Raw genomic sequence first — 56,201 nt, forward strand, 5'->3', positions numbered from 1 at the left:
ACCAGATACGCCGCCAACCTTCAAACCGCCCAAACACCAGATTCAGTCATAGCTCTTTTTAAGAGTTCGGTTAATATTGGTGTCGCTCCCAGGACTTAACATTGCGTTAACAGCGGTGCCATCTCAACAAATTCTTCATAAATTCGTTTAGAAAACCTTGCAGATTGGGCGTGTTTCCGCTTGAACCAGCGCGCAAGGCCCTCAGACCAAAAAGGCACAACGCTCATGACCACTTGGATTACCGTTTGCGACACCTGCAAGCACGACGACTGGAATGCGGAAACGCAGCCACAGACAGACGGTGAACTTCTCGCCGAAGCCGTCGAAAAAGCGGCCATTGGTGCCGAAGGCATCAAAACCCGTCGCGTGTCATGCTTGATGGGCTGCTCACACAGCTGCAACATCGCAATCCAAGCACCGGGCAAATTGGCCTACACGCTTGGTAAATTCGACAGCTCAGAAGAATCTGCGATGGGCATCGTTGAATACGCGAGCAAACACGCAGCCTCAGAGACTGGCCAAGTCCCGTTTCGCGAATGGCCTAAAGCCATCAAAGGGCACTTCATCACACGCCACCCCCCTGTGCCTGATAACGAATGAGCAACGCTCCGCGCGATCACGGTGGCGGGCTTGATGGCGCGGCCATGCTCTATGGCGGTGCGCGCAATGATTGGATTGACCTCTCTACCGGGATCAATCCTGTGCCTTACCCGATCGGTGAATTTACCCAAAATGATTGGACAGCGCTTCCTGACGCTGCCGCGTTTAACGCTTTAACACAAGCGGCGCGCAGCTTTTGGAATGTTCCTGATGGCGCTGCAATTCTACCTGCTCCGGGCGCGTCAGCCCTGATTGCTCGCATCCCAGCGCTCGCCACAGCTGCGCGCGTCGATATTCCTAAACCGACCTACAACGAGCACGCCGCCGCGTTTCAAGCGCAAGGTTGGACCCTTTCGCAAGACAACCCGAGCGCGCGCGTTTTGGTACACCCGAACAACCCTGATGGCCGCTTTTGGTCAGACAGCGATGCAAGTGCGCCGCTCACCGTCCTTGACGAGAGCTTTTGTGACATCGCGCCAGACGCGAGCCTCATTCATCTCGCGGAACGTGACGGCGTGATCGTTCTCAAGAGCTTTGGCAAATTCTGGGGACTCGCGGGGCTTCGACTTGGTTTCGCGATTGGTGATCCGACTCTCATTGCGCGCCTCAATGATTTCATCGGTCCTTGGGCCATCAGCGGGCCTGCTTTACGCACGGGTGCGCTGGCTCTGAACGACCATACTTGGGCAGATCAAACCCGCGCGCGCCTCGGCGCTGATGCAGCGCGGCTTGATGTTTTGATGCGCACGCATGGGGCAGATGTCGTCGGTGGCACCTCTTTGTTTCGCCTCTACGACGTAGGCGATGCTGCTGCATGGCGAGCCAAACTCGCGCGCGCACACATCTGGTCACGTGTTTTTCCCTACTCCGACAAGTGGCTCCGCCTTGGCCTGCCTGCACCTGATCAATGGGCCCGCTTTAGCGCCGCACTTTCAGCGAAATGACCACCGCGGGCGTTCTCTTATGTGCGCTTGTCTTAGATGCGCTTTTGGGCGAGCCTCGTTGGCTATGGTCGCGCGCGCCGCATCCAGCTGTCTTGATGGGCAACCTGATTAGTTGGTGCGATAAACGGTTTAATTCTGACGGTTTGCTGCGTCTCAAAGGGTCGCTGGTGATGCTCTCGCTTGGTGTTTTTGCCATTCTTTTGGGAGCCCTCATTTCAAAATTCGGATGGGCGCTTGAAATCATCATCGTCGCTATCCTCATCGCGCAGAAATCGCTGGTTGAACATGTCGCCGCTGTCGCCACCGCCTTGCGCCAATCGACCGAAAATGGTCGTGCATCTGTTGCCATGATCGTTGGGCGCGACACGGCAGATATGGACGATCCCGCCATCGCGCGCAGTGCTATTGAAAGCGCGGCAGAGAACCTCTCCGACGGAGTAATCGCCCCCGCGTTCTGGTTCTTGATCGGTGGGTTACCACTCCTCTTGCTCTATAAAATCACCAACACCGCTGACAGCATGATCGGCTACCGCACCCCGCGCCATGAAGCGTTCGGTTGGGCCGCTGCACGCTTTGATGATCTGTTAAACTTGATCCCTGCGCGCCTGACGGCGCTGTTGATCGCTTTGCCCTATGGCTTGCTCTCAAAGCTCCCCGAAATCCGCAAAGAGGCGCTAAAACACCGCTCGCCGAATGCAGGCTGGCCCGAGGCGGCAATGGCCCGCGCGTTGGGTGTCGCCGTTTCTGGCCCGCGCAGCTACGAGGGCGCACTGCGCGACTTTCCGTTCGTCAACGAGACCGGCCGCAAAAGCCTGAGCGCAAATGACATTGAGGCTGCCTGCCGTGCGCTCTGGGTCACATGGGGTGTTTTTGCAGCTTTGGTGTTTGCGCTCTGGCTGTTCAGTTTCTAAGCTGCGTTCAACCTATTCAAAGGACTTTCATTAACATGTTTTCACGCTTTTCTACAGTTGCGCTGGTCGCACTTCTGGCTGCGTCTCCTGCTCTGGCTCAATCCTGTGGCGGTGCGTTTGGCAGTTTCGTCAACGGTCTCAAGACCGAAGCCGTCCAACGCGGTCATGATCGTGCTTCGGTTGATCGCTTTTTCGCCAGCGTGCGACAAGACCCTGCCGTACTCAAAGCAGATCGCGCACAAGGCGTGTTTCAGATGCCATTCGTGGATTTCTCACGCCGTTTGATCAGCCAAGGCCGGATCAACAAAGGCCGTGCCATGGGACAGCAATTCAATTCGGTGTTCAGTCGGATCGAGCGGGACTACGGAATTTCGCGCGGCGTGCTTTTGGCCTTTTGGGCGTTCGAGACCGACTATGGCGCGGTACAGGGCAACTTCAACACAGCAAATGCTTTGATCACATTGGCACATGATTGCCGTCGTCCAGAGCTCTTTCGACCACAAATTTTCGCGGCGCTAGAACTGTTCGAGAAGGGCAACTTCGATCCAGCCCGCACGACAGGCGCATGGGCCGGAGAGATCGGGATGGTCCAAATGCTTCCAGCGGATATCCTCGAGAACGGTATGGACGGTGATGGCGACGGGCGCGTGTCACTGAAAACCTCTGCGCCAGATGCGCTTGTTTCGGGCGGTAAAATGCTTAGCGCGCTCGGGTGGCGCAAGGGTGAGCCGTGGTTACAGGAAGTCACAATACCAAACGATTTTGATTGGTCTAAGACAGGGCTCAACCATTCAGCAGATGCAGCCGAATGGCAAAAGTTGGGTGTGCGTGCACGCGGTGGTAAATTAACCGGTGGCTTGAGCAGTTCGATCATCATACCGCAAGGACGCAAAGGGCCTGCGTTCATCGCATATCCGAATTTTCGCGTTTATTTTGAATGGAACCAGAGTTTTACCTATGTGCTTACGGCTGCGTATTTCGCCAATCGTCTTGAGGGCGCGCAGGTCTATAACGCAGGTACGCCAGATGTCGGCCTAAGCGGCGCACAGATGAAAAGCTTGCAGCAAAAACTGGCTGCGCGTGGCTATAACGTGGGTAAGATTGACGGGATTTTAGGTGCCAATACACGCGCTGCCGTGCAGGATGTGCAAAAGAAAATGGGGCTGCCTGCGGACGCTTGGCCAACGCCAGCATTGCTCAACAAGCTCTAGCTTCATCTTGCTAAATAAACTCTCGTCCCCTTCTTGGAGGGGACGAAACAGCCTTAGTTCACCGTTTTAAGCTCAACATTCTTCGCAGCACCAAACGCCGTCGCTTTGTCGCCTGCGTCGTCTTCGAACAAACTGCCCTCTTTAACGCCGGGCAGTTTCGCAAACTCTTCCATCAGTTTTTTGGGGAACAGATGGCTACCGATATTTTCAAAGCCCTCTAATTGAGATAGCAAGTTAGACGTGGACATCGTACATTGCGAAGACCCGACCGGCCCTAAAGTACGTGCAAGTGCAAAGGCTTTCTCAGCAACTTCGGGCGAAACGACGATTTCTTGCGTTACAACATGGAAAGTCTCGCGGGCGTGCGCGCCTTTATAGGTCTGATAAACCTCAGGGTTCACACCATAGATCACGTCATTACGCTCAGGGATTTGCGAATGCGCAAAGGAACCGGCAGGATCCCAGATCACGCGTTGCGACGCGTTGATCATCAAGGATGTATGCGCCCCCCCGCCGGAGCGGTTAGAAATCATTGTCATAAGGGTCAAAGTTGAGGGACCAGGTTCGCGATACGCCATGCGCGCGACCATTTCATCGGGGGCCCAGACCTGTTTGCCAGCACAGCCCATCAAGGCCAATGGCAATAAGATGCAAATCAGAAACTTACGCATAACAACCGCCCCCCAGCGAACAAAAGCGCGCGTCTGTCAAAGCGCGCCTTCGTAGAAATCAGCCGTTAACGAGAGCAGCGAAAATCAAAATGCCGATAGAGGCAACAGCGCCCCATGTGACGTACTTTAGAAAGCCGTCAAACGTCTTTTCCTGCACAGATGTGTCCATGCTACCGTGTTTATGTTCAGCCATTGTTATGCTCCTGCTAAAAGGTTTGGCGCTGGTTAGCCGATTCCGATGCGCCTGTCACCTAGGACGAAGTCGCGCACCCTTAAATTCTGTGTAAAATTACGTCGTATCGTTGGCGAGCTTGAAACCGATGCGATTTGGTTCCTCTGCCTCTACCTCTTTTGGCAAAACGCGCAGCATCACATTCAACTGGCTTACATGCTGAACAAGCTGTGTCTTGCCACCCGCAGGATCAGAGCCGTAAAATGTCACGATATCTGGATCGAAAAAGCCCATCCCTTCGATCTTGAGCACACCAGCATCGCCGCCCGTAAAGCCCATCGCGACTTCGTGCTCGTTGTCGAGCTGCTCTTCAAAGTTCTGGATATAGAGGATCAAGCGCTCATAGGCCCACTCTGCTGGGCTTTTCGCTTTGGCAGGTTTTCCCTTGAGCCCATCTGTGCGCTCATCTCGGCACTTGCCACCATCCGTATGCTTTTCAAAGCGGCGCGGCATCGCATCGGCTTCGGCCACTTCTGCAGCGGTTTTGATTTGATCGTTCATGTCACTCTCCCCAAGACATCGCCGCTTAGGTTTTGCGACGATAGACCCATGCACCGTCTTCACGTTTTTCACGCGTCGCGCGGCCTTCCAGCCAAAGGTGCTGCACATGGGCGATAGATTCAACCAGCGCGAGGCCATATTCCGCAGGCCCAATCTTGCGTTTGAACAAAACAGAGAAACATTCACCCGCCGTGCAAGGCGTTTCCAGATGCGCTTCGAGTCGTGTCAGCGCAGAGTGATGGTTGTCGATCAATTGGCGCATACGGATCGGCAAACCCGTAAACGGCAGCTTATGCCCGCCCAAAACAAGGTGATCAGCCCGCGCAAAGCTGTTCAATCGCTCACACGCCTCAAGCCAGTCACCGACCGGATCGGCGTCGGGTTCCGTCGCATAAACACCAATATTGGAGCTGATCGAAGACAGTATTTGATCCCCTGCGATCACCAGATTGTCATCGCGCGACCACAGCGTTGCGTGCTCAGGCGCATGTCCATTGCCCATATGCACATCCCAGTCGCGCCCACCGACGCGAATCGTATCGCCCTGTTTGATACGTCGATAGCCAAGCGGCATGGGTGCCACGACATCTGAGAAATTGAACGGGCGCTCACTTGCGCGCTGTTTGATGATCTCTTCGTCCATGCCCGCGCTACGCCAAAAGGCAACGGTTTCCGAGGTTGCGACTTCTTGCGTATCAAGCTGTAGCATACGCCCCATCAACCAAGCCGTACGCGTCGTCCAAAGCTCTGCGCCATGCTCGGACTGGAACCATCCTGCAAGACCAATGTGATCAGGATGATGATGCGTAACGATCACACGTGAAATCGGCTTGCCCTGCAACGGGCCGTCCATGATCTCCGCCCAAATCCCGCGGGTTTTGCGGCTGTCGAACCCTGTGTCCACAATCGTCCAACTGTCGCCCTCATCAAGCGCGTAGACGTTCACGTGATCGAGCTTCATTGGCAAAGGTAGACGCATCCAAAGCACGCCCTCTGCAACTTCTATTGCTTCGGAACCACTTGGCGGTGTTTCCCAAGGGTAGCGCAATGCGAGCGTTTGTTCGTTCATAATCCTGCCAATTCATCAACGCTGAGCGCATAGAGGTCTTTGTCGCCGACCTGTGCTTCTGCGAGCAGACTGATATGTTCGGGCAGTAGCCGCGACATATAGATGTTGGCGAGCTTGGTGCGTGGGCCGATGCCCTTTTCCGCGCTGGCCGCTTTCAGGTGCGCATAACCGCCAATCACGCGCGCAAAGGCTGTCAAATAGGCATGTGCTCCGGCGAAACGCGCGTTCAACTCGCTTTGCTCAAGCATCCATTCCGTGGCTTCGCGCAAGGCCTCAACCGCTTCCCACAAAGGTGAACCAAGTGTCGGGCATGCCTCTCGCGCGCTTTCAGTGAACTCTGCAATTTCATCAAGCAGGGCAAACGCCGCTTCGCCACCGTCCATGAGTTTACGCGCGACAAGGTCCATTCCTTGGATACCATTGGTGCCCTCGTAGATCGCCGTCACGCGCACATCGCGGTAGAACTGCGCAGCACCAGTTTCTTCGATGAAACCCATGCCACCGTGCACCTGAACGCCCATTTCAGCGACGCGCATGCCTGTTTCTGTGCCGAATGCTTTTGCGATAGGCGTCAGGAATGCAGCGCGCGCGCCCCAAGCGTCTTCTGCCGTCGCTTTTTGCAGATCAATCGCAACGGCGCACATCAAGGCAATAGAACGTGCGGCAAAAACATCCGCCTTCATGACAGACAGCATACGACGCACATCCGCATGATCTATGATTGTGCCGCGCCCGACTTCGGACAGGCTGCGCCCTTGTTTACGCTCAGACGCGTAGGTCATCGCCTGTTGCATGGCCGCCTCGGCAATGCCGATCCCCTGCCCGCCGACACCAAGGCGCGCATTGTTCATCATGGTGAACATCGCGCGCATACCGCCGCCCGCTTCACCGACAAGCCAACCCTTTGCGCCCTCATATTGCATCACAGCAGTCGGACTTCCGTGCAGGCCGAGCTTGTGCTCAAGACTGACAACTTTCAGAGTATTACCAACGCCGATCTTGCCTTGCTCATTCGGGATAAACTTGGGCACCAGAAACAGGCTGATGCCCTTTGTTCCAGCAGCGCCATCGGGCAATCGCGCAAGGACCAAATGGCAAATGTTGTCGGCAACATCGTGATCACCCCATGTGATGTAGATCTTTTGCCCAGACACGCTGTAAGTGCCATCGCCGTTTGGCTCTGCCTTGGAGGTCAAAGCACCCACATCACTACCCGCCTGTGGTTCTGTCAGGTTCATCGTGCCTGTCCATTCGCCGGAAATCAGCTTGGGGAGGTAGAGCTCTTTTATCGCGTCCGAGGCGTGATGTTCCAACGCTTCAATCTGGCCTTGCGACATGAGCGGCGCAAGTTGCAGCGACAAACATGCACCCGACATCATCTCGTTGACTGCTGTCGTCATGGTCATTGGCAGACCCATGCCACCATGCTCAGGACTTGCAGACATCCCGACCCAACCGCCCTCAGCGATGGCTTTGTAGCCTTCGGCAAACCCGGGCGATGTGCGCACAACACCGTTTTCAAGACTTGCAGGTGTGAGATCGCCTGCGCGATTGAGGGGCGCGATTTTTTCCTCGCATAAATGCGCGGCCTCACCAAGGATGGCCGCCGTCATATCTGCCCCTGCATCCTCAAAGCGAGGATGCGCCGTAACGGCATCAAACCCGACCACGTGATCGAACAAAAACTGATATTCAGCGAGAGGAGCACGATAGGACATTTAGGCCAACTTTCTTCTTATCAATTTACAAGCGCGTGCATGAAACGTATGCCAGCGCAGGCTTGAGCGAGTTTACAAATCACGCTGCAAGGCCCGCAATCGAAACGCAACGTCAAAGCAAGGAACGCACATCGTGACTGAGCGGCTTACGCCCACTTCTGCTCATATGCAACGCGCCGCCGATCTTTTGGCAAACGGTGCGCTGGTCGCGTTCCCAACTGAAACGGTCTACGGATTGGGTGCAGATGCGCGCAACGGACGCGCGGTGGCAGAGATTTATGCGGCTAAAGGGCGGCCAAGTTTCAACCCATTGATCGTGCATGTCCCCAGCAGTGAGGCCGCGCAATCCTATGGCGTTTGGAGCGAGACTGCGCAGCGTTTTGCAGATGCGTTCTGGCCCGGTCCATTGTCGATGGTGCTGCCATTGCGCCGCGATGCCGGCCTGAGCGAGCTTGTCACCGCTGGTCTCGAGAGCGTCGCAATTCGCGTTCCTGCTGGCGATTTAGCGCAAGAGTTGTTGCAACGTTTCAATGGACCAGTCGCCGCCCCATCTGCGAACCCGTCTGGGCGCATCAGCCCTACCACGGCCGCGCATGTTCTTGCCGGGTTGGATGGCAAGATCGGTGCAGTCTTGGATGGTGGCGCGTGTTCCGTCGGACTAGAATCGAGCATCATCGGTTTGACGGGTGAACCCACCTTGCTGCGCGCAGGCGGCGTGCCGCGCGAAGCGATCGAAGAGGTCTTGGGCGCGTCTTTGCGCATGGCTGTCGAAGGCGAGATCACTGCCCCTGGTCAAATCGCATCACATTACGCACCGAACGCGCGTGTGCGGTTGAATGCAATTGCTTGGGAAGTAGGTGAAAAGACACTCGGGTTTGGCCCGATGGCGTGTGATTTGAACCTCTCGGAAACTGGCGATCTTGTAGAGGCGGCAGCTAATCTGTTCGGACATTTGCATAGGCTCGACGCAATGGATGGCATAGGAATCGCTGTCGCGCCTATCCCGCGGTTGGGGCTAGGTGCAGCGATCAATGATCGTCTGCAGCGCGCTGCAGCACCGCGTTAAGACGCAAACAATCGCTCCGCGAAAGTACCTTGCAAGTAGGTGATCCGACCGGCGCTGATCGTGGCTGCAATGCGACCTGTGGCACTCTCTTCCACCAAAATATCCGCGCGCTTGCCTGTATCCAAGGTGCCGCGATCATCCAGCCCCAGAATACGCGCGGGGCCTTCCGACAAAAGCGCCCAACCACTCGCAAAGCAGCATGCGTTCTGCTCAACCAATTTAGCGATCGACTGACGTAAAGCGGGATAATGATAATCCGAAGCCAACGCGTCGCACAGTCCATCGCGGATCAAATCAACGGCAGAGACATTGCCAGCATGGCTGCCGCCACGCATCACGTTTGGCGCACCAAGGATGATTGACCCGCCCGTGTCGCGCGCCGCTTGCGCGGCGTCTTGCGTTTCTGGAAACTCGGAAATTTGCGCACCCATCGCGTGGAACTCCGCGCGCTCGGCAGCAGTGTGATCATCATGACTGCCAATCAGGCGACCTTGCGCGATCAATTGCGCAGCGAACGCGGCTAGGGCCGCTGGCACATCATCGCGCCGATCATGTAAACCCTTCATCATGGCGAGATGCGCTTCAGGACTACGACCGCTTTTCAAGGCCGTCCCTGTCAAACGAGGTGGTTTGCGACCTTCATCCAAACGCTTGTGCGGGATGTGATCGTTGAAGACCACGTAACCGATGTTATGCTCAGCGATAAGCGCCAGCATGTCAGTGTAGTCGTCCATCATATGTGTTTCGATGCGCAATTGTGGACGCATATCGGTGAGGTGTTCATCGCGCGTTACGCTCAATGCATTCAGGAACTTGCGGGCAAATTCGGGCGAGCGTAGTCCCCCTTCCCAGCTGTAAAATTGCGCCATGATAGCCGTCGTGATGCCATTGCTCGCCAAGTCCGCCTCAGCCGATGCAATCCCAGCGCGCATATCTGTCATTGCACCGCGACGGGGGGCCAAATGGCGTTCAAATCCGTCGCCATGGATGTCCACGATACCCGGCAAAATGCGAAATCCACGTGCGTCGATCCGACGTTTGCGCGGCTCATCCGACACATGACCCTCGCTAATTGAGAGCGTGCCCTGCTCCAGCACACCGCCGCGCAGCACGTCGCCGCCCACTAGCGTAAATTCAAAGGTTTTCATCGCTATCTGCCAATTCCTGAATGGCCGTCGACACCACGTCGCGCCAATCCAGATCAGGATCAAACGCACCGTTTTCAAGAAAGAGAACTGTCTCTCCGATCACGCGGAAATTGTTCATCATAAAAGTGTGGGTCACAGGCAGGGTCATATGCGCATTCATACCCTTTAGCTTCGTCGATTCAACCGAGACTTTGCCATCGTCCGGCCCTTCCAACATTGCCGAAAAGAACGGATTTAGCGATTGATTGCCCGCGATGATACCAAGCTCGAAATCCGCGGGCGGAAGACGCTGAGGCAAGCTATCCTGACCCGTGCCAAGCTGCATGCCCGCAGGGCCATTGAACCAGCCAAAGGATTCAAAATCACCAAGCACGTCGACGACTTCACTGCCTTTGTTAGGCGGCGCAAGCATGACAACGCGGCCCAAGTTTTCTGGATGCCCGTCTTTGAGCCACTCGCGCAGCAAAATGCCACCCATCGAGTGCGTGACGAAATGCACCGTTTGATCACCGCATTGCGCGACCGCCTCTGGCAATGTGATATCCACCAACACTTGCACGCGTGCTTTGGTCGAGGGGTATCCGGGGCGCACCACGTCAAAGCCACGTTCGCGCAGCACTTCTTCCATGATCGCAAAAGAGGATTCCGTACGCGCTAGGCCGTACAACAGGACGACGCAATCCGCAGCAGCGGAGATCGGGCAAAGCGCAAAGGCAAGAGCATATCTGAACATGCGCTATAGATAGGAGCTTTGGCGGTTTGGCAAAAGGGGTTTGTCACAATGCGCGACCTTGCGCCTGCCCGTAGATCGTCAGCCCAACACCGCAAAGCACCAGCCCCGTCGCCAGAACGAAGCGCAGCGAGAGCAGCTCACCTAACAAAAGCGCCCCTCCAAGAGCCGCGATAACTGGCACCGTCAACTGTGCGACAGCCGCAGTGGGCATGCTGAGCGAAGGCAGAACTTTGTACCAAAGCGCGTATCCCATCCCCGATGTCACAGCGCCAGAAAGCATCGCAAGCAAAACGCCCCGCGTGCTAATCGTGTCGGGCAGAATGAACCAAGCGATGATCCCAACAGGTGCCGCCAAAACAAAAGCCAGCGTCGTCGCGCCCAAAGGATCCGAGCTGCGCGCACCTGCCATCGTGTAAAGCGTCCAACCCAGTGCAGACAGAACCATCAAAGCACTGCCAAACGGATCAATGTCTGAGGCCTGATCGGGCCAAAGCAGGTAGCACAACCCACCAAAGGCGAGGCTTGCGCCGAGCCAACTAAACAGGCCAATTTTCTGCCCTCTCATCAGCGTGATAGAAAAGGCGATAACTTGCACACCACCAAACAGGATGAGCGCCCCAGCGCCTGTTGGCAAAGTGATGTAAGCATATGAAAACGCAATCGCATAAAGCGTCAATGTGCCCGCGCTCCAGAACGAATGAGAGGTTATTTTTGGCCAAGCTTGCGTGCGCAGCGTGACCAGAAGCGCAAGCAAAACCGCCCCCGAGAAGAGCCGAACAGCCGCATAGCTCGCAGGTCCTGTATCCCCCGGCGAGAGGGCTAGGCGATTAAGGATCGAGTTGAACGCAAAGGCCGTCATGGTCAGCGCGACCAACCCGAAAAGTTTCATACCAGTGACACTCCAACGGCCAATAGTGCCGAGATAAACAAGACTTTCAACAAGCCCACATGCAGGCGCAAAAGCAAGATCGCTGCGATGAGACTGAGCACCAATGCGCGCCAATCAAGGCTCGCCACGTCAGGCAACCAGCCAAAGCGTGCACGATCAACCTGCGCAAATATGACATTCATCGCAAACCAAATCGAGAGGTTGGCAATCACACCTACGACAGCCGCCGTGATCGCGCTTAACGCGCCGTTCAAACGCGGTTGCGCCGACATCCAAGCGATGTAGGGCGCACCCGCGAAGATCCATAAGAAACACGGCACGAACGTCACCCAAAGGGTAACGAGCGCTGCAAGAACCGCCAAGCTTGCACCACCTGCGTTATAGCCTGCAAGAAAGCCTACGAACTCCGTCACAAGGATCAATGGACCCGGCGTAGTTTCCGCGAGACCCAATCCGTCGATCATGTCCGCAGCGCTGATCCAACCAAGGTTTTGCACCACTTCCTGCCCCATGAAGGCAAGCACAGCATAAGCGCCACCAAAGGTCACAGTGGCGAGTTTGGAAAAGAACAGCGCGAGTTGGAACAAGAAGTCATGGCCAATAACGAAGCCAAGCGTGAGAATTGGAAGCCACCAGATCGCGAGCCAAATCGCGATTGTAAGGAGCGTTTGCATCATTGGAACACTTGGCGTCGCAACATGCGCAGCCGCTGGCGTAGTTAGATACCCGATGAGTGCTGCAACCCCAATCAAAGCGGGAAATGGCAACGCAAAGACAAAGATTGCAATGAAACTCGCGATAGCAAGCGCCCAGTGAAGCGGCAGTTTAAACGCGCGTTTAGCAACTTTGATCAAAGCCTCCAGCACGATGGCAAGGACCGCAGCCTTCACGCCCAAGAACAGCGTTTGCACAATCGGCACGTCGCCATAGCTGACGTAGATTGCACCAAGCGCGAGGATCACAAGCGCCCCCGGCACCACGAACAAAAGCCCGGCGATCAAACCGCCAAGTGTGCCGCGCAACCGCCAACCAGAGTATGTCGCCAGTTGCATCGCCTCTGGACCCGGTAAGAGCATGCAAAATGACAGTCCCGACAGAAACTCCTGCTCACTCAGCCATTTGCGACCTTCGACCAGTTCTTTGTGCATCAACGCGATTTGAGCGGCTGGCCCCCCAAAGGAAAGACATCCGATCTTGCCGAATGTGACAAACAATTCTCGTAAAGAGGTCATCGCGTGCCTCCATGCGCATCCCACTCGTGAGTTTCGCCCTGAGCATCGCGCGCCCAGCGATAAAGCGCATCATAGAGCGGCATCGCTGCCGCAAGTTGCTCAAGATCATCGCGATACATGCGAGAAAGTCCCAGCGAAATTGCCAACAAGCCCGCAGCTTCTGGCTCTAAAGCATTTGGCGTCCCATCCGCTGCACGGATCACGTTCGCCATTGCCGCCAAAGCAGGTGTCGAAATATCGAAGTGCGCAAGGAGCGCGTCGAAACTGCAAAGGCCGTCGCTATGGCTTAGCTCTGCACCCTCTACATCAAACGGGATCGCGTCGAATTTTTCGGCAACCGCTAAAACTTCGCTGGGCGCTACGAACAAAAAGCGCGCATCAGGATCGATAAAACGTCGGATGAGCCATGGACAAGCGATGCGATCAATCTTGGGCCTGTGTCGCGTCACCCATAGCCCACCGCGCTTGGGCAAAGAAGTCGCGCGTATCAACGGCCCACCCACATCGCGCCATGCAACGATTCCACCGTCCAACGCTTCAGCATCCACCCCGTGCGAGCGCAGCAAGGCCATCGCGCCTTGGGAAAGTTTTTTGCCCTTGTGACAAATGATCCCCACTTTGCGATCTCGCAAAGCAGGCACCAGCGTTTCTATCGTGCGGAATGGATGGCGAAACGAGGTAGGGATTAATCGAGGATCTTCTGCAAAATCCTCATCGATACAAATATCAATCAGAACGGGTGCATTTGGCGTTCCGATTAAGCGCAGTAACTGCGCAGAAGTCAGTGTGTTTGGAGCGGTCATGTCGCGTCCTCCCATGTTGGGGGTTAACTAGGACGCGAAACTTGGGCCGAAGCCTCACGGGGCGTTCGCAGACCCCTTGGACCTCAAAATGTAAGAAACAAGCCGCAGAGTCAATTCCGTGCTTCTTTGAACGACACCAGCTTGTTCTGCGCACTGTCCCACAGATCCAGACGCGCGCAGCGAAAGCTCTCGCGCAGGGTCATGCGGCCACGATGCACCAATTCTTCATTATCGCGCAGCACATCCGTGAGGCGATAAAACGGGATGCGGCTATAGAGATGATGCACATGATGAATACCGATATTGGCTGTGAACCAACGCAATACCACTGGCAGATCATAGTGCGAGCTGCCTTCGAGCGCTGCTTCATGAAGTTGCCAGTTTTCGCTGGTTTTCCAATGCGTTTCTTCAAACTGGTGCTGCACATAAAACAGCCAGACACCAACCGACGCTGCGAGTAAAACCGTTGGAAGCGTGACGAACACAAGCGCCTGCCACCCGCCAAAGAAAACGATCAGAAAGCCAATCAAGGCCATGGCCGCATTCGTGCCCATTGCTGAGATCCAGTATTTCTTGCCGTGGTTCATAAGACCCAAAGGCAGGCGATTTTGCAGCATGAACAGATAGCTAGGCCCCAGACCGAACATCACCAAAGGGTGGCGATACATGCGGTATTTGAGACGTCCCATCTTGGTACGTGCATTATATTCCTCGACCGTCAGCGTCATCACATCGCCGATCCCGCGATGATCAAGATCACCTGCGTGGCTGTGATGGATTGAATGTGTGCGACGCCAAACGTCATACGGCGTGAAGGTGAAAACGCCCAAAACGCGCCCGACCCAATCACTGAGCGTGCGGTTGTCAAAGAAGGAACCATGCCCGCAATCGTGTTGAATGCAGAACATTCGAAGCAAGAAAGCCCCGTTCAAAAGAGCAACGCCAAAGGCAGCAATATAGCTAAAATTTGCGATCCAAAGCGCCATCGCCCAAAGCGCGATAAAGGGAATAACACTTACGCCCAGCTCGAAACTGCTGCGGAGCGCATCTGGTTGGCGATACTTGGCGAGGACTGGCACCCATTCGCGGGCATCTTTTTGATTGTGGGTTCGAAAATCTGACGACATAGACTACTCTTCTGTTGGCTAGGCTTCCGATACGGCAACCTGCCGAATTTAGCAAACCCTAAGAGAAAAACGTCGTCAAAATGCTGTGACTTGCCGAGAAGATCATGGTCTTGCACCGCGTTTGGAAAGAAACTGTTCACATAGCTTTGCTTGCCAGTCGTCAACAAATGGCGCAGGTTTGATGAGCAAGGTTGAGCTAGATGCGGTTCAATGGAAACGCGCCTTGGAGGCCGATGTGTCGATTGACCCTAACCCGCAAATTTCGCGCTACACTCTTGTCCTGCGGATCATTGCGCTTTGCCTTTTATATGGTGCTTTGATCATTGGCGGCGCTTATTTCGGAAGCGTTGTAAAAGACCTTGCCAGCATCGAATTCTCAACAATACATATGCCAAACCTGCGTTTGATAGTCGCTATTACAGCTTTTATATTTGCGCTGGCCTCTGCATTGCCCTTCGTGCCTGGGGCTGAAATCGGGTTTGGAATGCTCGTCTTGCTTGGCGGAAACTATGCACCACTGGTCTATGCCTGCATGCTCTGCGCGCTTATGCTGGCATTCATGATGGGGCGCCTCATCCCGATGAGTGCGCTCGCCAGAGGCTTCGCATGGCTCAATTTCACGCGCGCGTCCCACCTTATCGAAGCGATGGCAGTGCAAGCACCTGAACAACGGCTTCAGTTTTTGTTAAGCAATGCGCCAAACCGGTTTGCACCATTTTTACTGCGTTATCGTTATCTCGCCTTGGTCGTTTTACTCAACACGCCCGGAAACTCATTGATCGGCGGCGGTGGCGGCATTGCCTTGATCGCGGGCTTGTCTGGCGTTTTCAAATGGTACTATTTCGCCATAACAATGGCGTTAGCTATCGCACCGATCCCAATTGCCTTTTATCTAATGTCGTAAGAAATTCGACTGATTTCACTTTTCAAGGCGACCATTGGCGGGCCTTTTTCAAACAGTGTTTGCGAGCGCAGCGCGATCCACTCATCCCAATGGCGGTTGTAACTGTCGATAACTTGATCATTTTTCGTGGTCATGTTCCGAACTTACCCAGCCATGATGCAAACGAAAAGAGGCCGCCCGAAGGCGACCTCTTATTAGTCTCCGGTATGGAGGCTGATCTAGCAATTCAACAAAGTTGAATATGCTTACATCATGCCGCCCATGCCGCCCATTCCGCCCATGTCAGGCATGCCGCCGCCGGCGCCACCTTTCTCAGGCTTGTCCGCAACCATTGCTTCGGTTGTGATCAGCAAGGAACCGACAGATGCCGCGTCCTGAAGCGCTGTACGTACAACTTTCGCAGGGTCGATCACGCCAAACTTGAACATGTCGCCATACTCTTCGGTTTGTGCGTTGAAGCCGAAGGTCAGGTCGTCGCTCTCGCGGATTTTGCCCGCAACAACCGCGCCGTCAACACCAGCGTTCTCAGCGATCTGACGCAGAGGCGCTTCGATTGCTTTGCGAACGATGTTGATACCAACAGTCTGGTCGTTGTTTGCGCCTTCAAGGCCAGCAAGAACTTTTGCAGCCTGAACCAAAGCAACACCACCACCAACGACAACACCTTCTTGAACCGCAGCGCGGGTCGCGTTCAGTGCATCGTCAACACGGTCTTTACGCTCTTTGACTTCGATTTCTGTCATGCCGCCGACGCGGATAACAGCAACGCCGCCTGCGAGTTTCGCAACACGCTCTTGGAGCTTTTCACGGTCGTAGTCGGACGCAGTTTCGTCGATCTGGCCACGGATCTGTGTGACACGTGCTTCGATCTCGGCTTTGTCGCCAGCGCCGTCAACGATTGTTGTCTCGTCTTTGGTGATCTGGATTTTCTTGGCTGTGCCAAGCATGTCCATTGTCACGTTCTCGAGCTTCATGCCGAGATCTTCGGAGATAACCTGACCGCCTGTGAGGATCGCGATGTCTTGCAACATGGACTTGCGGCGATCGCCGAAACCAGGTGCTTTAACAGCTGCGATTTTCAGACCGCCGCGCAGTTTGTTCACAACCAGAGTTGCAAGCGCTTCGCCTTCAACGTCCTCAGCAATGATCAAAAGTGGCTTCTGGGACTGGATCACAGATTCCAAGAGTGGAACCATTGCCTGCAAAGAAGACAACTTCTTCTCGTGCAGCAAGATCATGCAGTCTTCTAGTTCTGCCGTCATTTTGTCAGGGTTTGTGACAAAGTAAGGGGAGAGGTAGCCACGGTCGAACTGCATGCCTTCAACAACGTCTGTCTCTGTCTCAAGGCCTTTGTTCTCTTCAACAGTGATAACGCCTTCGTTGCCGACTTTCTGCATCGCGTCTGCGATCTGACGACCGATTTCCGCTTCGCCGTTTGCAGAGATTGTACCAACCTGAGCAACTTCATCGGAATCAGACACTGGACGCGCCGCTGCGATAACCGCTTCAACAACTTTCGTTGTCGCAAGGTCGATACCGCGCTTGAGGTCCATTGGGTTCATGCCAGCCGCAACGGATTTCAGGCCTTCGCGAACAATAGCTTGTGCCAGAACTGTTGCAGTTGTTGTGCCGTCGCCTGCTTCGTCGTTTGTGCGGGACGCGACTTCTTTGACCATCTGTGCGCCCATGTTCTCGAACTTGTCTTCAAGCTCGATCTCTTTAGCGACAGAAACACCGTCTTTCGTGATGCGCGGTGCGCCGAAAGACTTGTCCAAAAGGACGTTACGACCCTTTGGGCCAAGTGTGACTTTGACAGCATCTGCGAGGATGTTGACGCCGTTTAGCATCTTATTACGCGCATCTGTGTCGAATTTGACGTCTTTAGCAGCCATTGTGAATGCTCCTATTTAAAGTGGTATGAAAAGCGAAAGAGGGTCTGTCGATTAAGACAGGATGCCCAAGATGTCGCTTTCTTTCATCATCAACAGCTCTTCGCCGTCGACGGAAACTTCTGTGCCGGACCATTTGCCGAACAACACGCGATCGCCGTCTTTTACAGCCATCTCGATCAGCTCGCCGCTGTCTTTACGTGCACCTTCGCCGCAAGCGACGATGACGCCCTCGGCAGGCTTTTCTTTTGCGCTATCGGGGATGATCAATCCGCCAGCAGTTTTTTCTTCGCCTTCTGTACGGCGAACCAACACGCGGTCGTGAAGCGGTTTCAATGCCATCTTTGCAGCTCCTTAAGCTCAAAGGGTTTCAATTCTCGCCTCTCACTCGAGAGGCGTTAGCACTCGACATGTGTGAGTGCTAACGAGGCATAAGTAGGAATGCTTTCGAAGTGAGTCAACAGGCAGAATTGAAAGAATTTTGCTGTTTCTAAGATCCGCTATCTTTTTCGCAGGTTTATCTAGATTGATACGTCGAAAATAAGTTTATTTTGAAAGATGAAGAGTGTGGTGCCCAGCGTGGATGAGGGCGTTAACCTTAATTGACATTAGGGTTAACGCATCTTGCTTAGGCCGCGAGGCCACGCCCTTTGAGAAGGGCTTCAACGCCGGGCATGCGACCTCGAAATGCCAAATAGAGCTCTTTGGCATCTTTGGAGCCACCGGAACTCAGGACCGTTTCAGCAAGCCGCTTGGCTGTATTCGCATCGAACGGATTGCCGATTTCCTCGAACGCTTCAAACGCGTCAGCATCCATAACTTCGGACCACATATAGCTGTAATAACCGCTGGAATAGCCATCCCCCGCAAAAACATGCGCGAATTGCGGTGTCGCGTGGCGCATCCCGATTGCGTGCGGCATGCCAATGCTGCTCAGAACTTCCACTTGCTTTTGCATAGGATCCGCCGGGGCATCACCCTCGTGGAACGCCAGATCAACCAAGGCAGAGGCGACGTATTCCACCGTGGAAAAGCCCATGTCATAGTTTGAAGCAACGAGAACTTTGTCGAGCAAATCTTGCGGCATTGGTTCGCCTGTTTCAGCGTGTGTCGCAAATTCAGACAGGACCTCGGGCACCTCTAACCAGTGTTCATAAAGCTGGCTGGGCAGTTCCACAAAATCACGCGCGACAGATGTGCCAGAAACGCTTTCATAATCCACATCAGAGAGCATTTGATGCAGAGCGTGGCCGAATTCATGAAACAAAGTGCGTGCATCGTCGTAGCTGAGCAGCGCAGGTTTGCCCTCAGACGGCTTTGCGAAATTGCATACATTTATGACGATAGGTGTTTGCGCTTTAGGTTTACGCGCCTGCGCGCGCATCGCAGAACACCATGCGCCCGAGCGTTTAGAGCCGCGCGCGAAGTAATCACCAATGAAAAGCGCGATGTGCACACCGTCTTTCGTAACTTCCCAGACGCGGCAATCGTCGTGATAGAGCGGCAAGTCGAGCTCTTTGAAATCCAACCCGAACAGGCGTGTTGCGCAAGAGAAACTCGCTTCGATCATCCGCTCGAGTTGCAAGTATGGCTTGAGGATTGCTTCGTCCAAATCATGCTCAACCTTGCGGCGCGCCTCGGAGTAATAACGCCAATCCCAAGGCTCTAGCGGACCTTCAAAGCCGTCCGCGTGTAGCATTGCCTCAAGCGTTTTCGCGTCCTTGTTCGCTTGCGCCTTTGCAGGTTCCCAAACTTGCATCAGTAAATCTCGGACAGCATCGGGGGTGCCAGCCATTTCGGTTTCCAACTTGTAGTGTGCGAAATCTGGATAACCGAGCAACTTGGCGCGTTCTTCGCGTAATTTTAGCGTCTCGCCTGCGATACCACGATTGTCAGTTTCGCCAACATTTGCACCGCGCGCAGCCCATGCGTTGTAAGCTTTCTTACGTAGTTCGCGACGTGGGCTGAATTGCAAGAAAGGCACGATCAAGGAACGCGAGAGAGTAACCACAGCGCCATCCGCATTCTTGTCGTTGCCAGCCGCTTGCGCGGCGTCTTGGACAAAATCAGGCAGTTCGGCCAAAGCGTCACTCGACAAGGGCATAAACCAATCTGCTTCGTCCTTGAGCAAATTCTGCACGAACTGCGTCCCAAGCACAGCAAGGCGCGATTTCACCTCTTTCATTTTTGCTTCGTCATCGCCCGTAAGCGCCGCCCCTGCCCGAACGAAACCACGATGGGTAAGCATCAAAACGCGCGCTTGTTCATCATTTAGATCAAGCGTGTCGCGCGCATTCCAGAGCGTTTCCACACGTGCAAACAGAGCAGTATTGCTGTTTATTGCGGAACTATGCGCAGAGAGTTTAGGTGAGAAGTCACGCTGCAATTCTTGCCGTTTCGGATTGCTGTCCGCGCCTGCGATTGAGTAGAAAACCGACAACACATTGCCGAGCGTCTCGCCCGCGCCCTCCATCGCCTCAATGGTATTCTCGAACGTGGGTGGTTCAGCATTTTCTGCTATTGCGTCGATTTCCGCCAGGTGTGCTGTAAGCGCCTCCCCCAAGGCAGGCGCGAAATCGTCGTCGCTGATCTCTGCGAAAGGTGCGATTTGAAACGGGGTTGTCCAAGTTTGGAGCAAGGGGTTGGTCATGATGCTCTCCTTTGCGTTGAACCTAGGTCGCGCTTCGGTGAGTTTCTAGGGCTTAACCGTGTTTGTTGCGCAAGTGCGCCTCAAGACGACGCAGCAAAAGCGACAGGGTGACGGTCATAAAAAGGTAAACGAGAGCCACGACATTGTAGGTCTCGAAGTAGCGAAAATTGCCGGCCGCAGTGACTTTGCCTAGCTGCGTGACGTCTAGCACGCCGAGCACAGACACCAGCGAACTGTCCTTGATCATCGCGATGAAATCATTCCCAAGCGGCGGCAAAATCATTCGAATTGCTTGCGGGAAAACGATAAATCGAAAGCGTTGCCAACGGCTTAGTCCCAGCGAGTTGGCAGCTTCGATCTGACCGGGGTCGACGGCCAAGAGGCCTGCACGAAACACCTCTGCGATGAACGCAGAATAGCCGATCATCAGCGCAATCGTCGCGCGCCAAAGCAGAGAAAAGTCACGCATTCTGATCGGATCGAGTCCAACCGCATCACCGAGATAATTGCGCAGAGCCACAAGAGCGGGCGCAAGCACAAAGGCTACGTAGAGCAGCAAAACCATCATCGGAATACCGCGCACGATTTCCACATAGAATCGCGTGACTTGGCGTACGACCAGATACTTTGACATGGATCCAAGCGCGAGCAAGAGCCCTAAGACCGACGCCAAAGCAAAGCCAACAAGCGTGACGAAAATCGTGATTTTCACCCCTTTGCTCAACGTGCCAAGGATTTGCGAATGCAGATCATCCGTGACGATCCGATAAAGGAAAAACGCCCCAATCGTGCCAGCGGCCAGTAGCCACCAGGGAAAGTCCTTGTCCTGCTCTGGGGTTGGAATCATCTAAAGGATATCGCCTGTAAAAAGGGCGCTCCTGATAAGAGCGCCCTTAGTCGGTGTGATTTAACCACCAAGTTTATAATCGAGGAACCACTTCTTATTGAGCGCCTCAATGGTGCCATCCGCAGTCATATCGGCAATCGCCGCGTTCATCGCTTCAACCAGATCGCTGCCTTTGGGAAAGATGAAACCGAAGTCTTCTGTGCCCAACTTTTCACCAATTATCTTGAGACCGCCATCAGACGCATCCACATAGCCGTTACCCGCTGTGCCGTCGGTCAAAACCAGATCAACATCACCTGTGCGCAGCGCTTGAACTGTCGCACCAAATGTTTCCATCAACTGGATGCGCGGGTTGGCTTCATTACCGTCAAGCACGTCATAAACGCCGACATAGAACGGCGTCGTGCCGGGTTGCGCTGCCATCAACAGATCATCATTGGCCGCGAAACTCTTGGCGTCACTGAACCGCTCTTCATCACCGCGCACCATCATGACCATCTCTGACGTCATGTATTTATCAGAGAAATCGACCTTCTCTTTGCGGTCCTCGCGGATCGTAATCCCTGTCATTCCCATATCGAATTGCCCGCTCGACACAGCGGGGATCATCGCATCCCAAGAGATATTCTCGTAAGTTATGGTGGCATTGATCCGCTTGGCGATCTCGGCCACTGCATCATATTCCCAACCAATTGCGTTGCCCGTTCCGGGCTCTACAAATTGTAGCGGCGGATAAGCGTTTTCCGTGACGACGACGACTTCGCGCCCTTCCAGATTTGGCAAATGGCCGCCTGCTGACGCGATATTTGCAAGCGCTGCGAAGCCGAATGCAGCGAGGGTTATTGCGCGTTTCATAGTGATCTCCTTGCTTGGGTTACTGATACTATGGCGCGTGCCACAGATTCCTTCAATGGCTACAAATCGGGCAATCTGCACGCGGCTTCAGCGTCATTTTGCGCGTCTCGCCATAAAGCCCATCATAGATCAGCATTTCACTTCTTAACACACTTCCTGCGCCCGTGATCAGCTTGATCGCTTCTTGCGCCATCATCGCACCGATCACACCTGGCAATGGTCCAATGACCCCTGCTTCCGCGCAAGAGGGCGCAAGTTCAGGTGCAGGCGCGCCTGGAAAAATGCACTGATAACAAGGCGTTCCGCTCTTAGGGTCAAACACACTAAGTTGCCCTTCCCATTGGCTCAAGGCCCCCGAAATCAGTGGCCTGCCTACGCGCGCCGCTGTTTCGTTCACCAAATATCTCGTCTCGAAATTATCGGTACCATCAAGGATCACATCATATTCCTCGAACAACTCAGATGCGATCTGCTCCGTCAAACGACGATGATACGGTCGCACTTCAATATGCGGATTTTGAGCGAGCATTGCATTTTGCGCAGAAAATACCTTGGGCAGGCCAATATCCTCATCACGGTGGATCACCTGCCGTTGCAGATTGGCATTCTCGACAGTGTCATCGTCAATGACCCCGATCAAGCCAACGCCTGCCGCCGCCAGATACTGCAACGCCGGCGCACCAAGCCCTCCGGCTCCGATCACCAGAACTTTCGCATTTTTCAGCTTTTTTTGGCCCGGCCCACCAATTTCTCGCAACACAATGTGACGTGCATAGCGGTCAAGTTCAGTCGCCGAGAAACTACCCTTTTGCGGCTCTTGCGTCTGTGAACCTGTATCAACGCGCGCGCGTAGCCGAAGCAAGATGGCGCGGTAAATCAAGACCAACGCCGCGAATCCGCCAAGCAGTAAATATGGCTCTGCATTGCCTCCAAAAGCTGAGCGCAGCGCATGATCCTCTGGGAAGACCAACAAAATCCCGACCACGGCGACAAACAGAACGAATATCAACGCCCAGCGCTGCGCCTTTGGTGCGCCCATCGCGGCACCTAGCCCATACATTCCACCCGAAATCGTCAGAAACAAAAGCATCAATCGCGCCCCGTCGAGCCAAATCCGCCTGCGCCGCGCGCCGTCGTGCCCAACGCATCAACCAGTTCAAACTCTGCTTGAACCACAGGTGCCAAGACCATCTGCGCGATGCGCGCTCCATGCTCAATCTCAAAGGGTTCTGTTCCCGCGTTCATCACGATTACACCCAGTGGACCGCGATAATCACTATCAATCGTCCCCGGCGTATTTGGCAACGTGATCCCATGTTTCAGCGCCAACCCTGAGCGCGGTCTGATCTGAACTTCAAACCCTGCAGGAACGGCCAGCCTTAAACCTGTCGGCACCAGCACACGCGCACGCGGCTCCAAAACGACAGAGCCACGATCCACAAAATTCGCACGCAAATCCGCCCCTGCGGCACCTGTGCTCGCATAAAACGGCAAACCCAAAGACGTGTCTGCCGCCTCGTCCCACATGGCTTCAATGCGCATCGGGTCGACCCTTCATCTTTCTAAATAAACTTAAATCCAACGGGCTCAATCCGACAAAGCCTTTGCAATCTTAAGTGCCAAACGCTCAGCCACAGCTTGCTTGCCCATGCGCGGCCAATCCTCAGATCCGTCTTTAGAAATCAGGGTCACATCATTCTCGCTGCCTCCCATAATCCCGGTCGCAGGCGACACATCATTGGCCACGATCCAATCGCATCCTTTACGCAGGCGTTTCGCTGTCGCGTTCGCAATCACGTCATCAGTTTCCGCCGCAAAGCCAACAATCAAAGTAGGTCGTCCCGTTTTCATCTGACTGACCTGCGCAAGAATATCCGGGTTTTCCGCAAACTCTAGAACCGGCATCTTGCCATTCTTCTTCTTGATCTTGGACTCGCTTGAGGATGCAACACGCCAATCCGCTACCGCCGCTGCAAACACTCCAGCGTCTACCGGCAAGGCAGCCTCAACCGCGCTCAACATCTCTGCTGCGCTTTGTACTTTTACGACTTCAACACCTGAGGGCGGCGCAACATCCGCAGGACCCGTAACAAAAACAACCTCAGCGCCAAGCTTGGCCAAGGCCGCTCCAATCGCTGTCCCTTGCGCACCTGACGAGCGGTTCGCGATGTAGCGCACAGGATCAATCGGCTCATGCGTTGGACCTGACGTCACCAAAATACGCTTGCCCTTCAAAGGACCATCGCCAAACGCCGCCTCAATCGCCGCAACTATTTCCAAAGGTTCGGCCATGCGTCCGGGGCCATACTCACCGCAGGCCATGTCACCCTCGTTCGGGCCAACAAACGAAACCCCGTCAGACCTTAACGTCGCGACGTTGCGCTGCGTCGCAGGGTGATCCCACATCCGCACGTTCATAGATGGCGCGAGGAGCATCGGAGTATCCGTAGCGAGGAGCAGCGTAGACGCTAGATCATCCGCCTGCCCTTGTGCCATTTTCGCCATCAAATCCGCTGTTCCAGGTGCAACAACCAACAGATCAGCAGAGCGCGACAGCTGGATATGACCCATCTCCGCTTCTTTTGTGAGATCGAACAAGTCGCGGTGCACTTCCGTTCCCGCCAAAGCCGATACCGACAAAGGTGTGACAAACTCACCGCCTGCGCGCGTCAAAACAGGCGTCACAGTCGCGCCGCTCTCACGCAGCTTTCTTATCAGATCGAGCGATTTGTAGGCGGCAATCCCGCCGCCTATGATCAATAGGATATGTTTGGAATCGAGCATACGCGCGCCTTCAAATGAGTTGGCACCAAGCTAAGCGTCGCGCGCAGGCTCTACAAGTCCGCTCTTACGCGAGGAACGCTTGGACTTCTCCACTCGCCGCTTCCAAAGACTTGCGCATTTTCTGAAATGCGGCCGCTTCAAGCTGACGAATTCGCTCTTTCGAGAGACCCAATTCATTACCCAAGCTCTCTAACGTACGCGGCTCATCAAGCAACTTACGCTCGCGCACAATAAAGCGCTCGCGCTCGTTCAAAGCGTTCATCGCACCGAGCAACCACTCACGTAACTGCGCCGTATCCAATTCGTTCTCAACGATTTCTTCCGCCTGAGCGCCATCATCCTCAAGTGCATCAATCCACTCGCGGCCTTCGTCTTCGACCGACTGCGTAGCATTCAAAGAGAAGTCAGAGCCGGACAAGCGACCGTGCATCATCTCAACATCGTTCATGGGCACACCGATCTCTGTCGAGATCATCTGGTGCAACTGGTGACGATCCAGCTCTTCACCGCGCTGCATGGCTTCACGTTCAAGACGTGCTTGCACGCGGCGCATGTTGAAAAACAAGGATTTTTGCGAAGATGTGGACCCTGTGCGCACCAGCGACCAGTTGCGCATCACGTGGTCTTGGATCGACGCTTTGATCCACCATACTGCGTAGGTCGAGAAACGCACACCGCGATCAGGGTCAAACTTGTCTGCGGCTTTCATCAAGCCCAAACCCGCCTCTTGGATCAGGTCATTCATCGGTGCGCCATAGCGGCGGAACTTGGACGCCATTGAAATCGCCAGACGCATATATGCGTTAATCAAGCGGTGAAGCGATGCCTCGCAGCGTTCATCGCGCCATGCGTATGCGAGTTTCAACTCAGTTTCGGCGTCCAGCATCTCTGCCTTCATTGCTTTACGTGAAAACCGTGCGTCGCCTGCGTTATCCAGTGCCATCTTGTTCCCCCTTAAACCGTGTTTGCATCGCCATTGGTTTCAATCGCGAGATATTTAAGTTACGCGTCGGAACCGGAACCGGATCACATGGAGTGTTAAAAAATGTCTAACAAACTCACTTTAGTGATTGGCGGCGCGGCCTCTGGTAAATCTGCGTTCGCGGAAAATATTGTCATCAATACTGGCAAAACGCGTATTTACCTTGCCACGGCCCGCGTGCTCGATGGTGAAATGGAGCAAAAAGTTACGCGCCACAAAAACATGCGCGGCGCGGGTTGGGCGACTTTTGAAACGCCGCTCGCTCCCGAAGATGTTTTGCGCGAGCGCACTGCATCTGAAACAATTCTCCTTGATTGCGCGACCATGTGGCTGATGAACCATCTGATGGATGAAACAGATCTAGAAAGCGCAGAAACTGCTTTGATGAACGGGCTCAAGGGAAGCAAAGCTGATTGCGTGATCGTAACCAATGAACTTGGGCTGGGCATCGTCCCTGCTGACGCTCTTTCGCGCCGTTTTCGCCAAAAGCAAGGTGAGTTGAACCAGCGCTTAGCGGCCCAAGCAAATACCGTCGTTCATGTCGTCGCGGGCTTGCCCAATATTTTGAAAGGGACACTTTGAATGCAACGTCTTTTTCTTGTTCGACATGGGCCGACCCACGCCAAAGGCATGATTGGCTGGACGGACCTGCCTGCTGATTTATCCGACACGGGTGCTCTGAAGAGGCTGGATCGCTTCTTACCCGATGACGCACGCGTCGTTTCTTCTGATCTGATAAGAACAGTTGAGACAGCAAATGCGATTGAGCGTGCCCGCAAGCGTTTGCCTCATCACCCAAAGCTACGCGAGATGCATTTCGGTGACTGGGAAAATCTCGGATTCGAGGATGTCTCTGCCACATCGCCCGACCACGTTCGCGCCTTTTACGAACAACCTGGCGATATCGCCCCACCGAACGGCGAGAGCTGGAACCAAGTCCGCGCGCGCGTTTCTGCTACAGTCGATGCGCTCCTCGCTGAGGATCCCAATGACCTAATCGTTGTTTGTCATTTTGGCGTCGTGCTCAGTCTATTGCAGCGCGCAACCGGATTGCAAAGCTATGAAACATTCGCGCAGAAAATCGACAACCTTTCTGTGACAGAAGTGATCATAAAAGATGGGAACTGGAACACTGGTGTCATTAATCACTGTCCGTGATGCCCTACGCCACAAATTCTCGTTTGCTCTGACGTTGGCCGTGCACTTACGATCACGCACATGAGCTATGATCTTTATATCGGCGATTACGCCTATTCGAGCTGGTCCCTTCGCGGGTGGCTGCTTGTTCACCGTTTCGGGCTAAACGCGCGAAACATCATGATCCCTTTTTCCAAGCAAGACGTTGCAGAACAGATGGCCGATATCGGCACGGCGCGCACCGTGCCAACACTGGTCTGCAACGATGGGGCTGTCGTGTCCGAGTCCGCTGCAATTGCAGAAGAACTCGCGGTACGTCATCCTGATGCTGGCATCTGGCCCAGTGATCCAAAAGCGCGCGCAACAGCACGCACTTTACTAGCTGAGATGGCTAGCGGGTTCACAGCACTTCGCGGCGATTGCCCGATGAGCTTGCGCGTGTGCTACTCAGATGCCGCGCCGTCTGGCGCTGTCCTTGCTGACCTTGCACGCCTCGAAGAAATTTGGAGCAACGCACGTGCCCAGCGCACTTCTGATGGGCCTTGGTTGCTCGGCGAATACTCGGCAGCGGATGCATTTTTTGCACCTGTTGCAGGTCGCATCGCTGGATACTCTCTTCCTGTTGGGGCCGATGCCGCCGCTTACGTTGCAGCGCATCTGGCCGATCCAGCGTTCCGGCGTTGGCGCGCAATGGGTCTTGTACATGGCCCCGATCTTCCTTGGTATCGCAAGGACTATCCACAATCTGATTGGCCCGGTCCCACGCCGCGCGCTGCCAAAGCGGTTGAGGCTGAAACATCTGAGAACGACAAATGCCCCTACTCTGGCAAAACACCGACACAATTCATGGAAATGGACGGTCGCACATTCGGTTTTTGCAATCCTTTCTGCCGCGATAAAACCGTCGCTGACCCAGAGGCTTGGCCAGCATTCATGGCTCTTGTCTAGAATTCGTTTACCTTTCTTAAAGGGTTTCTCCGTTACGCCACTATGGTTAACCGGAGAAACCCAACATGGTCGCACACGCCTACACAGTCGCATTCGAAGGCGTCAGCGCGCGCTCTGTTGAAGTGCAATGCGCCGTGACGCCGGGCTTGCCGGCATTCTCTATCGTTGGATTGCCTGACAAAGCCGTTTCCGAAGCCCGCGACCGCGTCCGTGCTGCTCTTTCGTCAATGTCCATCGCGCTGCCGTCCAAGCGGATCACCATTAACCTTTCTCCTGCGGATTTGCCCAAAGAAGGGTCGCATTTCGATCTGCCTATCGCCTTGGCGCTCCTCGCCGCGCTTGATATTTTGCCAGCCGACGAGATTGAGCGCACGATTTCTTTGGGCGAGCTTTCCCTTGACGGAGCATTGGTTCCCGTCGTCGGAGCACTCCCTGCCGCGATGACCGCTGCCCGCGAAGAACGCACTCTTTTATGTCCAGCTGCCTCTGGCGCTGAAGCGGCCTGGGTCGGTGCTGCGCAAGTGATTGCCGCCAAAACACTGGCCGATGTAATCCGGCATTTCACAGGTCAAAGCCCCCTCTCACCCGCAGAGCCAGGGACGGTTTCGGACATTGGAACAGGCAAAGATTTACGAGATGTTAAAGGACAAGAGCGCGCCAAACGTGCGCTCGAAATCGCAGCCGCCGGGCGTCATCACATCCTGTTGGTCGGAACACCCGGTTCTGGAAAATCCATGCTTGCTGCGCGTTTGCCGGGGCTTTTGCCACCGCTCAGCCCTATGGAGGCGTTGGAGACATCCATGATCCATTCGCTTTCTGGCTTGCTTGATGAAGGGGGTATTTCCCGCGTACGCCCTTTTCGCGAACCGCATCACACAGCGTCGATGCCAGCAATAATTGGGGGCGGCCGCAGTGCAAAACCGGGCGAAGTGTCCCTCGCGCATAACGGTGTTTTGTTCATGGATGAGTTTCCAGAATTCCCGCGCCAAGTTTTGGAAACCTTGCGCCAACCCATAGAAACTGGCGAGGTCATGATCGCGCGCGCGAATGCGCATATCAAATACCCTTGCCGCTTCATGCTCGTTGCCGCTGCCAATCCGTGTCGCTGCGGCTATGCCTTTGATCCAGCAAGGGCGTGTTCGAAAATGCCGCTTTGCGCGCAAGATTATATGGGTCGCATCTCTGGTCCGCTCATGGACCGTTTTGATTTGCGCGTTGAAGTGCCGCCAGTCCATTTTACCGATCTTGATCTTCCCAACTCGGGCGAGCGTAGCGAAGATATCGCCAAACGCGTCAGCGCCGCACGCGCGGTGCAAGATACACGATACGAAAAACATAACTGGATACGCACGAACGCCGATGCAGACGGCGAAGTGCTGAAAAGCGCCACCCAGCTTTGCACTGAAGGAAAAGCGTTTTTGACCAAAGGCGCCGAGCGTTTTGGGCTTAGTGCACGCGGGTATCATCGCATTCTTAGGGTGGCGCGCACGATTGCGGATCTTGATCAACACGAATGCATTGCCCCTGCACATATTGCAGAGGCGTTAAGTTTTCGGCTTTCCAGCTTTGAAACTGTGTGACTAGGCGCGTTTTGCCTCAATCGCCTGCCAAATTTTTTCGGCAATGTTGACCCCGTCAAAGCGCTCAAGCTCTTGGATACCCGTAGGGGACGTTACATTGATTTCAGTCAAATAGTCGCCAATCACATCAATCCCGACAAAGACCTGTCCCTTTGCACGCAAAAGCGGACCGATGCGCGCACAAATTTCGAGATCACGCTCAGTCAGCCCAACTTTCTCAGGGCGCCCGCCCACATGCATGTTTGAACGCGTTTCGCCTTTGGCGGGGACACGGTTGATCGCGCCCACGGGTTCCCCATCTACAAGGATCACACGTTTGTCGCCGTTGGACACATCGGGGAGGAATTTCTGCACGATCAGAGGCTCTCGGCTGAACCCCGTGAACAACTCGTGCAGCGACGTGAGATTGCGATCATTCGCATCGAGCCTGAATACGCCCGCACCCCCATTACCGTATAGCGGCTTGAGGATGACATCTTGATGTTTGGCTTTGAACGCCTTGATCGTCTCCAAATCGCGCGCAATTGTCGTGGGTGGCGTTAGGTCAGGAAAATCAAGGACCAACAGTTTTTCAGGATAGTTGCGCACCCAAAACGGGTCATTCACCACAAGCGTCTCAGGATGCACCCGATCCAAAATATGCGTCGTTGTGATGTAGTTCATATCAAAAGGCGGATCTTGGCGCAGCCAAATGACATCCATTTCAGAAAGATCAATTTCGCGTTCTTGTCCTAGATGAACATGATCCCCTTGGATGCGTTGAACGGTGAAATCATGCCCACGCGCGGTGACGCGGCCCTCTTCATAAGCAAGCTTATCGGGGGCATAGTAGAACAACTCATGCCCACGCGATTGCGCCTCTTCAGCCAAGCGAAATGAGCTATCAGCGTCAATGTTGACGTCTGTGATCGGGTCCATTTGAAATGCGATTTTCATGTGCGCGCCTTTGGTCAGTTCCACATCTACATGGAGCAGCGCATCAGCCTGTGCAATGGCAAGCCCTCAGAAATCCCCAATGGCGTTTTCCAAAATATGCACTTCGCCAAAACAATTTACAAATGCAGCGTCAACACGCATGGGAGTGAGAGAGCCCTTTGGCTGCGTCCCTAAATATTCTTCAGCCGCGAGACATATGCGATGCTGCTGGCGGGATGAAATACGTCGTGCTGCATCAGAGAAATTACGCGCCTTTTTGACCTCAACAAAGACAACTTGGTCGCCGTCCTTAAAAATAAGATCAATCTCGCCCGCTTTTCCACGCCAACGCTGAGCAGCAAGGCTATGACCGCGGTGCGCATAGTCTGCTGCAACCTGAAATTCTGCGTTAGCCCCTGCAAGATTTGCAGTTTTACCCATCAGTTTCTTGTTCATTATCGCGATCCAACCCTAGCGCCAATTGATAAACCTTGCGGCGCGGCAGCCCATGTGCCCCCGCCACCATTTCTGAAGCATCGCGAACCGTCATACGAGCAAGCGCATCCCTCAGGTCCGCTTCTAGATCAGAGGCGTTAACAGTTGATTGACCTGCACGGTCAATAATCACGACAATTTCGCCTTTCACCGGTTTTTCTTTCAAAGATTGTGCCAGTTCACTCAAAGATCCCCGCCGGACTTCTTCAAATTTCTTGGTCAATTCACGACACACAGCAGCCGCGCGATCCCCTAAAACTGTCTCGCAATCGACGAGCATTGCAGCGACTCGCTTGGGCGATTCGTAGAAAACGAGCGTGGCTGGAACCTCGCGCAGGGCTTCAATCGCGGAAATCCGCGCAGATTTAGAGTTGGGTAAGAACCCGGCAAACAAAAATTTATCAGTCGGCAATCCGGCAAGAGTTAACGCAGTTGCAATCGCCGTAGGCCCCGGAGCCGAGGTAACAAGATACCCCTCTTCGGATGCCTGCTTGGAAAGATCGTATCCAGGGTCCGCAATCAGCGGCGTTCCAGCTTCGCTCGCATAAGCAACAGATCGCCCTTGCGCCAAGAATTGCATGAGTTTGGGCCGTGCGCGTGCGCCATTGTGATCGTGATAAGACAACATCGGGCGATCCCCTAAAGCTATGCCGTGGATGTCCATCAAGCGGCGCATGGTGCGTGTGTCCTCAGCCGCCAAAACATCTGCAGACGCAAGGATATCAAGGGCACGCAAAGTGATGTCTCGCGCTGTCCCGATAGGCGTTGCAACGAAGTACAAACCTGCGGCCAAATTCACTGTCTTTGCATTCACCTCTGGACCCGCCTTTCATGACGTTTATTATACCGCCAAAGTGACGGCGCAGCTCAGCAGCCGGTCTTCAGGGGGTTACTTAACTATGTTTGCTTTTTTGGGCTCTGCCCGCAAGGCGCTGACGCGCGGTGTTATTTTGTCTGGTGCATTGGCTCTAGCAGCCTGCCAACCGCTTGCACAAGTGGGCGGCGCATTAACAGGTGGTGGCGCAGGCCCAACGATTGACACGTCTGCGCCAGTTCGCGTCGCACTATTGGTTCCCAAATCGAGCAGCGGAGCGGCGCCTGTTGGCAAATCTCTCGAAAACTCAGCACGCTTGGCGATAGCTGACCTGACGAGCGTGAAGATTGATTTGCGTGTTTATGACACAGCGGGTTCCACAGAACAGGCAGCAGCGCTTGCACAAAAGGCTGTCGCAGATGGTGCACAGATCATTCTAGGGCCCTTGTTCGCCGACGCGGCAAATGCCGCGGGCGTAGCGGTTGCTGAGGCAAATGTGAATATTCTCAGCTTCTCTAACAACACGTCCATCGCAGGCGGCAACGTCTTTGTGCTGGGGCCAACGTTCGAGAATACAGCAAATCGCATCATGGGTTTTGCCAAACGTCAGGGTAAATCCAAGGTCGTCATCGCGCATCCGAACAACATTGAAGGTCAGTTCGGCCGCAACGCAGTCCAGCAAGCCGCCGCGCGCCATGGCATCGAAGTGGCTTCTGTAAACGGGTTCGAGTTCAGCCAGCCGGGCGTTGTCGCGGTCGTGCCCCAGATCAAGGCAGCCTTGGCCAGCACGGGCGCGGATACGTTGATGCTTACATCCAATTCCGCAGGCGCATTACCTTTGCTTGCGCAAATGTTGCCGGAAGCAGGCGTGAACCCAAGCAGCATTCAATATACAGGCTTAGGTCGCTGGGACGTTCCAGCCCAAACGCGCGAATTGCCGGGCTTGCAAAATGGCTGGTTCACAATGCCAGATCAAGCACAGATCCAGAACTTTGAAGCACGCTACACGCAGGCTTACGGCACAGCACCACACCAGTTGGCAGGACTTGCGTATGATGGCATTGCGGCAATCGGCGCGCTTGTCGAAGCAGGCAATCGTAAAGCATTGACTGCAGACGCATTAACGCAAGGGGCAGGCTTCCAAGGGGTTGCGGGTGCCTTCCGTTTGCGCCCCAATGGAACAAACGAGCGCGCGCTTTCTGTTGCGATGGTGCGAGACAAACAGGTGGTAATCATTGACCCGGCCCCAACCAAATTCGCAGGCCCAGGATTCTGAGCCTAAGGTGAAAGTAACACTCTCTGCGCCGGACGATCTGATCTGTCCGGCGCAAGACATCTTTGATCAGACTGTTATTGTGGCAGCGATCAATCATGACATTGCACAGAGCACATCTGCGATGGACACGCGTAAAGCAGTGGTCAAACATTTGAACGCCGCGCGCGATATCGGGATGAAAGTCATTGCGGATCGTTTTGGGGCCGAGCCGTTTCTTGCACGGCGCATGACGCGCTCTTATACCTATCTGACTGATTGCCTTGTCAAAATCGCGTTTGAAGTCGCAACACAAGTGCTGCATCCATTGCCCAACCCGACCGAGCAGGAACGCATAGCAGTTATTGCTGTTGGTGGTTACGGTCGCGGCGAGATGGCTCCGCAATCCGACGTAGATTTGTTGTTTATCACGCCTTACAAGATAACGCCTTGGGCGGAGAGCGTGATCGAATCCATGCTCTACATCCTATGGGACTTGCGCCTGAAAGTTGGACACTCAAGCCGCACAATTCCCGACTGTATCCGGCTTGGTGGTGAAGATTTCACCATTCGCACAGCAATGCTGGAGCACCGTTATTTGACCGGTGATACCCCTTTGGCGGAAAAACTCGAAACGCGGCTCTGGGAGGATCTTTTCTCAGGCTCTTCACGTGAGTTCATCGAAGCAAAGCTAGAAGAGCGCGAGATACGCCACAATAAACAAGGCGGGCAGCGCTACGTTGTCGAGCCCAATGTCAAAGAGGGCAAGGGCGGTCTGCGCGACCTGCAATCGCTATTTTGGATCGCAAAGTATGTGCATGGCGTGCAAGATGTTGCCGACCTTGTCGCCGTTGGTGTCTTTACGGATGACGATTTCAAAACCTTTGAAGACGCGGAGACCTTTTTGTGGGCTGTGCGTGGGCATCTTCATCTTATCGCGCGTCGTCCAATGGAGCAGCTTACCTTCGATCTGCAGGTCGAAGTGGCTGCAAAGATGGGCTACAAAGACGCACGCGGGCGGCGTGATGTAGAAATCTTTATGCAAGATTTCTTCCGGCATGCCACAGCTGTCGGCGATCTTACCCGCATATTCCTAACAAAACTCGAAGCGATGCACGCCAAAAGCGAGCCTTTGCTGGAACGTATTTTCCGTCGTCGCCCAAAGATGAAAGCAGGATATATTGTCGTGCACGGGCGTCTTGCTATTGCCGATCCTGACGCGTTCATGAGCGACAAACTCAACATTCTGCGTCTGTTCGAAGAAGCATTGCGCACGGGAATGTTGATCCATCCGGATGCTATGCTTTTGCTCAAAGCCAATCTGCCTTTGATCGACGATGCGATGCGCAATGACCCTGAAGCGCGGCGCATTTTCCTTGATTTGATGCTCAAACACGGAAATCCAGAACGCGCTTTGCGGCGCATGAATGAGTTGGGCGTACTGGGCGCATTTATCCCCGAGTTCGAAGTCATCGTCGCGATGATGCAATTCAATATGTATCACCACTACACAGTGGATGAGCATACGATCCAATGCATCCGCAACTTGTTCGAAATCGAAAGCGGTGATCTCGAAGAAGAGCTGCCAATCTCTACCGAAATTCTGACCAAAGATATCAATCGCAAGGTTCTTTATGTCGCCATGCTTTTGCACGATATCGGCAAAGGACGCCAAGAAGATCACTCGATCCTCGGGGCGCAGATCGCGCGCAAAGTTGCGCCGCGACTTGGGCTGAACAAAGCTGACTCTGAAACTGTGGAATGGCTGGTACGCTACCACTTGCTCATGTCTGACATGGCGCAGAAACGCGATATTGCTGATCCACGTACCGTTCGAGGTTTTGCAAAGGCCGTTAAGGACGTTAAAAGGCTCGATCTGCTAACGGTTCTCACTGTCTGTGATATTCGCGGCGTTGGGCCTGATACGTGGAACAATTGGAAAGCGGTTCTGATCCGCGCGCTTTACCGTCAGACGCGCCATGCGCTTGAAAATGGGCTTGAAGATCTCAACCGCGAACAACGTGGTACAGATGCGAAACGCGCGCTGCGCGAAGCGCTTGTGGATTGGCCCAAAAAGGACCTCAAGATCGAGACCGCCCGCCACTACGCCCCGTATTGGCAAGGTTTTCACATCACAGCTCATGTCATTTTCGCGCGGCTTTTACGCGATATCGAAACAGGCAAGATCGCTATTGATATCCACCCCGATGAAGATCGGGACGCAACCCGTGTTTGCTTTGCACTGGAAGATCACCCGGGTATTTTCTCTCGCTTGGCAGGTGCACTTGCGCTGGTTGGCGCGAATGTTGTGGATGCGCGCACGTTTACATCAAACGATGGCTACGCCACTGCCGCGTTCTGGATCCAAGACGGCGATGATGGCCCCTACGAGAAAGCGCGCATTCCTCGTCTGAGAAAAATGATCGAAAGGACCTTGAGCGGCGAAGTCGTCGCAAAGGATGCTATTGTAGATCGCGACAAAATTAAAAAGCGCGAACGCGCGTTTAAAGTCCCGACGCATATCATTTTTGATAATGACGGCTCAGAGATTTATACAATCATCGAAGTCGACACGCGGGATCGGCCCGGTCTGCTCTATGATTTGACCCGCTGCCTTGCCAGTATGAACGTCTATATTTCCTCTGCTGTGATTGCGACTTACGGTGAACAAGTCGTGGATACGTTCTATGTAAAGGATATGTTCGGTTTGAAATACCACGCCGCAAGCAAGCAACGCTCACTTGAGAAAAAGCTGCGCGAAGCAATTTCGCAAGGTGCTGAGAGGGCCAAGAACGCATGAGCGCCGGGAAAATGATGTCGGGAATTTTTACAGTTGGCATCTGGACCTTGCTCAGCCGCGTGCTTGGCTTTTTGCGCGATGCTTTGATCTTGTCCTACCTGGGTACAGGTCCCGCCTATCAAGCGTTCGTTGTCGCGTTTCGCTTGCCCAATATGTTCCGCCGCTTTTTTGCAGAAGGGGCGTTCAACCTAGCGTTTGTGCCGATGTTCTCAAAACGGCTCGAGTCTGATGATCAGCCTAACGCCTTCGCCAATGAAGCCTTTTCTGGCCTTGCGACGATCCTCATCGGGCTAACGGTTATCGCGCAGATTTTTATGCCTTGGCTGGTCTATGCCCTCGCCAGCGGCTTTGTCGGCACGGAAACCTTTGATCTTTCCGTCATCTTTGGGCGCATCGCCTTTCCTTATATTCTGTTTATCTCTCTTGCTGCTTTGGCCTCTGGTGTATTGAACGCATCGGGTCGCTTTGCTGCCGCGGCCGCTGCGCCTGTGCTTTTGAACGTGCTACTGGTCAGTGCAATCATTTTCGCGGCTACCGCTGGTTTTGACGTCGCTTATGCACTCATATGGATGATCCCGTTTGCGGGCTTTGCGCAACTCGTCCTCGTCTGGATCGCCGCCAAGCGCGCGGGGATCACTTTGCGTCTACAACGCCCACGGTTCACGCCTGATATGAAGCACCTTACCAAGATCGCTATTCCAGCGGCGATGGCAGGTGGTGTGATGCAAATTAACTTGCTCGTCGGGCAGCAAGTGGCGAGCTATTTTGATCGCGCGGTCGGCTGGCTCTTTGCGGCGGATCGTCTCTATCAACTGCCCCTCGGCGTCGTAGGCATTGCTGTTGGTATCGTTCTTTTGCCGGACCTTGCGCGCCGCCTTCAATCTGGTGACGACGCAGGTGCCAAGGATGCGTTTTCGCGCGCGACTGAAATCTCACTTGCCCTTACAATCCCGGCTTCCGTTGCTTTGATGGTCATCCCGTTGCCGCTTGTTCGGGTGTTGTTCGAGCGCGGGGCGATGACGACAGACGACAGTGCCGCAATCGCGGTCGCGGTGGCAATCTATGGCCTCGGGCTCCCGGCATTCGTTTTGCAAAAGACTTTGCAACCTCTGTTCTATGCCCGCGAAGATACGAAATCCCCGTTCCGTTTTGCCATTGTCGCGATGTTCGTGAACGCAGTCCTTGCTTTTGGCCTTGCGCCCTATATCGGCTGGATTGCGCCTGCAATTGCGACAACGTTTGCGGGTTGGATCATGGTGCTGTGCCTTGCACTCGGCACGCGCCCGATGGGCGATGTTGCGCGGTTTGATGCGCAGCTGAGACGTCGTATTTGGCGGATTTGTGTGGCTTCAGGTGCCATGGGCACAATTCTTTGGAGCGCGAGTGCCTCGATGTCTACGTTCCTTGGTATGGCCGGTTGGCGCTACCTCGCGCTGGCCATTCTGGTTGGGATCGGGATTGGCAGTTACTTTCTGATCGCGCATCTCATTGGTGCGATCCGTTTGTCAGAACTCAAAGGGGCGATGCGCAGGGGCCGTTAATCGCGCCGCATCTTTTCGCGCAGGCGTGTGAACCCACCGGGGCTAACGATGAAAGACAGTGCAAATCCTGTGATGAAGCCGACGACGTCCGCAAGCCAATCATTCTGCACCCCAAAGAGCAGACCAAAGATCAGCTGAATGCCCATCAAGAACCCGATGAGCGTAAAGGCCTGTACCTGCTGCGCACCCATTTGCCCGAGCCTGAGCCAAAGCAAATATGTGAACGCACCGATCAAGCCATAGACACCGGGGAACCCACCAATCAGCGGCGCTTGATCATCGAGCAGAAGCGCATAGGCAAGCGCGCCGAAGGTGCCCGAGACAATAAAGACCGCGAGCGTTGCGAACCCCGTGAAGACCTCGCCCACCATTTTGCCGAGCGCCAAGAGCATCACGCAGACGAAAAGCGCGTGCATGAAGCTGCCGTGCACGAACATATAGCTGACAAAGCGGATCAGATGTTCTGTCGGCCACTGGCTGTTGTTCCACATCCAATCGAAAATCGGACCCGAGAACGCGTAAGTTTGCAGCGCCTCTAAACGCCAACCAATGCCGCCTGCCCCGCCAATCAAACCACGCGAAGCGAGCGAAAAAATTGCTTCAATCCCGATAATCATCAGGAAAAGCGCGACCACAACGGGCGGCAAAGGGTTCACCGGAGAGATGAGCTCTGGTTCATGATCGTGATCTTCGGACATATGGAGGAACCTGCTTAACTTGACGATACTGCCCCTCCTAGGTAGATCAGCCAGACCCTTAATTCCAGATGGAGAATTATCATGACAGAGGTGGTCCACACACCCCGTGTCTTTTCAGGCATTCAGCCTTCCGGCGGCCTGACCCTTGGCAACTATCTTGGCGCGATCAAGCGCTTTGTCGATATGCAGGAAAGCGGCATTGAAACGCTGTACTGCATGGTCGATTTACATGCCATCACCGTCTGGCAAGACCCTGCTGATCTGCGCCACAACACCCGCGAATTGGCTGCTGGCTATATTGCGGCTGGGCTTGATCCAAGCAAATCCATCCTGTTCAACCAAAGCCAAGTCAGTGCACACGCAGAGCTTGGCTGGCTCTTTAGCTGCATCGCCCGCATGGGCTGGATGAAGCGTATGACCCAGTTCAAGGACAAGGCGGGCAAGAATGCTGAGAACGCATCCCTTGGATTGTTCGGCTATCCTGCGCTGATGGCTGCGGATATTTTGATCTATCACTCTACGCATGTTCCAGTCGGAGAGGATCAAAAGCAGCACTTGGAATTAACCCGCGACGTCGCGGCAAAGTTCAATCATGATTTCGGCGTGGATTTTTTCCCGATGACCGAGCCTGTGATTGAGGGTGCTGCGACGCGTGTAATGTCGCTTCGCGATGGGTCTAAGAAGATGTCAAAGTCTGATCCCTCTGATGCATCACGGATCAATATGACCGACGACGCGGACACGATTGCCAAGAAGATCCGCAAGGCGAAGACCGATCCGGATGCCTTGCCTTCCGAAGTAGAGGGTTTGAGCGAGCGTCCCGAAGCGCGCAATCTGGTAAACATCTTTGCCGCTTTGTCGGACATGGATGTGGATGCGGTTTTGAGCGACGTTGGCGGCAAGCAGTTCTCTGAATTCAAGCCGATGCTGGTTGACTTGGCAGTTGAGAAGCTGTCCCCGATCAGCACCGAAATGGCGCGTTTGATGAATGATCCGGCTGAGATTGATCGTATTTTGGGTGAAGGTTCTGGCCGCGCGCGCGCGATTGCGACTCCGATTCTGGAAAAAACTTATGATATCGTTGGCATGATCCGCTCTTGATCTCATAGTGCGCCCAAGGGCGCGCTTTATAAGCTCTGCCTGAAGGGGCAGAGCGGTTTTTGGATATTTTTGAAGAGAGGAAGATCATGGCAACGGGAACGAAAATTCGGACGTTTTACGAAGGCGCTTGGCATGATGAAGACCTCAAGATTATGCGCGCCGCGGATCACGGGTCGTGGCTTGGAACGACCGTATTCGACGGTGCGCGCTATGTGAATGGCCGCGCTCCTGATCTGGAACCGCATCTTGCTCGTGTGAACCAGTCTGCCAGTGCTTTGATGATCACACCGACGGTCACCACTGAGGATATGCTGGAAATTGTGCGCGACGGGCTCAAAGCCTATTCCCCGGAAGAGGCGGTTTATATTCGTCCCATGTATTGGGCCTTGGACGGCGATGAAATGGGCATTGTGCCGCGTGAAAACCGGACAGGTTTTGCCATCTGTCTGGAGGCCATTCCGATGGCTCCTGAGAGTGCCGCTACTACGCTTTGTACGACAAGGTTCCGACGTCCTGTGCAAGAGGACAATGTCGTGAATGCAAAGGCGGGCTGTCTTTATCCCAACAATGCCCGCATGTTGGCAGAGGCGCGCAGCAAGGGGTTTGGCAATGCTTTGGTTGCGGATGTGATGGGCAATGTCGCAGAGACCGCGACTGCGAATGTGTTTATGGTTAAAGACGGCGAAGTCTTTACCCCGATTGCCAATGGCACATTTTTGTCAGGCATAACCCGTGCGCGTCATATCGCGAATTTTGCACAGGATGGTGTTAAAGTGCACGAAAAAGTCCTGACATTCGCGGATTTCAGCGCAGCAGATGAAGTGTTCCTGAGCGGCAATATGAGCAAGATCACCCCCGTGACTGCCTTTGAAGATCGCCAGTATCAAGTTGGTCCCATGACCAAACGCGCACGCGAGATGTATTGGGATTGGGCCGCGTCCCAACCGCTTTAATTGCTGTGACGAAAAGCCGTTGCGCAGACATATGCCTTGCGTCATGATCCTGAGCAGCGTGCAAGGAGCAACGATATGCGGAAATTTCTGGTAGTCCTCGACGATAGCCGTGAATGCTTGAATGCAATGCGGTTTGCAGCGATGCGCGCGGCTCATACGGGTGGTGGCGTAGAGATCCTGTCGGTGATCCCGCCGGACGAGTTTAACCACTGGATTGGCATTGGTGACATCATGCGCGAAGAAGCGCGGGAGCGTATTCATGCGCATTTCGAGGTCTTCGCGAAGTGGATGCGCGATAAGCAAGGGGTCGACCCCGAACTGGTCATTCGTGAGGGCGATCCGGTCGAGCAAATTTTAGCACAATGCAGAGATGACGACGAAGTTGGGGTTCTGGTGCTTGGCGCGAGTTCCGACAAAAAGGGCCCCGGCCCTTTGGTGACGCAATTGACCAAGAATTCAGGTACGCTCGATATTCCGATCACGATTGTTCCAGGCGAGTTGAGTAAAGAGCGCCTCGAAGCGATCACATAATAGATGGGCCAGCATATTTCTGCCGTGGCTTTGGTCGTGCCCGACTACGATGCTGGCATCGCGTTTTATGTCGACACACTTGGCTTTGATCTGATCGAGGACACCCAGCAAAGCGAGACAAAACGTTGGGTGCTGATAGCACCAAAAGGGGCTCAAACGCGGCTTTTGCTTGCTAGAGCGAACGGTGATACGCAAAGCGCAGCGATTGGCAATCAGACAGGCGGGCGCGTCGGGTTCTTTTTGCACACAGATGATTTTGACGCAGACTTTGCGCGGATGAGTGCGGCAGGCGTTCTTTTTGAAGAAGAACCACGCCATGAGCCATACGGCAGTGTCGCTGTGTTTCGCGATCCATTTGGCAATCGTTGGGACTTGCTCCAGCTCACCAGCTAGTTTAGAATTATTCTAAACATTGACAAAGTGCTGTGCGCTTCACATATCTAGCGCAGATTGACGGAGAGATGCCCATGTTCATTCAGACAGAATCCACGCCCAACCCAGCGACACTGAAATTCCTGCCCGGTCAAACGGTTTTGGAGATGGGCACAGCCGATTTCCCAAGTGCTGTCGGCGCTGAGGTTTCCCCGCTCGCGGCACGGATTTTCGCAGTGGATGGCGTAAGTGGTGTGTTCTTTGGAACAGACTTCGTTACCGTCACCAAGACAGACGCTGTTGAGTGGGACCACATTAAGCCTGCACTACTTGGCGCGATCATGGAGCACTTCCAATCCGGCGCGGCTGTAATGGCAGGCGATACCGCTCAGCCGAACTCTGGTCATGCGGAACATACCGGCGAAGACGGTGAAATCGTAGGTCAGATCAAAGAGCTGCTGGATAGCCGCGTCCGCCCAGCGGTTGCGCAAGATGGTGGCGACATCACATTCCACGGTTTTGAGCGCGGCATCGTGTATCTTCACATGCAAGGCGCCTGTGCGGGTTGCCCATCATCTACTTTGACGTTGAAAATGGGCATCGAAAACCTGTTGCGCCACTACATTCCCGAAGTTACCGAAGTGCGCCCCGTCGCTGTCTAAGTGATTGGGAATGATTGTTCTCGGCTTTGATACGAGTGCAGCGCACGTAGCGGCAGCGCTTTTGCGAGACGGCGAAATTATTGCAACCGCGCGGGAAGAGATGTCGCGCGGACAAGCGGAGCGCCTGATGGTGTTGCTTGAAGAACTCTTGGCACAAAACACTCATGTATGGAGCGATCTTGACGCCATTGGCGTCGGCGTGGGCCCTGGAAATTTCACAGGCATCCGTGTGTCTGTCAGTGCCGCGCGCGGTCTTGCGCTGGGGCTGGGGATCCCTGCAATTGGGGTGAACCGGTTTGATGTGATTAAGTCAGCGTTTGGTGAGGCTGGCGTGCCTTGCGTTTCTGCTCCGCAAGACAAGGTTTATGTCAAAGAGACCGATAAAGAGCCGCGCTTGATTGCGCTTGATCACGCGCAAATGCTCGGCCAGCCGCTTGTGTTTGAGCCCGAAGACTTCAACCCTGCAGCAACAATCGCAAGACTTGCGGCGATGCAGATTGGTGAAGCACATCCAAGGCCCGCGCCGCTCTACATCAAGTCCGCAGATGCGGCCCCAGCGCGCGATGCACCGCCACGGATTGTGCCGTGACGCCAATCGAACTGGAAGTTTTGCACGCAAAAGCGAGTGAAAGCCCTTGGAGCGCGCGCAGTTTTGAACAGCAACTTGCGCAACCCGGTGCAATTTTGGCGACGTATCCGCATGCGTTTGCCCTTGGTTGTGTAACGTTGGACGAAGCCGAATTGTTGCAAATCGCGACTGATCCTTCATATCAACGTAAGGGATGCGGGCGCATGATGCTGGATCAATTCGAAACTCTTGCACGTGAACGCGACTGCACGCGACTGCTGCTTGAGGTGGCCGCGCACAACGCTCCGGCAATTGCGCTCTACACTAAAGCGGGTTGGCAACTCGACGGGGTGCGTGCGAAATATTACCGCCTTAAAAACGGGCAACGTGCTGATGCTTTGCTCATGTCGAAAAGCATCTGAAAAAAGATGCTTCGGCCCTGCATCCACTGACGTTAAGTCAAGACCAACAGACGCTCTCTGCCAATCAAAAACATTAAGAATCGGTTGACCCCGTCCGCTCTGTGCGCCCTAATCCCGCAATGAGCGCGCGACCTCTCGCGCACGGTGTGAATTGGCCTGTTACCAATTCAACGCCCTCACACAAAAACAACTGGGAGACTTCAATGTCTGTAATGCACAAAATTCTAGGCGGCGCTGCTGCTCTGGCACTTTCAGCCGGAACGCTCGTCGCTGAGCCTGCGATGATCTTCGATCTTGGTGGCAAGTTCGACAAATCCTTTAACGAATCCGCGTTTGCTGGCGCGCAGCGTTGGGCAGAAGAAACAGGCGGCACATTCCGCGAGATCGAGCTTCAGTCTGAAGCTCAGCGTGAGCAAGCACTGCGTCGTTTCGCAGAAGCAGGTTCTAACCCGATCGTCATGACCGGTTTCGCCTTTGGCAACGTTTTGGCTGAAGTTGCGCCTGACTATCCTGACACTAAGTTCGCGATCATCGACATGGTTGTTGATCAGCCAAACGTGCGCTCTGTTGTTTTCAACGAGCATGAGGGTTCCTACCTCGTCGGCATGATGGCTGCGATGGCGTCCAAGTCCAACACAGTTGGCTTCATTGGCGGCATGGACATCCCACTGATCCGCAAGTTCGCTTGTGGCTACGCACAGGGTGTCATGGCGGCAAACGCAGACGCGACAGTTGTTGCAAACATGACAGGCACGACACCTGCAGCTTGGAATGATCCGGTAAAGGGTTCCGAGTTGACGAAAGCACAGATCAGCCAAGGCGCGGACGTTGTGTATGCAGCGGCAGGCGGCACAGGCGTTGGTGTTCTTCAAACAGCAGCGGATGAGGGCATCTTGTCCATTGGCGTCGATTCCAACCAGAACTACCTGCACCCGGGCAAAGTTCTGACATCCATGATGAAGCGTGTTGATAACGCTGTGTATCAGGCAATGACAGACGGTCCTGACATGGAAACAGGCTTTAACGTCATGGGTATCGCCAATGGCGGCATCGGTTACGCGATGGATGAGAACAACGCGTCCCTCGTGTCTGCTGACATGCAGAAAATGGTTGATGATGCGGCTGCGAAGATCTCTTCCGGCGAGCTGATGGTCCACGACTACATGTCCGACGACAGCTGCCCAGCGCTAAGCTTCTAAGCTTAACTGGTACGCAAGACTAGAAAGGCCGCGCACAAAAGTGGCGCGGCCTTTTTGATTTATACGATTTTGGGAGAGATCAGATGAGCGACAGCATAACCACATTTTTCGAGGCTTGGGGCATGAGCGATGACGCGCCACGTGCCGAGGCAATTGCCGCTGCATTCACTGCGGATGGTACATATGCTGACCCGCGTTCTCCTGAAGCGCTTTCAGGCCCAGCGGCGATAGCGGGCTACGTCAACATGTTCAGCGCAGGTGCGCCCGGATGGACAGCTAAGGTCGTAAACCTCAGCACGATCGGGAACAGTCACCGCGCGACAGTCGCGTTTGGCGGTATGGGGCCGGACGGCAAAGAAATGGTGCAGCACGGCCAGTATTTCGCGGACATGGACGGCGACAAAATCGCGCGCATGATCGGCTTTGTTGGCACTGGAGCACCAGAGTAATGAACACTGCCGCCGACATTTCTCCAGCCATTGAACTCAAAGGGATTTCCAAGGCGTTTGGACCTGTTCAAGCCAACAAAGATATCTCCATCCGCGTGATGCCCGGTACGATCCACGGGATTATCGGTGAAAATGGCGCGGGCAAATCAACGCTGATGAGCATCCTTTATGGCTTTTACAAAGCGGATAAGGGCGAGATTTTTATTAGCGGCAAAAAGACTTTGATCCCTGACAGCCAAGCGGCGATTGCAGCGGGGATCGGAATGGTGTTCCAGCACTTCAAACTGGTCGAAAATTTCACGGTGCTTGAGAATATCATCTTAGGTGCAGAAGACGGCGCAATGTTGCGGCCATCCCTCGCGAAAGCGCGCCAGTCGTTGACGGACTTGGCGTCTGAGTACGGCTTGGACGTTGATCCTGACGCGATTGTCGAAAACCTGAGCGTGGGCCATCAGCAGCGTGTCGAAATCCTCAAAGCGCTCTATCGCCAAGCGGATATTTTGATCCTTGATGAACCCACAGGCGTGTTGACCCCTGCCGAAGCGGACCAATTGTTCCGCATCCTGAACCGTTTGCGCGAAGAGGGTAAGACGATCATCCTGATCACCCACAAGCTGCGCGAGATCATGGATACGACCGACACAGTGAGCGTCATGCGTCGTGGTGAAATGACGGCAACTGTGAAGACGTCTGAGACCTCCCCTGCTGGATTGGCAGAGTTGATGGTGGGCCGTAAGGTGTTGTTGCAAGTGGACAAAGTCCCTGCGACCCCAAAACAGACAGTGCTCGAAGTTGAGAACTTGCGCGTTGTAGACGAAAAAGGTGTTGAGCGGGTCAAAGGCATTTCGCTCGATGTGAAAGCGGGTGAAATCCTTGGGATCGCGGGTGTTGCGGGCAACGGCCAATCTGAGCTGCTCGAAGTGCTCGGCGGGATCACTTCCGGTACAGGCGTTATTCGCGTGAATGGGCAAGACATTGATCTCACTGGCAATTCCTCTGACGGGCAATCCCGCCGAGCGCGCGGCATTGCGCATGTGCCAGAGGATCGTCAACGCGAAGGTCTGATCATGGATTTCATGGCTTGGGAAAACACCGCTTTTGGCTATCACCGTGATCCTGCCTATCAATCGGGTATCTTGATGAATAACGCCGCGATTCGCGCAGATACCGAAGGCAAGATGCAGCGCTTTGATGTGCGGCCACCTAATCCGAAGCTCACCGCCAAGAATTTCTCTGGCGGCAATCAACAAAAGATTGTTTTAGCGCGAGAGATCGAACGCAATCCTGATTTGCTTCTGATCGGTCAACCCACACGCGGAGTCGATATTGGTGCGATTGAGTTTATCCACCAACAGATCGTCGCTCTGCGCGATCAAGGTAAGGCCATTTTGCTGGTCTCTGTCGAGCTTGATGAAATTTTCGCTTTGTCCGACCGCATTGCCGTGATGTTCGATGGGCAACTTATGGGCTTTCGTGATCCTGCAAAAACTGATGAAAAAGAGCTGGGTCTGATGATGGCCGGTGTCGTTGAAGAGGAAGCTGCATAATGGAAAAAATGCCAGCATGGGCCGACGCGGTCCTCGTTCCGATTATCTCGCTATTGCTTGCCGCAATTCTCTCTGCGCTTGTGATTGTGGCTATTGGGGAAGATCCTGTCGCAGCTGTCAAATTGATGGTGCAAGGCTCACTCGGGAGCACTTACGGCTGGGGCTACACGCTCTATTATGCGACGAACTTTATGTTCACCGGCCTTGCCGTCGCAGTCGCGTTCCATGCGCGCATGTTCAACATCGGCGGTGAAGGGCAAGCGATGCTCGGCGGACTTGGTGTCGCCGTTGTCTGCCTGTACATGCCGTGGCCGCATTGGTCCTTGGCGCTTATCTTTGCGACCCTTTCGGCTGCTGCCTTCGGTGCGGCTTGGGCGTTTTTGCCCGCGTATTTACAAGCAAAGCGCGGCAGTCATATCGTGATTACCACGATCATGTTTAACTTCATCGCCGCCGCTTTGCTTAACTACTTGCTGGTTAATGTCATGCGCCCGAAAGGGTCGATGGACCCCGCGACTGCTAAGTTTCCTGAGACGACGCATCTGCCAACGCTGCACGATATCTTGGAACCTTTCGGTATCGCGTTTTCCAAAGCGGCCCCTGCGAATGTTTCGCTCATTGTAGCAATTATCGCCTGCGTTGCGGTCTACTTCCTGATCTGGCGCACCCGTCTTGGCTATGAAATCCGCGCATTCGGGCACTCTGAATCTGGTGCGAAGTATGCAGGTATCAGCCCAGTCAAAATCACAGTTGTCGCGATGCTCATTTCAGGCGGACTAGCTGGCATGATGGCAATCAACAATGTCATGGGGGAAGGCGAACGACTGATCATGAACTCGACTGAAGGGGCGGGTTTCATCGGAATCGCTGTGGCACTCATGGGACGTTCACATCCCTTTGGCGTGTTCCTAGCCGCGATTTTGTTCGGTTTTCTGTACCAAGGTGGCGCAGAACTGGCGCTTTGGACATCCATTCCGCGCGAGTTGATCGTCGTGATCCAAGCGCTGGTCATCCTGTTTACCGGCGCGCTTGATAATATGGTGCGCATGCCGCTCGAGAAGCTCTTTCTGATGTTTAGAAAGGGAGATGCATGATGGATTTTCTCACCATTATCCAAGTGCTCGATAGCACTGTTCGTCTTGCGACCCCTCTTTTGCTCGCTTGTCTCGCAGGGCTATTTTCTGAGCGCGCAGGCATCTTCGACATTGGCTTAGAGGGTAAAATGCTCGCAGCCGCGTTCTTCTCTGCTGCGATTGCGGCAATGACAGGCTCTGTCTGGCTTGGCTTGCTCGCAGGTATCGCGGCGTCGCTTTTCCTGTCTGGTATTCACGGCCTCGCTTCGATCACGTTTCGCGGCAACCAACTGATTTCCGGCGTTGCGATCAACTTCCTTGCCGCTGGTATGACCGTTTTGATTGCACAAAGCTGGTTCAAACAGGGCGGGCGCACGCCGTCGCTGATGAGTGAAGGCCGTTTCAATCCAATCGAGCTGCCATTTGCAGAAGCGCTCAGCGATGTTCCATTCCTTGGCCCGATCTATTCAGAACTGATTTCCGGTCATTCCATCCTCGTCTACGTTGCTCTCGCTGCTGTGCCTGCAACATGGTGGATCCTGTTTCGCACGCGTTTTGGCCTGCGTCTGCGCGCGGTTGGTGAAAACCCCGCGGCGGTTGATACCGCTGGTGTGTCGGTAGTTGGCCTGCGTTTTGCTGCGGTGGCGATCTGTGGTGTACTTTGTGGCATCGCAGGAGCCTATCTGGCCACTGGACTGCAAGCGGGTTTTGTCAAAGACATGACGGCAGGTCGTGGCTTCATCGCGCTTGCGGCGCTGATCTTCGCAAAATGGCGTCCTTGGTATGCGCTGAGCGCCTGCCTGCTCTTTGGCTTCTTGCAGGCCATCGCCTTGCGCTATCAAAATATTGATCTCGGTGCATTTACAGTGCCTGTTCAAGTCATGGATGCCCTGCCCTACATCTTAACAGTGGTGATCCTTGCGGGTTTCGTGGGCAAGGCGGTTCCCCCCCGTGCAGGCGGAGAGCCCTATGTAAAAGAGCGCTAATAGGTCCAGTTCAACGAGAAACATCAGTCCTAAAGCGAGTGAACCTTTGAGCTGACTTGCCAAGGGCTGGTTCATGGGTTTAAGGAGCCTCATGCAAATATACCTTCCCATCGCCGAAGTTTCGGTAAACGCGTTTCTCCTTTTGGGTCTCGGCGGGATTGTGGGCATTCTGTCAGGTATGTTTGGCGTCGGTGGCGGCTTTTTAATGACGCCGCTGTTGTTTTTTATTGGCATCCCGCCTGCGGTTGCTGTTGCGACAGAAGCCAACCAGATCGTTGCATCCTCATTCTCTGGCGTGCTCGCGCATGTGAAACGCAAGACCGTTGATTTCAGGATGGGAACTGTCCTTTTGATAGGCGGCCTTGTGGGCGCTGCTTTGGGCGTTCTGGTCTTCAACTATTTGAAAGCACAGGGCCAAGTCGATCTGCTTGTCAAACTCTGCTATGTGCTTTTTTTAGGCATTATTGGCGCTTTGATGTTCGTCGAGAGCCTGAATGCGATCCGCAAATCCAAAAAACCGGGCAAAGCGCCAAAGCGCAAGCAGCGCGGCTGGATTCATGCACTGCCTTTCAAGATGCGCTTTCGCACCTCCGGACTCTACATCTCCGTCATTCCACCCCTAATCGTGGGTGTCGCTGTTGGTGTTTTGGCAGCGATCATGGGTGTCGGCGGTGGTTTCATTATGGTTCCCGCGATGATCTATCTGCTTGGCATGCCGACGAAAGTTGTCGTTGGAACCTCGCTTTTTCAGATCATCTTTGTCACCGCATTTACCACGCTCTTGCACGCGACAACCAACTTCACCGTTGATATGGTGCTCGCGGTTCTTTTGCTCGTTGGCGGTGTTTTTGGCGCGCAAGTCGGTACGCGTATCGGCACCAAGCTTAAAGCTGAACAACTCCGCATCCTGCTCGCCATCATGGTGCTTGCGGTCTGTGGCAAGCTTGCATTCGACCTCCTTGTGATGCCGTCTGAGCTTTACTCGCTCGGCGCGGCGGGGGGCCACTGATGCTGCGTTTCATGGTCCTGTTTCTTGCGCTCGCTTTACCCGCAAAAGCGGAAGAAGTTGTGCTTGGCATGTCCCAAACCGAAGTCGCGATCACCGCGAATTTCGATGGCTCGGAAATCTTCATCTTCGGGGCTGTTAAACGCGAAGAAGCGATCCCAGCAGGCGATCCGCTACAAGTAATCGTGGCGATCCAAGGCCCCTCCGAGCCACTCACGGTGCGCCGCAAAGAAAAACGTTTTGGCATTTGGATCAACACGGATTCCGTCGAAGTCGATGCTGCCCCCAGCTTTTATGCTGTCGCAACCAGCGCTCCTTTTGATGAAGTGCTTAGCTCGACTGAGGATTTGCGCTATAAAATCTCAATCCCCAGTGCGATCCGTTCTGTTGGTGCGCCAATGACGGTCGCTGATTCACAGAGCTTTACCGAAGCCGTGATCCGCGTGCGCAAAGCCAACAAGCTGTTTCAATTGCTGGAAGGCGATGTCGAGTTCTCCGAAGAAACACTCTTTAAGACGTCCATCGCGATGCCAGCAAACCTGACCGAAGGCGAATATCGCACGCGCATCTACCTCACACGTTCAGGCAAAGTCGTCTCTGAGTATGAAACACTGATCGATGTGCGCAAAGTCGGGCTAGAACGTTGGCTCTACACACTTTCACGTCAGCAACCGCTTATCTACGGATTGCTCTCGCTTGCCATCGCAATCTTCTCCGGCTGGGCAGCTTCTGCGATCTTCACAGGTCTGCGCCGCAATTAGGCTTCATCTTTCCGAATAAACTTCGGGGGAGTCGGCAAGGCCGACGGGGGCTGGCCCCCTACCCACGCCCGATAAAGGGCATCTTGCTCGCCATAATCGTCATAAACTGCACATTCGCTTCAGGCGGCAAATTCGCCATATGCAAAACCGCACGCGCCGCTTCACCAACATCCATCGACGGCAATGGCTCAAAACCATTCATCGCACGGCGCTCATCCAACTCGGTCACCAAAGCTGTGCGTGCGTTGCCAATATCAATCTGTCCACAAGCGATATCATGCGCGCGTCCATCCAAAGACAACGTCTTTGTCATTCCCGTAATCGCGTGCTTTGTTGCTGTATAAGAAATCGAGTTTTCACGCGGGCTATGTGCTGAAATGGACCCGTTGTTGATGATCCGCCCACCCTTCGGGTCTTGTTTCTTCATTTGCCCGTAAGCCGCCTGCGCCGCCAAAAACATGCCATGCAAATTCACATCAACCACTGCGCGCCAATCCGCATAGCTGATTTCATCAATTTCTGCCTGTTTGCCAAACATGCCCGCATTGTTGAACAAAACATCTAAACGACCTGCGACATCCGCAAAGCCTGCAACGGCCTCTTGTACCGCCAGTTCATCCGTCACATCCGCAGGCAGTGCGACTGCCGTGTCATAACGGGACGCGACATCCTCGAGCAGTTCTTCACGCCGCGCCAACAATCCAACGCACCAGCCCTCGTTCAGGAACAACTCAGCGGTCGCAAGACCAATGCCAGAACTCGCTCCAGTGATCAAAATACTCTTCATATCTCTTCCGTCTCCAAAGTCAGTGGTGCCGCAGGCGCTGCACGCAAATCATCCACACGCAAAGCACCGCTCGGGCGCGATAAACGATTGCGTGTCACCCAAATCAGCCGTTCCTGCGCACGTGTTATCGCGACGTAGGCCAAGCGCTTCCACAATGGTTGCCCAGCTTCAACGCGCCCCATACGCGCAGCTACAAACAAATCAGGCGAAAACACTTGAACGGTGTCCCATTGACTGCCCTGCGCTTTGTGAATTGTCACCGCTGCACCATGCAAAAACGTCGCGCCCATGCGGGCTGCAAAGGGAATGAACGGTTCTTCTTCGTCCGGCATCTCGATCTTAACGATCGAAGCCGCAGACACCTGGGGATCTTCTGCGCCAATCACGTGAAGTCGCGAAAACCCGGGCTTTCGTCCGGGTCCGAGATAAATGACCTGCGCCCCTTTGATAAGTCCGCGCGCTTCCAGATCAAGCCGCTTTTTGCGATGCTTGAGCGGCAACTCGATTCCATCACAGATCAGCGGTTCACCCTCCAGCAAGGCGTCATCTGGCGCGCCATGAACAGAGCGGAATGCATTGATCAACCTGATCCTCGTCGCGTTGCGCCACACCAATACAGGAGAGCGCGCCATCAGATCGACCTCGACCCGCTGCCCCCAAACCACGCGATCATCTTTGCGCGACGCCTCTTCTACCATTTTCTCGAAACTCTGAAAATCGAGCTGTGGATCGGCCAGCGCATGGGCCAGATCAAGGATAGGATTGTCGGCATCTTGACGGTGAATACGGCTCAGTTCCAGTTTGCGTGGGCCTGTTAAGCTATCAAACACCATCCCGCCAGACTGGTTCACTGGCGCAAGTTGCGCAGGGTCACCAAACAACACTAAAGTCGGGAAAATCTCTTTAAGATCATTGAATTGCTTTTCATCCAACATCGAGGATTCATCGACAAACCCAATATCGAGCGGATCTTCGCGACGCTTCCAGCCTGTGATGAAATCCGAGCCACGCAAGCCCGCTGTCGCCAAAGCACCGGGAACCGATTTGTTGGTTTGATAAAAGGCCATCGCACGATCCAGCGCTTCGTCGGTTAGCCCTTCGATGCTCGGGCGTTCACCATTTCCAGCAAGCCATTCCGCAACTTTCTCATACTCTGGATCATACACGGGCGTGTATAAAATGCGGTGGATCGTCGTGGCAGGAACGCCGCGCATACGCAGAACAAAAGCCGCCTTATTGGTCGGTGCCAAAATCGCGAGCGTGCGTTTGTCTTTCTTTTTTCGGCTCTCGTATTCGCCTGAGACAATGCCCACGCCAGCCGCTTCCAGCGCTTTATAAAGCTCGGCCAACAGCAGCGTTTTGCCTGACCCTGCTTTGCCAATCAATGCCATCACGCTTTGCTCTGGTCCTTGTGGCGGCATGAGCAAGGAATCTTCCAAGTCGATCCCCGCAGAGCGCAGCATATCGGTCACCGCATCAAAGGCGGCCGCTTGGTCTTCGGAGAGCGTGAGAGCGGGTAAAGTCATGGGGCTCAAGGTATCTGCGCCCCTGACAAATCACCAGCGTTGGTTTGCGCGGTTCATGCGATTTGTGCGAGTGCAAGCTGCTCGGAACCAAAGGTCCGCTCGAACCAAAGTCGCGAAAGAGCTGGCGAAATCCCTGCCTTTTGAGAAACGCGCATCCGCGCTTCGGCCGTAAACGACCATAGCCCAACGCTGATCTTTGCGCGCCCTTCACCCGTGCTGCCAAAGACCTCTGGACTTGCACCAATGATGCGATAGATGCGTACCATGCGTGCATCAAACACACCCACGAAATGGCGCACATTGAAGTTCTCCATAATCTCGCCGCCCGCAAGCATCAGCGCCGCAGCCGTGCGTGGCTGTGCCGTTCGAGACAGACAAAAACGCGTGCATTCCCAAATTTCAGGGCTTCGCACATCACCGCCGCCCAAAATGTCCGAAAAATGTTCATTCACCATTGTGCGTCCGGTGCTTGGCAACATGCGCATTGATCCACCATGCGAGCCGTCAGCTTGCTGATAGATCACATAAAGCGGGTTAAAATCGTCATATTCATCACGTTCAAAACCATCCTCATTAACTGTAACGTCCCAACCAAGGCGTGTTTTGAATTGGTCAGCGCGATCCTGAAACATGGATTTTTTCAGCTCTGGCAATGCCTCTAGCTCGTCTGCATATAGATATCTGATCATTTTTGTCGTCCCCATCTGTGTAACGATGGACGATGACGACCTTGGCTTTAACGGATGTGAACAGAGCGCGCGGTGTCTTTGGGTTTAAACAACAATCAACCCTCGGCTCATAGCGCGGGCAACTGCGTGGGTGGTGTTTACTGCACCCAATTTGAAGCGCGCAGACTCAATATAAACGCGCAAAGTGTGCTCGGAAATTTCCATCGTATCTGCCGCTTTGGCACGATTGTAACCCATAGCGAGGAACGTCATCGCGTCCACTTCACGAGGTGAAAGTGTGCGCGACGCTTCTGGAACGCGTTCAGGTTCAAATTCCAATGCCTTTTGATTGAAGAAATGCGCGAGCAATATCAATGGTCTGCGATGCTGGTTCTTGAACACTTGCCACTCGTCATCCGAGCAAGAATGCGACGCAGTAAAGAGGGCGTATTGCCCATTTGGCCCGCGCATAGGAATCGAAAAACCCTGATTTCCTACGCCGTATTCAATTGCCTCACTGCGAAACAAGCGTGCCGCTTTTGAGGACCAATCTAGCCGCTTCCAGTCAACGGGGTGAAATCGCTGGTTACAGCCTAGAATCACAGGATCGACCCGCAAATACTCTTTCTCGATGTAGCGTGCGACCCAGGCGGGGGAATAGGTGCCACAGCCGTATTGGTCCCCTTGGCTGTTCACCCAATGATAAACCATATGGTTAATACGGTAGGCTTCACATAGATCAACAATGACTGCTTGAAGGTCTTCAAGCCCTGCTGCGCGTTCGAGCGCTGCCAGGTTGCGGTCCACGTCCACTTGGTGCCAATTTTGAGCCAAGGATTGGCCTTTCCATCATCGTGTCCAATTCCGCAGATGCAACGCTATGCGTGCTATCGAGTTCCCGCTCCAAGGCTGAGAGGCCATTGAGAGACGCGAATTTCTTTAGATCTGTCAGAACGTCCAATATCCAATTATTATTCATGATGACACTCGCCTTTAGGGGTTAATGAAAGATTAACACAACCCTAACATGAGTGGATTAATATTCGGTATTCGCGGAAAACAACTCCCCAGAAATAGCGAGGCCGCTAAATTTAATACATTGGAAGCGTTAGAAGTGCTGCTCAAAAGCAAAGCACCCGCGAACACAAATGTGATTCGCGGGTGCTGTTGTTTCCATTGTGGAAACAGTTGGGGATTATTTCGCGGTTAATGCATCTTCAAATGTCCGCAAACCTGTCTTTGGCGACTGCACAAGCACAGCCATATTGCCTGGCTTATGCTCATTGCGCAGCATCTTCATATGCGCCGCGGGCAACGCGTCCCACTCGAAAACTTCTGACATGCATGGATCAAGACGACGCTCAACCATGAGGTGGTTCGCAGCAGATGCTTGCTTGAGATGAGCGAAGTGGCTACCTTGCAAACGCTTTTGGTGCATCCACATGTAACGCACATCAAACGTACAATTAAAGCCGGTGGTGCCCGCACAAATCACGACCATCCCGCCTTTTTTACAAACGAGCGACGATACCGGGAAAGTGCTTTCGCCAGGGTGTTCAAACACCATATCAACGTTCACGCCTTTGCCTGTTATATCCCAAATTGCTTTTCCGAACTTACGCGCTTCTTTGAACCACGTAGCATACTCAGGCGTGTTCACCGTTGGGAGCTGTCCCCAGCAGCTGAAATCTTTGCGGTTGATCGCGCCTTTTGCACCAAGGCCCATAACGAAATCACGTTTGTCCTCATCAGAGATCACCGCAATGGCATTTGCACCCGCTGTATTGATGAGCTGAATCGCGTAAGAGCCAAGACCACCGGAAGCCCCCCAAACAAGAACGTTCTGGCCTGGCTTGAGATCATGTGGCTCATGGCCAAACAACATCCGATAAGCAGTGGCAAGTGTCAGCGTATAGCAAGCGCTCTCTTCCCACGTTAGATGCTTTGGACGCGGCATTAACTGCTGAGCTTGAACATTCGTGAACTGTGCGAACGAGCCATCAGGCGTCTCGTAGCCCCAAATCCGCTGCGACGTGGAAAACATTGGATCGCCACCATTACAGTGCTCATCATCGCCATCATCTTGATTGCAATGCACGACAACTTCGTCACCAACTTTCCAGCGCTTCACCTTATCGCCAACAGCCCAAACGATGCCCGCAGCATCGGAACCCGCGATGTGGTACGGCTGACCGTGCCCGTCAAACGGGGAGATCGGCTGACCAAGGGCTGCCCAAACACCGTTGTAATTCACACCTGCTGCCATAACGAGAACGAGCACTTCGTGGCTATCAAGCGTGGGAACATCAACCACCTCTTGCTGCATCGCCGTATCCGGCTCTCCGTGACGCTCGCGGCGAATGGCCCATGCATACATCGACTTTGGGACAAATCCGAGAGGCGGCATCTCACCCATCTCGTACAGGTCCTTTTCAGGTGCATCGTAAGCGATAATCCCAGTTTCTGTGTCCAGAGCCATGTTGGCCTCCTGTAATTTCAATTTGCCGCAACGCAGAATCGTCGCTTCTAAGATTGAGTAGAGACGCAAAAGCAACAATGCAACTCTAGAAAGTCACTTTTTGTAATTTTATAACCCAGCAGTCGCAGCATTATGCTGCGCGCGCATTCTTAAGTTTTGAGATGCGCGATGCTGTTGGCATAGTATCGCAGCGCAAATCGCTGTGCTTCATCGACCACGATGCGCTCGCCTTCGCTTCGCAAAATCTTGCGTTCGCTCAAATGTTTTAGAGCAATCTCTGCTGTGTAGCTGATTTCACCGCGCGGCATATGCACATGCGCGCTTTTCATGCGGTCGAGCTCTGCTTGCATCAAACCGGCCAAGTCCGCCTTGGCGATACTCTCGCGGTCTTGCATGACGGAAGCCAGCAAGGGAACAGGCACCACAGGGACAATTTCTGCGATCTGCTCCATCAATTCCTTTGCAAGGCTTTCGGCATCCGGCGCACCATGCGTCTTAACATGCGCGCGCAAGGACACAGCGGGACCAAAGCTGACTGCTGCATAGCCAAAACGATGAAACCTGCCGCTCAAACGCAACCAAATTTGTTTCACGAAGAAACCTGCGACAACACTGATCCGCGCCCGAAAGCGACGCGTGCCCGCTGCATCAGCCGCCATCAAAATGCGATCCTCAAGCACGCGGTCATAGTTCAACGCGACGGGTACAAAGAGTACTTCTCGGCCTTCTTCCTCGTAACCGTCAGTGATATATTTGAGCAATCCCAACTTTGGCGGCGCGAGCTTGCCATCCAACGACAAGCCCCCCTCGGGGAACATCGCCTGCGTCACGCCCGCTTGCGTCGCCAAATGAACGTAGCGCGCGAGGACACGGCGATAGAGATCGCCACGCGATTTGCGGCGGATAAAATAGGCGCCCATTGCTTTGATCAAACGACTAAGCGGCCAAACGCGCGCCCACTCACCGACCGCATAGGCCAGCGCTGAACGCTCTGCTGCAAGATAAGTGACCAAGACGTAGTCCATGTTGGAGCGATGGTTCATCACGAACACCACTGTTGCGTCTTTGTCCAACGCGCTGAGACCTGCATCATCATGATACCCAAGTCGAACACGGTAAAGCGCGTTGCTGAGCCCCCGGGCAATCCGAATTGCGAACCCGAAAT

Annotated in this window: 58 protein-coding genes (1 of these 58 running past the window's edge); 27 read left to right on the top strand and 31 right to left on the bottom strand. The window is 54.2% G+C overall.

Going from position 1 to position 56,201, the window contains the following annotated elements:
* Positions 1 to 225: 225 nt before the first annotated feature.
* The 4 genes from PFRI_RS11445 to PFRI_RS11460 are packed head-to-tail and all read left to right on the top strand — an operon-like array spanning position 226 to position 3,666.
* Positions 226 to 600 (top strand): DUF1636 family protein, encoded by a 375-nt coding sequence (locus PFRI_RS11445; protein WP_072630843.1) that lies wholly within the window; start codon positions 226 to 228, stop codon positions 598 to 600.
* Positions 597 to 1,544, top strand: coding sequence for a threonine-phosphate decarboxylase (locus PFRI_RS11450; protein WP_072630844.1), 948 nt, complete (start codon positions 597 to 599; stop codon positions 1,542 to 1,544). The genes PFRI_RS11445 and PFRI_RS11450 overlap by 4 nt, the downstream gene beginning before the upstream one ends.
* A complete protein-coding gene (cbiB, locus tag PFRI_RS11455; protein WP_072630845.1) occupies positions 1,541 to 2,455 on the top strand; it encodes an adenosylcobinamide-phosphate synthase CbiB in 915 nt (304 codons plus the stop codon). The genes PFRI_RS11450 and cbiB overlap by 4 nt, the downstream gene beginning before the upstream one ends.
* Before the next feature lie 35 nt (positions 2,456 to 2,490).
* Complete coding sequence (locus PFRI_RS11460; protein WP_072630846.1) at positions 2,491 to 3,666, top strand: lytic murein transglycosylase; 1,176 nt, start codon at positions 2,491 to 2,493, stop codon at positions 3,664 to 3,666.
* 53 nt (positions 3,667 to 3,719) lie between these two features.
* On the opposite strand, the gene PFRI_RS11465 is transcribed toward PFRI_RS11460, so the two are convergent.
* The 5 genes from PFRI_RS11465 to PFRI_RS11485 form a co-directional block, all read right to left on the bottom strand.
* Positions 3,720 to 4,337, bottom strand: coding sequence for a hypothetical protein (locus tag PFRI_RS11465; protein WP_111445378.1), 618 nt, complete (start codon positions 4,335 to 4,337; stop codon positions 3,720 to 3,722).
* A 58-nt stretch (positions 4,338 to 4,395) separates the two neighbouring features.
* On the bottom strand, positions 4,396 to 4,530 hold the full coding sequence (locus PFRI_RS11470) for an aa3-type cytochrome c oxidase subunit IV (protein WP_072630847.1): 135 nt from the start codon (positions 4,528 to 4,530) through the stop codon (positions 4,396 to 4,398).
* 96 nt (positions 4,531 to 4,626) lie between these two features.
* On the bottom strand, positions 4,627 to 5,070 hold the full coding sequence (locus tag PFRI_RS11475; RefSeq protein WP_072630848.1) for a DUF6173 family protein: 444 nt from the start codon (positions 5,068 to 5,070) through the stop codon (positions 4,627 to 4,629).
* 25 nt (positions 5,071 to 5,095) lie between these two features.
* On the bottom strand, positions 5,096 to 6,139 hold the full coding sequence (locus PFRI_RS11480; protein ID WP_072630849.1) for an MBL fold metallo-hydrolase: 1,044 nt from the start codon (positions 6,137 to 6,139) through the stop codon (positions 5,096 to 5,098).
* Positions 6,136 to 7,857: an acyl-CoA dehydrogenase gene (locus PFRI_RS11485; RefSeq protein ID WP_072630850.1), complete on the bottom strand. Its 1,722-nt coding sequence runs from the start codon at positions 7,855 to 7,857 to the stop codon at positions 6,136 to 6,138. The genes PFRI_RS11480 and PFRI_RS11485 overlap by 4 nt, the downstream gene beginning before the upstream one ends.
* A 133-nt stretch (positions 7,858 to 7,990) precedes the next feature.
* On the opposite strand from PFRI_RS11485, the gene PFRI_RS11490 reads away from it, so the two are divergent.
* Positions 7,991 to 8,923, top strand: a complete 933-nt coding sequence (locus PFRI_RS11490; protein ID WP_072630851.1) for an L-threonylcarbamoyladenylate synthase — start codon at positions 7,991 to 7,993, stop codon at positions 8,921 to 8,923.
* Here PFRI_RS11490 and PFRI_RS11495 read toward each other — a convergent pair.
* The 6 genes from PFRI_RS11495 to PFRI_RS11520 form a co-directional block, all read right to left on the bottom strand.
* Positions 8,920 to 10,071, bottom strand: a complete 1,152-nt coding sequence (locus tag PFRI_RS11495) for an alpha-D-ribose 1-methylphosphonate 5-triphosphate diphosphatase (RefSeq protein ID WP_072630852.1) — start codon at positions 10,069 to 10,071, stop codon at positions 8,920 to 8,922. The genes PFRI_RS11490 and PFRI_RS11495 overlap by 4 nt on opposite strands.
* Positions 10,058 to 10,804: an esterase/lipase family protein gene (locus tag PFRI_RS11500; protein ID WP_072630853.1), complete on the bottom strand. Its 747-nt coding sequence runs from the start codon at positions 10,802 to 10,804 to the stop codon at positions 10,058 to 10,060. The genes PFRI_RS11495 and PFRI_RS11500 overlap by 14 nt, the downstream gene beginning before the upstream one ends.
* 43 nt (positions 10,805 to 10,847) lie before the next feature.
* The gene (locus tag PFRI_RS11505; protein ID WP_072630854.1) at positions 10,848 to 11,693 is read right to left on the bottom strand and encodes a DMT family transporter; all 846 of its coding nucleotides are present in this window, start codon (positions 11,691 to 11,693) and stop codon (positions 10,848 to 10,850) included.
* Positions 11,690 to 12,925: a chromate efflux transporter gene (chrA, locus tag PFRI_RS11510; protein ID WP_072630855.1), complete on the bottom strand. Its 1,236-nt coding sequence runs from the start codon at positions 12,923 to 12,925 to the stop codon at positions 11,690 to 11,692. Before chrA ends, PFRI_RS11505 begins: the two co-directional genes overlap by 4 nt.
* Entirely contained in the window at positions 12,922 to 13,728 is an 807-nt protein-coding gene (locus PFRI_RS11515; protein ID WP_072630856.1) for a chromate resistance protein ChrB domain-containing protein, read from the bottom strand. Before PFRI_RS11515 ends, chrA begins: the two co-directional genes overlap by 4 nt.
* 110 nt (positions 13,729 to 13,838) lie before the next feature.
* Positions 13,839 to 14,855: a fatty acid desaturase gene (locus PFRI_RS11520; RefSeq protein ID WP_072630857.1), complete on the bottom strand. Its 1,017-nt coding sequence runs from the start codon at positions 14,853 to 14,855 to the stop codon at positions 13,839 to 13,841.
* Positions 14,856 to 15,036: 181 nt separating this feature from the next.
* On the opposite strand from PFRI_RS11520, the gene PFRI_RS11525 reads away from it, so the two are divergent.
* A complete protein-coding gene (locus PFRI_RS11525) occupies positions 15,037 to 15,759 on the top strand; it encodes a hypothetical protein (protein WP_072630858.1) in 723 nt (240 codons plus the stop codon).
* On the opposite strand, the gene PFRI_RS21375 is transcribed toward PFRI_RS11525, so the two are convergent.
* From PFRI_RS21375 to PFRI_RS11570, 10 genes are all read right to left on the bottom strand, one after another.
* Positions 15,744 to 15,893, bottom strand: coding sequence for a hypothetical protein (locus PFRI_RS21375; RefSeq protein ID WP_170124825.1), 150 nt, complete (start codon positions 15,891 to 15,893; stop codon positions 15,744 to 15,746). The two genes, PFRI_RS11525 and PFRI_RS21375, sit on opposite strands and share 16 nt — an antisense overlap.
* Before the next feature lie 111 nt (positions 15,894 to 16,004).
* A complete protein-coding gene (gene groL, locus PFRI_RS11530) occupies positions 16,005 to 17,651 on the bottom strand; it encodes a chaperonin GroEL (RefSeq protein ID WP_072630859.1) in 1,647 nt (548 codons plus the stop codon).
* 51 nt (positions 17,652 to 17,702) lie between these two features.
* A complete protein-coding gene (locus PFRI_RS11535; RefSeq protein ID WP_072630860.1) occupies positions 17,703 to 17,990 on the bottom strand; it encodes a co-chaperone GroES in 288 nt (95 codons plus the stop codon).
* Between the two features lie 286 nt (positions 17,991 to 18,276).
* Positions 18,277 to 20,298 carry a M3 family metallopeptidase gene (locus tag PFRI_RS11540; protein WP_072630861.1) on the bottom strand — a complete coding sequence of 674 codons (2,022 nt, stop codon included), beginning with the start codon at positions 20,296 to 20,298 and terminating at the stop codon, positions 18,277 to 18,279.
* Positions 20,299 to 20,350: 52 nt separating this feature from the next.
* On the bottom strand, positions 20,351 to 21,145 hold the full coding sequence (locus PFRI_RS11545; protein ID WP_072630862.1) for an amino acid ABC transporter permease: 795 nt from the start codon (positions 21,143 to 21,145) through the stop codon (positions 20,351 to 20,353).
* A 60-nt stretch (positions 21,146 to 21,205) separates the two neighbouring features.
* Positions 21,206 to 22,000, bottom strand: a complete 795-nt coding sequence (locus tag PFRI_RS11550; RefSeq protein ID WP_072630863.1) for a transporter substrate-binding domain-containing protein — start codon at positions 21,998 to 22,000, stop codon at positions 21,206 to 21,208.
* A gap of 52 nt (positions 22,001 to 22,052) precedes the next feature.
* Complete coding sequence (locus PFRI_RS11555; protein WP_072630864.1) at positions 22,053 to 23,090, bottom strand: HesA/MoeB/ThiF family protein; 1,038 nt, start codon at positions 23,088 to 23,090, stop codon at positions 22,053 to 22,055.
* A complete protein-coding gene (dut, locus tag PFRI_RS11560) occupies positions 23,090 to 23,542 on the bottom strand; it encodes a dUTP diphosphatase (protein ID WP_072630865.1) in 453 nt (150 codons plus the stop codon). Before dut ends, PFRI_RS11555 begins: the two co-directional genes overlap by 1 nt.
* A 45-nt stretch (positions 23,543 to 23,587) precedes the next feature.
* Positions 23,588 to 24,784, bottom strand: a complete 1,197-nt coding sequence (gene coaBC / locus PFRI_RS11565; protein WP_072630866.1) for a bifunctional phosphopantothenoylcysteine decarboxylase/phosphopantothenate--cysteine ligase CoaBC — start codon at positions 24,782 to 24,784, stop codon at positions 23,588 to 23,590.
* 64 nt (positions 24,785 to 24,848) lie between these two features.
* Complete coding sequence (locus PFRI_RS11570; protein WP_072630867.1) at positions 24,849 to 25,727, bottom strand: RNA polymerase factor sigma-32; 879 nt, start codon at positions 25,725 to 25,727, stop codon at positions 24,849 to 24,851.
* A gap of 102 nt (positions 25,728 to 25,829) precedes the next feature.
* Here PFRI_RS11570 and cobU point away from each other — a divergent pair, with 102 nt between their 5' ends.
* From cobU to PFRI_RS11590, 4 genes are all read left to right on the top strand, one after another.
* The gene (gene cobU / locus PFRI_RS11575; protein WP_072630868.1) at positions 25,830 to 26,348 is read left to right on the top strand and encodes a bifunctional adenosylcobinamide kinase/adenosylcobinamide-phosphate guanylyltransferase; all 519 of its coding nucleotides are present in this window, start codon (positions 25,830 to 25,832) and stop codon (positions 26,346 to 26,348) included.
* A complete protein-coding gene (locus tag PFRI_RS11580) occupies positions 26,349 to 26,924 on the top strand; it encodes a histidine phosphatase family protein (RefSeq protein WP_072630869.1) in 576 nt (191 codons plus the stop codon).
* A 60-nt stretch (positions 26,925 to 26,984) separates the two neighbouring features.
* Complete coding sequence (locus PFRI_RS11585; protein WP_072630870.1) at positions 26,985 to 27,851, top strand: glutathione S-transferase; 867 nt, start codon at positions 26,985 to 26,987, stop codon at positions 27,849 to 27,851.
* Between the two features lie 65 nt (positions 27,852 to 27,916).
* Positions 27,917 to 29,431: a YifB family Mg chelatase-like AAA ATPase gene (locus PFRI_RS11590; protein ID WP_072630871.1), complete on the top strand. Its 1,515-nt coding sequence runs from the start codon at positions 27,917 to 27,919 to the stop codon at positions 29,429 to 29,431.
* Here the strand turns inward: PFRI_RS11590 and gshB are convergent, their stop codons facing one another.
* From gshB to rsmI, 3 genes are all read right to left on the bottom strand, one after another.
* On the bottom strand, positions 29,432 to 30,367 hold the full coding sequence (gene gshB, locus PFRI_RS11595; RefSeq protein ID WP_072630872.1) for a glutathione synthase: 936 nt from the start codon (positions 30,365 to 30,367) through the stop codon (positions 29,432 to 29,434).
* 66 nt (positions 30,368 to 30,433) lie between these two features.
* Positions 30,434 to 30,802: a YraN family protein gene (locus PFRI_RS11600; RefSeq protein WP_072630873.1), complete on the bottom strand. Its 369-nt coding sequence runs from the start codon at positions 30,800 to 30,802 to the stop codon at positions 30,434 to 30,436.
* Entirely contained in the window at positions 30,780 to 31,655 is an 876-nt protein-coding gene (gene rsmI, locus PFRI_RS11605) for a 16S rRNA (cytidine(1402)-2'-O)-methyltransferase (protein ID WP_072630874.1), read from the bottom strand. The genes PFRI_RS11600 and rsmI overlap by 23 nt, the downstream gene beginning before the upstream one ends.
* Positions 31,656 to 31,740: 85 nt before the next feature.
* Here rsmI and PFRI_RS11610 point away from each other — a divergent pair, with 85 nt between their 5' ends.
* Genes PFRI_RS11610 through murJ form a run of 3 tightly spaced genes read left to right on the top strand, consistent with a single transcriptional unit; the run spans position 31,741 to position 37,248 of the window.
* Positions 31,741 to 32,931, top strand: a complete 1,191-nt coding sequence (locus PFRI_RS11610) for a penicillin-binding protein activator (protein WP_072630875.1) — start codon at positions 31,741 to 31,743, stop codon at positions 32,929 to 32,931.
* A gap of 7 nt (positions 32,932 to 32,938) precedes the next feature.
* Positions 32,939 to 35,707 (top strand): [protein-PII] uridylyltransferase, encoded by a 2,769-nt coding sequence (locus tag PFRI_RS11615; RefSeq protein ID WP_111445379.1) that lies wholly within the window; start codon positions 32,939 to 32,941, stop codon positions 35,705 to 35,707.
* Positions 35,704 to 37,248 carry a murein biosynthesis integral membrane protein MurJ gene (murJ, locus tag PFRI_RS11620; protein ID WP_072630877.1) on the top strand — a complete coding sequence of 515 codons (1,545 nt, stop codon included), beginning with the start codon at positions 35,704 to 35,706 and terminating at the stop codon, positions 37,246 to 37,248. The genes PFRI_RS11615 and murJ overlap by 4 nt, the downstream gene beginning before the upstream one ends.
* On the opposite strand, the gene PFRI_RS11625 is transcribed toward murJ, so the two are convergent.
* The gene (locus PFRI_RS11625) at positions 37,245 to 37,946 is read right to left on the bottom strand and encodes a rhomboid family intramembrane serine protease (protein WP_072630878.1); all 702 of its coding nucleotides are present in this window, start codon (positions 37,944 to 37,946) and stop codon (positions 37,245 to 37,247) included. The two genes, murJ and PFRI_RS11625, sit on opposite strands and share 4 nt — an antisense overlap.
* 81 nt (positions 37,947 to 38,027) lie before the next feature.
* Here PFRI_RS11625 and trpS point away from each other — a divergent pair, with 81 nt between their 5' ends.
* From trpS to PFRI_RS11695, 14 genes are all read left to right on the top strand, one after another.
* On the top strand, positions 38,028 to 39,047 hold the full coding sequence (gene trpS / locus PFRI_RS11630) for a tryptophan--tRNA ligase (protein WP_072630879.1): 1,020 nt from the start codon (positions 38,028 to 38,030) through the stop codon (positions 39,045 to 39,047).
* An 86-nt stretch (positions 39,048 to 39,133) separates the two neighbouring features.
* Positions 39,134 to 40,000: a branched-chain amino acid aminotransferase gene (locus PFRI_RS11635; RefSeq protein ID WP_072630880.1), complete on the top strand. Its 867-nt coding sequence runs from the start codon at positions 39,134 to 39,136 to the stop codon at positions 39,998 to 40,000.
* Positions 40,001 to 40,075: 75 nt separating this feature from the next.
* Positions 40,076 to 40,531: a universal stress protein gene (locus PFRI_RS11640; protein ID WP_072630881.1), complete on the top strand. Its 456-nt coding sequence runs from the start codon at positions 40,076 to 40,078 to the stop codon at positions 40,529 to 40,531.
* A 3-nt stretch (positions 40,532 to 40,534) separates the two neighbouring features.
* On the top strand, positions 40,535 to 40,924 hold the full coding sequence (locus PFRI_RS11645; protein ID WP_072630882.1) for a VOC family protein: 390 nt from the start codon (positions 40,535 to 40,537) through the stop codon (positions 40,922 to 40,924).
* A gap of 74 nt (positions 40,925 to 40,998) precedes the next feature.
* On the top strand, positions 40,999 to 41,565 hold the full coding sequence (locus PFRI_RS11650; protein ID WP_072630883.1) for a NifU family protein: 567 nt from the start codon (positions 40,999 to 41,001) through the stop codon (positions 41,563 to 41,565).
* A 10-nt stretch (positions 41,566 to 41,575) separates the two neighbouring features.
* On the top strand, positions 41,576 to 42,154 hold the full coding sequence (gene tsaB / locus PFRI_RS11655) for a tRNA (adenosine(37)-N6)-threonylcarbamoyltransferase complex dimerization subunit type 1 TsaB (protein ID WP_072630884.1): 579 nt from the start codon (positions 41,576 to 41,578) through the stop codon (positions 42,152 to 42,154).
* The gene (locus PFRI_RS11660) at positions 42,151 to 42,555 is read left to right on the top strand and encodes a GNAT family N-acetyltransferase (RefSeq protein ID WP_072630885.1); all 405 of its coding nucleotides are present in this window, start codon (positions 42,151 to 42,153) and stop codon (positions 42,553 to 42,555) included. The genes tsaB and PFRI_RS11660 overlap by 4 nt, the downstream gene beginning before the upstream one ends.
* 203 nt (positions 42,556 to 42,758) lie before the next feature.
* Positions 42,759 to 43,754: a BMP family lipoprotein gene (locus PFRI_RS11665; protein WP_072630886.1), complete on the top strand. Its 996-nt coding sequence runs from the start codon at positions 42,759 to 42,761 to the stop codon at positions 43,752 to 43,754.
* A gap of 83 nt (positions 43,755 to 43,837) precedes the next feature.
* Positions 43,838 to 44,203 carry a nuclear transport factor 2 family protein gene (locus tag PFRI_RS11670; RefSeq protein WP_072630887.1) on the top strand — a complete coding sequence of 122 codons (366 nt, stop codon included), beginning with the start codon at positions 43,838 to 43,840 and terminating at the stop codon, positions 44,201 to 44,203.
* Entirely contained in the window at positions 44,203 to 45,750 is a 1,548-nt protein-coding gene (locus tag PFRI_RS11675) for an ABC transporter ATP-binding protein (protein WP_072630888.1), read from the top strand. The genes PFRI_RS11670 and PFRI_RS11675 overlap by 1 nt, the downstream gene beginning before the upstream one ends.
* Entirely contained in the window at positions 45,750 to 46,844 is a 1,095-nt protein-coding gene (locus tag PFRI_RS11680) for an ABC transporter permease (RefSeq protein ID WP_072630889.1), read from the top strand. Before PFRI_RS11675 ends, PFRI_RS11680 begins: the two co-directional genes overlap by 1 nt.
* Positions 46,844 to 47,809 carry an ABC transporter permease gene (locus tag PFRI_RS11685; RefSeq protein ID WP_072630890.1) on the top strand — a complete coding sequence of 322 codons (966 nt, stop codon included), beginning with the start codon at positions 46,844 to 46,846 and terminating at the stop codon, positions 47,807 to 47,809. Before PFRI_RS11680 ends, PFRI_RS11685 begins: the two co-directional genes overlap by 1 nt.
* Positions 47,810 to 47,900: 91 nt before the next feature.
* Positions 47,901 to 48,818: a sulfite exporter TauE/SafE family protein gene (locus PFRI_RS11690; protein WP_072630891.1), complete on the top strand. Its 918-nt coding sequence runs from the start codon at positions 47,901 to 47,903 to the stop codon at positions 48,816 to 48,818.
* On the top strand, positions 48,818 to 49,576 hold the full coding sequence (locus PFRI_RS11695) for a TIGR02186 family protein (RefSeq protein ID WP_072630892.1): 759 nt from the start codon (positions 48,818 to 48,820) through the stop codon (positions 49,574 to 49,576). The genes PFRI_RS11690 and PFRI_RS11695 overlap by 1 nt, the downstream gene beginning before the upstream one ends.
* 58 nt (positions 49,577 to 49,634) lie before the next feature.
* Here PFRI_RS11695 and PFRI_RS11700 read toward each other — a convergent pair whose 3' ends face one another.
* The 6 genes from PFRI_RS11700 to PFRI_RS11730 all read right to left on the bottom strand — a co-directional run.
* A complete protein-coding gene (locus PFRI_RS11700; RefSeq protein ID WP_072630893.1) occupies positions 49,635 to 50,363 on the bottom strand; it encodes an SDR family oxidoreductase in 729 nt (242 codons plus the stop codon).
* On the bottom strand, positions 50,360 to 51,889 hold the full coding sequence (locus PFRI_RS11705) for an ATP-dependent DNA helicase (RefSeq protein WP_072630894.1): 1,530 nt from the start codon (positions 51,887 to 51,889) through the stop codon (positions 50,360 to 50,362). The genes PFRI_RS11700 and PFRI_RS11705 overlap by 4 nt, the downstream gene beginning before the upstream one ends.
* 53 nt (positions 51,890 to 51,942) lie before the next feature.
* The gene (locus PFRI_RS11710; protein ID WP_072630940.1) at positions 51,943 to 52,578 is read right to left on the bottom strand and encodes an acyl-homoserine-lactone synthase; all 636 of its coding nucleotides are present in this window, start codon (positions 52,576 to 52,578) and stop codon (positions 51,943 to 51,945) included.
* An 84-nt stretch (positions 52,579 to 52,662) separates the two neighbouring features.
* A complete protein-coding gene (locus PFRI_RS11715) occupies positions 52,663 to 53,391 on the bottom strand; it encodes a helix-turn-helix transcriptional regulator (RefSeq protein ID WP_072630895.1) in 729 nt (242 codons plus the stop codon).
* A gap of 361 nt (positions 53,392 to 53,752) precedes the next feature.
* Positions 53,753 to 55,036: a crotonyl-CoA carboxylase/reductase gene (gene ccrA, locus PFRI_RS11725; protein WP_072630897.1), complete on the bottom strand. Its 1,284-nt coding sequence runs from the start codon at positions 55,034 to 55,036 to the stop codon at positions 53,753 to 53,755.
* A 149-nt stretch (positions 55,037 to 55,185) separates the two neighbouring features.
* On the bottom strand, positions 55,186 to 56,201 hold the 3' portion of the coding sequence (locus tag PFRI_RS11730; RefSeq protein WP_072630898.1) for a 1-acyl-sn-glycerol-3-phosphate acyltransferase. The gene runs 340 nt beyond the window's last position; only the last 1,016 of its 1,356 coding nucleotides appear in the window; its start codon lies beyond the right edge, outside the window; its stop codon occupies positions 55,186 to 55,188.

The sequence above is a fragment of the Planktotalea frisia genome (genome assembly GCF_001890925.1).
Taxonomy (GTDB): domain Bacteria; phylum Pseudomonadota; class Alphaproteobacteria; order Rhodobacterales; family Rhodobacteraceae; genus Planktotalea; species Planktotalea frisia.

What these genes read in the sequence shown, in the direction of transcription:
- PFRI_RS11500 (WP_072630853.1), bottom strand. Translation starts at nt 10,804, where the DNA reads ATGTTCAGATATGCTCTTGCCTTTGCGCTTTGCCCGATCTCCGCTGCT.
- PFRI_RS11650 (WP_072630883.1), top strand. Translation starts at nt 40,999, where the DNA reads ATGTTCATTCAGACAGAATCCACGCCCAACCCAGCGACACTGAAATTC.
- PFRI_RS11570 (WP_072630867.1), bottom strand. Translation starts at nt 25,727, where the DNA reads ATGGCACTGGATAACGCAGGCGACGCACGGTTTTCACGTAAAGCAATG.
- PFRI_RS11680 (WP_072630889.1), top strand. Translation starts at nt 45,750, where the DNA reads ATGGAAAAAATGCCAGCATGGGCCGACGCGGTCCTCGTTCCGATTATC.
- PFRI_RS11690 (WP_072630891.1), top strand. Translation starts at nt 47,901, where the DNA reads ATGCAAATATACCTTCCCATCGCCGAAGTTTCGGTAAACGCGTTTCTC.
- PFRI_RS11520 (WP_072630857.1), bottom strand. Translation starts at nt 14,855, where the DNA reads ATGTCGTCAGATTTTCGAACCCACAATCAAAAAGATGCCCGCGAATGG.
- PFRI_RS11495 (WP_072630852.1), bottom strand. Translation starts at nt 10,071, where the DNA reads ATGAAAACCTTTGAATTTACGCTAGTGGGCGGCGACGTGCTGCGCGGC.
- PFRI_RS11555 (WP_072630864.1), bottom strand. Translation starts at nt 23,090, where the DNA reads ATGCTTTTGTTTCTGACGATTTCGGGTGGAATGTATGGGCTAGGTGCC.
- PFRI_RS11625 (WP_072630878.1), bottom strand. Translation starts at nt 37,946, where the DNA reads ATGTCCGAAGATCACGATCATGAACCAGAGCTCATCTCTCCGGTGAAC.
- trpS (WP_072630879.1), top strand. Translation starts at nt 38,028, where the DNA reads ATGACAGAGGTGGTCCACACACCCCGTGTCTTTTCAGGCATTCAGCCT.
- PFRI_RS11600 (WP_072630873.1), bottom strand. Translation starts at nt 30,802, where the DNA reads ATGAACAAGAAACTGATGGGTAAAACTGCAAATCTTGCAGGGGCTAAC.
- PFRI_RS11445 (WP_072630843.1), top strand. Translation starts at nt 226, where the DNA reads ATGACCACTTGGATTACCGTTTGCGACACCTGCAAGCACGACGACTGG.
- PFRI_RS11665 (WP_072630886.1), top strand. Translation starts at nt 42,759, where the DNA reads ATGTCTGTAATGCACAAAATTCTAGGCGGCGCTGCTGCTCTGGCACTT.
- PFRI_RS11465 (WP_111445378.1), bottom strand. Translation starts at nt 4,337, where the DNA reads ATGCGTAAGTTTCTGATTTGCATCTTATTGCCATTGGCCTTGATGGGC.
- PFRI_RS11705 (WP_072630894.1), bottom strand. Translation starts at nt 51,889, where the DNA reads ATGACTTTACCCGCTCTCACGCTCTCCGAAGACCAAGCGGCCGCCTTT.
- PFRI_RS11610 (WP_072630875.1), top strand. Translation starts at nt 31,741, where the DNA reads ATGTTTGCTTTTTTGGGCTCTGCCCGCAAGGCGCTGACGCGCGGTGTT.
- tsaB (WP_072630884.1), top strand. Translation starts at nt 41,576, where the DNA reads ATGATTGTTCTCGGCTTTGATACGAGTGCAGCGCACGTAGCGGCAGCG.
- chrA (WP_072630855.1), bottom strand. Translation starts at nt 12,925, where the DNA reads ATGACCTCTTTACGAGAATTGTTTGTCACATTCGGCAAGATCGGATGT.
- gshB (WP_072630872.1), bottom strand. Translation starts at nt 30,367, where the DNA reads ATGAAAATCGCATTTCAAATGGACCCGATCACAGACGTCAACATTGAC.
- cobU (WP_072630868.1), top strand. Translation starts at nt 25,830, where the DNA reads ATGTCTAACAAACTCACTTTAGTGATTGGCGGCGCGGCCTCTGGTAAA.
- PFRI_RS11480 (WP_072630849.1), bottom strand. Translation starts at nt 6,139, where the DNA reads ATGAACGAACAAACGCTCGCATTGCGCTACCCTTGGGAAACACCGCCA.
- PFRI_RS11695 (WP_072630892.1), top strand. Translation starts at nt 48,818, where the DNA reads ATGCTGCGTTTCATGGTCCTGTTTCTTGCGCTCGCTTTACCCGCAAAA.
- PFRI_RS11590 (WP_072630871.1), top strand. Translation starts at nt 27,917, where the DNA reads ATGGTCGCACACGCCTACACAGTCGCATTCGAAGGCGTCAGCGCGCGC.
- PFRI_RS11475 (WP_072630848.1), bottom strand. Translation starts at nt 5,070, where the DNA reads ATGAACGATCAAATCAAAACCGCTGCAGAAGTGGCCGAAGCCGATGCG.
- PFRI_RS11645 (WP_072630882.1), top strand. Translation starts at nt 40,535, where the DNA reads ATGGGCCAGCATATTTCTGCCGTGGCTTTGGTCGTGCCCGACTACGAT.
- PFRI_RS11710 (WP_072630940.1), bottom strand. Translation starts at nt 52,578, where the DNA reads ATGATCAGATATCTATATGCAGACGAGCTAGAGGCATTGCCAGAGCTG.
- PFRI_RS11550 (WP_072630863.1), bottom strand. Translation starts at nt 22,000, where the DNA reads ATGAAACGCGCAATAACCCTCGCTGCATTCGGCTTCGCAGCGCTTGCA.
- PFRI_RS11685 (WP_072630890.1), top strand. Translation starts at nt 46,844, where the DNA reads ATGGATTTTCTCACCATTATCCAAGTGCTCGATAGCACTGTTCGTCTT.
- PFRI_RS11515 (WP_072630856.1), bottom strand. Translation starts at nt 13,728, where the DNA reads ATGACCGCTCCAAACACACTGACTTCTGCGCAGTTACTGCGCTTAATC.
- murJ (WP_072630877.1), top strand. Translation starts at nt 35,704, where the DNA reads ATGAGCGCCGGGAAAATGATGTCGGGAATTTTTACAGTTGGCATCTGG.
- ccrA (WP_072630897.1), bottom strand. Translation starts at nt 55,036, where the DNA reads ATGGCTCTGGACACAGAAACTGGGATTATCGCTTACGATGCACCTGAA.
- PFRI_RS11635 (WP_072630880.1), top strand. Translation starts at nt 39,134, where the DNA reads ATGGCAACGGGAACGAAAATTCGGACGTTTTACGAAGGCGCTTGGCAT.
- PFRI_RS11540 (WP_072630861.1), bottom strand. Translation starts at nt 20,298, where the DNA reads ATGACCAACCCCTTGCTCCAAACTTGGACAACCCCGTTTCAAATCGCA.
- groL (WP_072630859.1), bottom strand. Translation starts at nt 17,651, where the DNA reads ATGGCTGCTAAAGACGTCAAATTCGACACAGATGCGCGTAATAAGATG.
- coaBC (WP_072630866.1), bottom strand. Translation starts at nt 24,784, where the DNA reads ATGCTCGATTCCAAACATATCCTATTGATCATAGGCGGCGGGATTGCC.
- PFRI_RS11545 (WP_072630862.1), bottom strand. Translation starts at nt 21,145, where the DNA reads ATGATTCCAACCCCAGAGCAGGACAAGGACTTTCCCTGGTGGCTACTG.
- PFRI_RS11675 (WP_072630888.1), top strand. Translation starts at nt 44,203, where the DNA reads ATGAACACTGCCGCCGACATTTCTCCAGCCATTGAACTCAAAGGGATT.
- PFRI_RS11580 (WP_072630869.1), top strand. Translation starts at nt 26,349, where the DNA reads ATGCAACGTCTTTTTCTTGTTCGACATGGGCCGACCCACGCCAAAGGC.
- PFRI_RS11700 (WP_072630893.1), bottom strand. Translation starts at nt 50,363, where the DNA reads ATGAAGAGTATTTTGATCACTGGAGCGAGTTCTGGCATTGGTCTTGCG.
- PFRI_RS11485 (WP_072630850.1), bottom strand. Translation starts at nt 7,857, where the DNA reads ATGTCCTATCGTGCTCCTCTCGCTGAATATCAGTTTTTGTTCGATCAC.
- PFRI_RS11640 (WP_072630881.1), top strand. Translation starts at nt 40,076, where the DNA reads ATGCGGAAATTTCTGGTAGTCCTCGACGATAGCCGTGAATGCTTGAAT.
- PFRI_RS11470 (WP_072630847.1), bottom strand. Translation starts at nt 4,530, where the DNA reads ATGGCTGAACATAAACACGGTAGCATGGACACATCTGTGCAGGAAAAG.
- PFRI_RS11525 (WP_072630858.1), top strand. Translation starts at nt 15,037, where the DNA reads ATGAGCAAGGTTGAGCTAGATGCGGTTCAATGGAAACGCGCCTTGGAG.
- dut (WP_072630865.1), bottom strand. Translation starts at nt 23,542, where the DNA reads ATGCGCATTGAAGCCATGTGGGACGAGGCGGCAGACACGTCTTTGGGT.
- PFRI_RS11450 (WP_072630844.1), top strand. Translation starts at nt 597, where the DNA reads ATGAGCAACGCTCCGCGCGATCACGGTGGCGGGCTTGATGGCGCGGCC.
- PFRI_RS21375 (WP_170124825.1), bottom strand. Translation starts at nt 15,893, where the DNA reads ATGACCACGAAAAATGATCAAGTTATCGACAGTTACAACCGCCATTGG.
- PFRI_RS11535 (WP_072630860.1), bottom strand. Translation starts at nt 17,990, where the DNA reads ATGGCATTGAAACCGCTTCACGACCGCGTGTTGGTTCGCCGTACAGAA.
- PFRI_RS11460 (WP_072630846.1), top strand. Translation starts at nt 2,491, where the DNA reads ATGTTTTCACGCTTTTCTACAGTTGCGCTGGTCGCACTTCTGGCTGCG.
- PFRI_RS11670 (WP_072630887.1), top strand. Translation starts at nt 43,838, where the DNA reads ATGAGCGACAGCATAACCACATTTTTCGAGGCTTGGGGCATGAGCGAT.
- PFRI_RS11585 (WP_072630870.1), top strand. Translation starts at nt 26,985, where the DNA reads ATGAGCTATGATCTTTATATCGGCGATTACGCCTATTCGAGCTGGTCC.
- PFRI_RS11505 (WP_072630854.1), bottom strand. Translation starts at nt 11,693, where the DNA reads ATGAAACTTTTCGGGTTGGTCGCGCTGACCATGACGGCCTTTGCGTTC.
- cbiB (WP_072630845.1), top strand. Translation starts at nt 1,541, where the DNA reads ATGACCACCGCGGGCGTTCTCTTATGTGCGCTTGTCTTAGATGCGCTT.